This window comes from Halegenticoccus tardaugens (genome assembly GCF_004116405.1).
GTDB lineage: Archaea > Halobacteriota > Halobacteria > Halobacteriales > Haloferacaceae > Halegenticoccus > Halegenticoccus tardaugens.
In genome coordinates, this window is the sequence record NZ_SDIC01000008.1 from 114,659 (window position 1) to 172,329 (window position 57,671).

Below are 57,671 nucleotides of genomic sequence, written 5' to 3' on the forward strand. Positions count from 1 at the left end.
GTGCCATGTTGTCTGGCGGCAGCGTACAGTGCAGCTGTTGACATGCCTTCGATGGACCGTCCCGGAAGGAGGTCTTCGTCGACGGCTCGTCGATAGAGTACCCCTGCGGTTTCGCGAACTGGTTCCGGGACATCGAGAGCCGATGCCATGCGACTGATTTCGCCGAGTGCCTGTTTGAGATTCCGTTCGTGAGCGTCTTTCGTCCGGAACCGTTCGTCCCACGTCCGAAGGCGCTGTAGTTGAGCTCGTTTCTGATTGGATACCGCCTGTCCGTACGCGTCTTTATCCTGCCATCCGATCGTCGTACTGAGCCCCTTGTCGTGCATTAGCTGCGTCGTCGGTGCCCCAACCCGGCTCTTTTCGTCTTTTTCGTCGCTATGAAACGCCCGCCATTCCGGTCCCCGGTCGATGGACACGTCGTCGAGAACCAACCCACACTCCTCACACGTCGTCTCACCGTGCTCATCGTCACGAATGACCTGGCCATCACATTCCGGACACGACGAGAGCGGCTGAGACTCGCTGTCCGATTGCCGTTCATCTATGCGGCTGCCTTCGATATCGAGTTGCGTGTTAGTCATGCATATTGGGTCTCGGGAATCTTCTTTCGCTCACTCCGGGTGGGTGTCTCTATCAATAGTGAGGGCCGACACCCGAAGAGTACGCGGCGGAATCCCATACTTTGAGAATCCGCCAATTTGGTTTACCTTAACCGAGACGCTAAGGTTTCTTCCTCAACGACGACCGAAGGGAGCGAGTAGGGAGGGGATACAGCGTTCACAAGAGCGAAGCTCTTGTGTGCGAACGAGACGCTGCGCGTCTCGTCAACGTCACCAGAAGTCGTAGGCTTCTGGTTGGCAGTCAGAACGCTTCCGCGTTCTGGCGACGCCCGCACAGTTCTCAAACGTGTTCGGTAGTAGGCCCGCAGGCTCACGATTCAGTAGATTTAAGTTACAACATAGTATATACTCAGTTAATGGATCGGCACGAAATTGAGGGCTACGAAGTCCTCGACCGAGACGTTCGCCCGGTCGGAAACGGAGCGCACGTCCTCGTCCCGAAACGGTGGATCGGAGCGGACGTGAAGGTCGTCCGTGTCTCCAAACCCGACGCCGATTCAGGCGAGTAGACCATGCGCTACAACTACAGGTATCGACTCAAACCGACCGATGAACTCCACAAGCGGTTAGCGTAGACCGTCGATACCTGCCGACAGGTCTACAACCATTTCCTTCACCGACTCAACCGAGTAGACGACACGTCCGCCTACTCCGAACAGTCGCTCCTCCCCGACCTCAAACGCGAGTGGACCGACCTGAAGGACGTTCACTCGAAGGTCCTTCAGAAAGTCGTACATCGATTGTACGACAACCTCTCGACGCTGAAGGCACGGAAGGACAACAGCTACCGCGTCGGCGAACTCCGGTGGAAGGCTCCGCAGGAATATCGTTCGATCACGTACAGTCAAACCGGCTTCAAGCTCAACAACACGAGTGGCCGACCTGTACTCTCTCTTTCCAAGATCGGCGACGTTCCGATAGTCTCCCACCGTGAGGTTCCCGTCGACGCGACGATCAAGGAGGTTGTCGTCAAGCAGGAGCCGACTGGTGAGTGGTTCACTGTCCTCGGACTCGAAACCGAGACCGACGCGCCGCCGAAGCCCGAGAATCCCGAGCAGTGCGTCGGCATCGACGTGGGTATCCTGAAGTACGCTCACGACAGCGACGGAACCGCAGTCGAAAGTCCCGACCTCTCAGACGAACGCGAGCGGTTGGAACGCGCACAACGCGACCTCTCGCGGAAGGAACACGGGTCGGCGAACTACCGCACCCAACAGCGCGTCGTCGCCCGACGCCACGCCGACCTCAAGCGGAAGCGACGAGATTTCCTGCACAAGCTCTCGAACTACTACGCTCGGGAACACGATCTCGTCGCGGTCGAGGACCTCGATGCGAAGGGGTTGATGGAACTCCCGTCGAACTCACGAAACCGCGCTGGAGCGGCATGGGGGACGTTCCTCCGGATGTTGGAGTACAAGTGCGACAGAGAGGGGACGCACTTCATCGCCGTCGATCCACGCGGGACGACGAAGGAATGTGCCAACTGCGGTATTTCAACCGAGAAGCCGCTGTGGGTTCGGGAACACTCGTGTCCATCGTGCGGGTTCGAGGCAGACCGCGACCTCAACGCGGCGTACAACATCCTTTCACGCCGATTCGATCAAGTAGGAGTGGTTCACTCCGATTCAATGCCTGCGGAGACTGCGCTCCCTCCGGGAACCGTTGCGGTTCCTGCACAGCGCGTCGTGGAAACAGGAAGCCCCGTCCTCAGCGAGGCCACAAGGCCGAGCAGGGCGGGGTAGTTCACCGATTGGGACCACGTATGCTGTCTGGACGGGATTGGTGCCGTCGGAACCGCTTCGCTCGGTATCGTCTTATTCGATGAACCAGCGACGAGTGCTCGCCTCCTGTTCATCTCCGTGATTATCTTCGGAATTGTCGGTCTCCATCTCGTCTCCGGGGGCCACTAACCCCTGGATCAGTACCTCGCTGCCGTGGGCGCTGCGAGCGATTTCGACAGTCGATCCGTCCACCTCAGCTGCGAGTTCCTCAACGAGGCCTGTGGACGTGAACGATGCCGGCACGATGTCGACTGGGACGCCGTAGTCTCATAATGCCGATGCGGTCTGCTGGCCGACGGCACACACCACTGAATCGCTCGGCTGCCAGTCTTGTTCTGCTGCGATCTGTACTCCGGTCCGGCTTGTGAAGATGCAATAGTCTGCTGTCACAGGCGTCGCTCCAGTCGATCGGACCGTGAGCATTGGATCTGCGACTGGCGACACTCCAAGTGAGCGGAGATATTCGACTGCCGCGGCAATACGATTGTCATCGGGTCGAAGGACCGCTACAGTCGGCTTGGTCATACTTCGAGAAGTGGTGCTATTGGAGCTGTTCGTATTGGAATTCGTGCGTAGTTGGCTGCACAATCCATCATTTTCTGGGCACTATACCGGCCGGAGTCCAGCAAGCCATGTCAGGACTGCCCCGGCCGTGACTCGGACCGTAGCTGCGCCGAATCCAAAGGCGATGAGACTCATCAAGACGACGAACTCGGCGTTGGCATACTTCACACTCGCAAGGAGTGTGAGAAATGTGAGCGACCCAGAGAGGAGACAGATGAGTCCCCCGACGAGAAAGCTCAGACTGGTGAATACTGGATTTGAGAAACTCATCACTGGGGATGGGGGCGTATAGACACCGGTTACATGGAGAGCAATGCCGATGCTCAGATACCCGACAAAGCCGGCCACTGTCAATGCACATCCGACCGATGACAGCCGAAACACGCGATACAGTCCTCGCTCAAGCGGCGTCGATGGCTGCCACGCCTGCAGAGCGGAGGGGTGAGGCATCTACTACGGCCACAACCCACGTGCTTCGTGCGCCTCAGCGATGCGGGACAGCGCCACGATGTAGGCTGCATCACGCCACGTAACGTCGCGTTGCTCGAACTCCGATCGAACCGCATCCCAGGCAGCCTCCATCTCCGATTCGAGTTCGTCGTTGACCCGTTCGAGCGACCACGCTCGCCGATTGATGTCTTGGAGCCACTCGAAATAACTCACCGTGACACCGCCTGCGTTGGCGAGAATATCGGGAATCACTGCAACATCTCGTTTGGCGAGAATCGAATCAGCCGTGGATGTCGTCGGGCCGTTCGCACCTTCGACAACGAGATCTGCAGCAATCGCTTCTGCGTTCTCTTTGGTGATTACGTTCCCCAGGGCGGCCGGAATGAGGACGTCGACATCAAGCGTGAGCAACTCGTCGTTCGAAATGACGTTGTCAGCGTACTTCGTGACCGCCTCGGGTTCCTCGTCATGTGACGGAACAGACGCCGTATCAATCCCGTCTGGCTCGTACATTGCTCCATTCACGTCGCTGATGGCGACGATGGTCGCGCCCCAGTCGTCGAGGAGACGGGCCGCGTTCGCTCCGACACTTCCATAGCCCTGGACAGCAACCGTCGTCTCTTCGAGCGGGCAGTCGTAGTACTCGCAAACCAGCTGCGTTATGATTGCAACGCTTCGTCCCGGAGCCTCTTCACGTCCTTCACTACCGCCGACGACCGGCGGTTTGCCGGTGACGACGCCCGGTGTCGTCTCGCCTTCCTGCATCGAGTACGCGTCCATCAGCCATGCCATCGTCTGCGGGTCCGTTCCCATGTCGGGGGCAGGAATATCCTGGTTCGGGCCGATAACGTCGCGTATCTCCTGTGCGAACCGGCGGGTGAGTCGCTCTTTTTCCGTTGAACTCAGCTCCTTGGGGTTGACGGCAACACCGCCCTTGGCACCCCCGAATGGGAGATCCATGACGGCACACTTCCAGGTCATCCACATACCGAGGCCGACACACTCGTCTTTCGTCACGTCGGGGTGGTATCGAAGTCCTCCTTTGAACGGACCCCTGACGCTGTCGTGTTGCGCTCGATAGCCCGTGAACACCTCGACCGTGCCGTCGTCCCGTTTGGTTGGGATCGTTACTTCGTGGACCTTCTTTGGATGCTTGAGCCGCTCAACGATGTTTGGGTCAATATCCAGATGATTGGCAGCATGGTACAGCTGCCGGCGAGCCGTTTCGAGCGCCGATTCCGATTCGGTCGATTCCGTCGCCGCAATATCTGACCCGTCGTGGGTGGTTATAGGTTGGGATGCCATGGTTACTCGAGTGGCATCTGTCGATTTCGCATTGGGCCACTACAGTCGGGACACTGGATGGGGTTGTTCTCTGCGATGATGATGTTGCCGCACTGGAAGCACTCGTACGGAGTTTCCTTGTCCGGGTTGGGTTCGACATCTCTCATAGTGAGCTCACGAGTGCCGACAGGGAATTCAGGGCACTCTGGGTAAGTGTAATAAGTGTATTAGGGAATACCCAGAAGTTTATTATCAAACTCTCTTCGTGGGTGGTGGTTAGTTATTTAACCCATCCGGCAGGTCCGAGACGGAGAGGTTGTTCTCCTCGAAGAGCGTTGCAAAGAGTTTCCGCTGGACGGTGCGAGCGTGTTTGTAGAATGCAGGAGGGGAGATTCCAAGGGTCTTCGCAACCTCCTCACCCGTACTCTCGCGCGGCGACTCGAAGAAACCACTATAGTATGCTGTTTGGATTACTTCGAGTTGTCGCTCCGTCACCTTCTCGAGGAACTTCGAGTAAAGGTTGTGCTCCATCGTCTGATCGAGCGTCTGCTTTGAGTGGAGTTCGACAGTGGAGAACGTCTCCCGGACGAGTTGTGTGATTGTTCGGACGTCGATGCTATCCGGGATATCGATGACGAGCGTCGTCGTGGTCGGATTAGCAGTCGCTTCGCGGAAGACGGCACCGTGATCAGCCAACTCGAGGGCGAGGAACGGTTGTGTGAGCCGGAGCCGCAGAACGCCCCCTTCACCGTCCGCGCTGATCTGTTGCACTTCGTCGATACCGACCAGCTGCGAGGCGGTGTCCGCCACGTCATGTACCGCCCGGTCTTCGACGGTCACGAACACGTAGCTGCCTTCTGTGGATTGCTGGACACCACCCTGATATGAGAGGGTGCACTCCGTGTCCTGTGCGAGCCGTGTGAGGACAAACTTCGGGTCGTCAATGGTGAACTCGACGCGTGTCATCGACGTCGTGAGCAGGGCATTCTTCCGTTCGATCGCACTGAGGGCGGATGCGATGGTTTCGCCGAGTTCCCCCAGGACAGCCTTCGCCGTCTCGTCGAACGCATCTTGGGTCGGTGCGTACACCGTCAATACGCCGTGCGTGAGGTCGTTGTACACGAGCGGAATGCTCAATACGGAAAGGTAGTCCCGAGAGATGGCGTCTTTCCGCCACGCTTCGTCACGGAGACCAGCGGCGACGTTCGTCACCATCGTCACATCGCCAGTGGCTGCGGTTTGACCGGCTGGTTCTGCTGACGCCTGAATGGCGAACGACTGACTATCTAAGTACCCCTGTTCGGTGCCGGCCCAAGCCCGAGGCTCGAGGGAGTCGGTCGTCTGATCGATTGTCCCGATCCAGGCAAACCGGAACCGATCGTCGGCGGTCAGCAGTTCACAGACTGTGTGATCGATTTCCTCGCGTGTCTCCGCCTGTACGAGGGCTTGATCGATTTCTCGGATCGTCTCGTTGATGCGATTCAGGGCGGTCAGCTGCTCGTTTTGCGTCTGGAGCGTTCGGTCCTGTTCCCGGAGTCGTGATTCCCGTGTAACGCGGTCGAGGGCTGCCTCGGCAGTGGCCGCGAGCAGATCGGCCAATTCTCGTGTTACCTCGTCGAACGCGCCAACCTGGTCCGAGCCTGCAATGAACACGCCGTGGTTACCGAGTGGGATGTAGGCCGTGCTTCGGAGATCAGTTGCCCGATTTTCGAGTCGGTCTGCGTCGTGGACGTCGTCGAAGAACAGCGCCTCGTCTTCGACGAAGCTGTAGCTCGGGAGCGTTGCCCCGTCAGCGTGCACGGTCGGGAGTGGGCCGTTCAGCTCGGTCAGTGTCGCCGAGTGGGCTGCGGATCGGAGGTCGTTGGCGTCGGCATCGAAGAAATAGACCGCACTCGCATCGAGATTGAGGACGCCGGGTGTATCGTCGACGACGTGTTGGGCGATTTCTTGGTGGGTTTCGGCGTAGAGGAAATCACGGGTCGTCTCGTGGAGCGTCGCGAGTGCCTCCTCGCGCTGCTTGCGTTTCGTGATATCGCGACAACTGAAGAGAAGGGTGCCATCCTGGATCGAGACTTCGCGAACGTTGACGAGGAGCGTATGCTCGCGTCCGGCTTTATCGGTCGCAGTTGTCTCGATGTTCTTGAGGACTCCGTTTTTCGAGAGTTCCTCCCGGTCGAAGAGATCCTCACCGAGGAGGTCATTGATCGTTCCGAGGTCCCGGATTTCCTCAGCTGTATAACCGAAGATAAAGTGGACGTTAGGACAGACGTAGGTGTACTCGCCGGCTTCGTCCGTGATGAGGACAGTATCGGTCATGTTGTTGAGCGTGACGCGATGGAGTTCCTCCGATTGCCGGAGATTCCGTTCGAGGTCGACGCGCTCGGTGATGTCGACGCCTTCGACGACGACGGAGACGAGTTCACCGCGTTCGTTCTCGACGGGGCGGGCAGAGAGGTCGATGACGCGCGGATCATCGACGTCTGGCTGCTGTGGGACGACCGCGTTGCCGAACGACCCGTCGAGTACTTTCTCCACAAGTTGGTGGACGTCCGTGTTCGTTGCATCGGCCTGTGACCACCATGGAAGCGTCCAGAAGGGATCGCCGACGATTGTGTCGATGTCTTCATCGACCATCTCCCGTGCTGTCTCATTCACACGGGCAAGTGCGCCATCCGGGTCAAGCACCCACGTCGCAGTTCGCGAATCGTTAAAGATCGCGTCGAACTGTCTGGCTCGGTCCCGTTGCGTGGCCGACCGCTGTGCGGCCCGAATCGCCCGTTCGGTTCGTTCGATGAGTTCGTCGGTCATCTGTGCTGGCGGGTCCGAGAGCGCGATGTAATCGGTGACACCGGCTTCGATGGCCTCGCTAGCGATGGCTTCGCTCCCGGCAGTAGTCCCGAGAAGGACTGGGAGCGCAGTCGTTTCCTCGCGGATTTCTCGTAGGAGTTCGAGTCCGGTCGTCTCTCTGAGCGCGTACTCGCTAATGAGACAGTCCGTGGGGCGCGTCCGGATGGTGTCGATTGCCTCCGTCTTGGTTCGAACGTGTTGTACGTTGGCATCAGTCCGTCTCTCGAGCGTCGTGGCAAATTGCGTGAGCCAGTCGTCCGTCCCGACGAGCAACACAGTCGACAAATTTAGAATGGGTGGGGAAGCGGCCATTATTCGAACACAGAGGGATAGCGAATGTTCCTCTCGGTGCCGATTCGAGATCGTCTCCAGTTCCGGTGCTGGCCCGGATCGGGATATACGTCCATACTAGTTAACTATCTAACCGCCCTGTGCCAAAGACGTTTGTTGTTTAATACCCGATCTACCACCACGCATCCCGAAGACGCTACTAGCAACGACCCGAAACAACCGCGTCAGTCGACGTGGAAACTCGTCGTTGGGGCGAGTCTCATCTCGACAGGGCTCGCTGCCTATGAGATCGTTCCGGCGAGTGTTACGCCGCTCATTCGTGACGCACTGAATATTGGGCCGACGACCGTAGGGTTCTTGGTCGGGATTATGTTCGGCACCGCGGTGATCGCAAGCCTCCCAGCTGGAGCGGTGCTCGACCGGGCGGATTCCAGGCCTGCGAGTGCCATCGCAGTGCTTACCCTCGTTGTCGCCGGGACGTGGGGTTGGATCGCTGGGCGGCGAGGGGACTATCGATCAGTGATTGCATCACGAGCGCTTGGTGGGATCGCCTATGTCGTCGTCTGGAACGCTGGCATCGACATCGTGAGTCGGGCAGCAACCAGCGAGAATCGGGCGACCGCTGTCGGCATCTTCACCGCGAGTGGCCCGATCGGATTCGCGCTCGGTCAGGGGACCGGGCCACTGATTGCTCATCGGTTCGGATGGCCCGCGATCTTTATCGCGTTCACAGGGCTCACAATGGTCGGTCTCGTCCTGTTCTGGCCGGCCAGTCGAGGACTCGGAACGAGCCGGGGAGACGCTCCCTCGGTTCAGGAGTTCGGCGCGGTCCTCCGGAACCGAAGTATCTGGTCGGTCGGGCTGCTCGGTTTTCTCGGCTATTCGTTGTACCTGTTCGTGAATAGCTGGGGCGCGTCGTATCTCACCGCCAAACATGGACTGTCACTCGCAGTGAGTGGCCTCATAGTGGCGGTGTTTCCAGCGATCGGTGTCGTCTCCCGGATCAGTAGTGGACTTCTGTCTGACCGAGTCTTCGGTGGACGCCGCCAACCCATCGTTCTCGGATCCTTCGCAGTTGCGGCTCCGCTCGTGCTCGTCTTTACTCGGTTTCGGTCGCTGCCACTGCTCGTCGCGCTCCTACTCCTCACTGGATTTGCGGTCCAGCTGACGCTCGGCCTGTCCTTTACGTACGTCCGGGAGGTGGTTGATTCGCGGGTCGCTGCGACAGCGGTCGCGTTCCAGACGAGTATTGGGTTGGCAGGCGCGTTCCTTGCTCCAATTGCAGGCGGCGTTGTTGTCGATCTGGCCGGATTCGATACGGCGTTCCTTCTCGCTGGAATTCTCGCTCTCTGTGGGATTGCAGTCGCGTGGCGAGCACCTGAGCCAGCGCGCTTGCAGCAAAATCCCCACTATCCTACGGCGTCGACATCCGATAGCACAATCACAGCTACGACGACGTGTCCCGGTCGTTGCTGAGTCTCACCTGGGTCGTTCATCACGGCCGCGAACCACTCGTTGAAGTCACATTCTCGCTGTTTGGATGCTTGAGAAATTCTTTCCAGTCGCCACTGAGGCATTCAACACCTTCCAATTCATGAGATTAACCATCGGCCTGCCGGTGCCGGCGTACCTGCTCTGGATTCGGCACTCACGGATGGGCGTCCCAGCAGTGGAGGGCGTGCTCTCGTGCCGTGTCGAACAGCGCTTCGCACGACCCGCACTCGTAGGTCGTCTCAGGCCAGCGTTCAGTGAACTACCCACGACTACAGTCGTGGGCTTCCTCGCCCTGCAATCATGTGAGCTCGTCCTGATCGCGAGTCCCAGTGCTGCGAGTCAGTTTCACAGTGAGTGAGACGCCGACGTCACTCCGCTCGACGTACTCGGTTCGATTCGTGCTTTCCTCACTGGATGATGATTCAACTACTCGATTTGGTTGTTGCTTTGAATCAGTCATGCGCTTTCCACGAGAGCCTTCTGATAGCCCTCGCGCCCTTTCAAAGGGTGAAAAACAAGCGGCTAGTCTGCGCTAGCGGGAGTACTGTCTACGTCGACATCGTCGAGAAAAGGGTAGTCGATGTGCATCTCAATTTTATCGAAGGGGACAACTGGCTGGATCGCTCCCCCGGGGCCACCTTCCTTGAGTTCGAGGATACCCAATACCTCCAGCTGTTTCAGTTCTGCATGGACATCGGAGACGTCGCAGTCGACGAGTCGTGCAGCTTCACGCATACCTGAGGGGCACTCTTTGGCAATTGCTTGGATGAGATCGAGGCGCAGTGGAGTGAGGCTGTCGACGAGATCGTCATAGGTCCCGAACTGGAGTACTGCACGCTCATCGTTTGTATCCAGTTCATTAGCCTCGGCAGATTGAATGAACTGGAGCGTATCCTCTCGGAGCTGTGCTCGGTCACCGACGGTGATGTGAAGCGTGGTCATATTCGGGTGTGTTGGATGTGTGTTGTATCTGCTGTCAATAGGGACGGGGTGGGTTGCTGCCAATGGTGTCCCAGTATTCATCAGCACTGGCCCAGAACTCGACAATGAGTTCTTCCATCCCAGGGAACTCGACGTCTGCGTCACCGGCAGCGGTGTGGAGTTCGTGGCCTTTGGTGTCTTCGTGGGCGTTGTCGTACCGGATGAGCGTTAGTGCTCTTGAACGGCTCACTCGCGCGTTAATCCCAGTCGTTGTGCTGTCGGGAGCACCCACCCGTAGATGAGCGCAGCAACTCGTGTTCCAACGACGGTGGCTGCACACACTGCTGCAGCAGTTCCGTCCGAGCCACCGACAGTTACGACAACCCAGTATGCGCTGCCACCCAGCACCGCACAACTGGCGTAGAAGTCGTCGAGCAGGATAAACGGAGAACGATCCAGCAGGATATCCGCGACTGCACCGCCCCCGACCGCGTTGATCGTCGCAATCGCGACGACGCCAAAAGCGGGGATGTCGGCCTGCGTTGCAACGATCGCGCCTGTCGTGGTGAATGCGGCGAGCCCGACTGCATCCGAAAACAGTGTCAGTGGATGAGTATCGGCCGTCTCGAGTGCAGCACTCACGCCAATCGCCAGCCCAACGCCGAGCAGGCCGAGACCGATCTCGACGGGTGAGCTGAGCGCGAGTGGAATCCGATTGACGAGGAGGTCGCGGGTCATCCCGCCAGCAAATGCCGTGGCAAGTCCGACGACGGTGACCCCGAACAGATCGAACTCTTCGCGTATCGCCTTGGTTGCGCCAACTAGGGCGAATGCGATGAGGCCAACCGTGTTCATCACGGCGAATGGATCAACGTACAGCACTTCGACCATCTCCTGCGTCACTGGTTCAACCAGGATAGCGGGTCTGATGAGCGCTTCGCATCCGACCTCTCTCCCCGCCTCGCTAACGCGTCGTGTTTCACAGTGACGGTGCGCGGACTCGCCGAGGAACGGCCTACTCCAGAAGATCTTCGACGAACCGGAAGCCGTTTACGTACGTGACTGAATCGTCGTAGTCCTCGCTGGCGAAGACGGTTTCGGCTCCTTCGCCAGCCAGTGTATCCGTCGTATATATGTAGGCGTGATCTGCGGTCCCCTCGACGAACGCTTGAGCGGCGACCCCTGCCAGCGCTGGATCCGCACGTTCGATCTCGTCGGCCGGGCGGTCATCAGCGTTCGCGATGTATCGCTGCACGCCGTCCATCGTCCGGGAGACGAGCGCGTTCGTGTATTCCAGCGGGGCTGCGACTTGGGCCCACCCTTCGTCAATTGCCGTGTCGATCGGCGGTGTCTCAGCGTCGGACGCGTTGACGGTAAGTTCGTCGTAGACGCGTTCCGGGAGGACGAACGTCATGTCGTTCCGGCGTGCAAACGTTCGGACGGCCTGATACCGACGGTTCGAGGGGTGGCCCATCGCGACGAACAGGCCGGTATCTGCGATATGGATGGCGCTCACGCGTCGTCGACGACGTCCCGGTCGACACCCGCGATATCCGCGACCGACGCGCCCGACTCCTCGATATCGAAGTGTTCGTAGACGACGGGGCGGAGCGCCTGGAGGATGATCTCGGCGGCGAGCGGCGAGATATCGAGATCACGGGCCATCAAGCGATGAGTGATCTCGCCGCGTTCCCGGTCGACGGTATAGGTAAGCGCCGTTGCGAGTCCGGCGATGCCATGGCGGCCGATGTAGGTGTCGATATCGTCGTCGGTCGTGCGACGGGCGACGGCGTCAATCAGTGCGGGCGTGATCGTGTACTCGCGAGCGCCGTCAGCGGCCGTGACGGTCAGATCGATTTCGCGAGCAACGTACGTTCGGGGTTGCTTGTCGGTGGCCGTCTCGATGACGCCGGCGTCGACCAGCCGGTTCACGTACGTGTAGGCCGTTCCCTGCGCGAGATCGAGGGCGTCCATCACCTCTTGGACGGTCACTCCCTCCTCTCGAGCGACATACGCGTACAGTTGGGCGAGCTGTGGCTCCTCGAGGAGGTCCGCGACTGAGAGGAAGTCGCGGATGATATCGCCGTTGGCTCGGGTTGACGTGCGTGACATGGGCGAGTAGATGTTTACAGTTTACAGCGAATCGGCAAAGAGTGTTGTGGTCAGCCTATCCGGACTGGGAGCGAGCGACGAGATGCTCATCGAGATCCCGTGTCCGGTATGTCGCGGGTCCACCGGGGCTACACTGCGCACAGAGGCGCAACGTCCCTTCAAGATGAGCGATCACGAGAGATCTTCTACACGCTTTTCCTCGCTCATCACACCGTGTGTGATCCGACGAATCGACTCCTTCGCTCTCAATCCGTTTCTTTCCCGTCTACTACTCTGAAACCACGGAAGGTTCTTCCAGTGTCACCACTCAAGCAAGGGCAAGCAGAGGCCGAGAGTGGTTGGTCCAATAGACGTGAAGATTCTCGCCATGGTGTCTATCACGCCCCTCCTACGTGCTCCCGATCACAACGCTGCGATTCTCTCTTGCCCTGTCTACCTCCGCGGTCTGCGACTGTGTACCGAGCCGACGGAGCCGTTCGACGAGCCGAGGCGAGAAGACGACGCGCCGTGTTCCACGTCGCTTGACGATCTCGACGTCGTCCTCGTCGAATCGGTCGAGGAATTCCATGACACGGCTGACCGTCTTTGTGTGCACGCTGCTGTCCTCCTTTGCGGCTAACACGCGGCGGAGTGAACTCGAATCGACCATGAAGTCCGCCGGCACCTTCCGCGCGTAGTCCGCCATATCTTTGGCGACGAACTGCGCGCGCTCTTGGGTTGCCGTCAACTCTTCGTAGCCTCTTCGACGGTCGGCGCTGATACACTGGTGATTGTGGGACTGGGACGTCCATTCGATCGGTGAGACAACGTTGGAGAAATCGTTATGTAATACGATGTACTATGATGTAGACATGCCGTCAATCAGCGCTCGAATCCCCGACGACGACGAAGCTGAACTTGAGGCTGTCATCGAAATTCTTGACGAAGACAAGAGCACGGTTATTCGCAAAGCCCTCTCCGAAGGCCTCGCGTCACTCCGCCGACGCGTCGCCATCGAACGCTATCAGTCGGGAGACATCTCTGTCAATCAGGCTGCCCACCTCGCTGGCGTGAGCATCGCCGAGTGGCTCGAAATCGCCCGTGAACACAATCTCACCACGCACCTCTCCCCCGATGATCTCGACGCTGACGCGGCTGCCGCTCGCGAGCTATGACCCAGGTCTTCATCGACGCGACGACACTCATCTCTCTTGGCACCATTGGTGAACTCGATCTCCTCACCACCCTCACCGGCGACCTCGTCATCCTCCCACTCATCCAAGACGAGGTCACGACCGAACCCGCACAGACGAATCTCACCCGCTTCATTGACGAGTATGAACTCCGCACATGTGACCCAGCCATTCACGACCGAACTCACCAGGCCAAAACTGTTCTCGGAGAGGCAACCGAGAACGGCGATGTCCATCTGATCGCCGCTGTCTTGGCCTACACTACCGATGATCGATCGATCGGTGTGGTTTCTGACGATCGACGTGTCCGTACCACTGCTCGGGGACTGGGGGCGACAGTCACCGGAACCATCGGCGTTATCGTACGCACTGTCGACGAGGGACTTCCCCCCGAGGACGCTCGGGAACTCGTCGACCGCATTGACTCACACGGTCTCCACATGACTGGAAGCCTCCGTGAGAAAGCATATTCACTCATCGATGAGGCCGCTGCCACGTCACCCAAGTAGTTATCTTGAGAACTCTACCCTCGGCCAGACTGGATCGCACGTGCGTAACGTCGTTCGAATGCGTTCTTGCGTCCTTGATGCTATCTTCGAGAGTATCTGGTGATTTCTTGGATTCGCGTCCGCCCCGCCCTCGTATTACGATCACTCATTACCGTGCCGAATGAGGTCCCCGAGAAGGGTATCGCCGAATGCGAGGACGAGGACTGCGCCGACGATATTGAAGACGAGATCGAGAAACGTGTCGATCTTGCCATAGGAGACGAGTACCGGTTCGAGATCACCTTGCCCCGAGAGCGACGATCGCATTCACAATCGCACCTGGATTTCGTCGGCGTACTTCCTCGACAAAGACTGCAGCGATGCCTGTGCGAAGTCCATTCTCTGCCCACTCTGCGACGTCTGGCAGAGTAGTCCTGCCCTCAAAACTGGTCATGCCTCTCATGATACGCTTAGAGTCTCGTGACTAACAAAGACAGGGGATTGGTTGTGAACTACTCCGACCTCACCGAAGGCGCTCGGTCCGTGAGGTCGGGGCTTCCTGGTTCTGTGTCGGCACGTGCACCCGAAGGCACAGCGGTTCCAGACTCCGCAGGCGACTTCCCTCGCTGGGCGGGTCGGAGTGACCCACTCCTCCCGATTCGACACTCGGTCACACCACCCGATGCACGCTTGGTGTTGTCGTTCGAAAGGCGCGACGCGCCTTTCGTGATGACGACACGGCGAAGTCGGTTCGAACCACGTGTGAACGCCGGACGCACTGTGGCAGAGCGTCTTCCTCCCCGCTTCGACCGCACGGGGAGTACAGATGCCGCAGACAGTGAACGTGACCCGTGCGGCGCTGTCTCCCCTCCCTGCTCGCGGCTTCGCTGCTCGCTGAGGAAGGGGGCGTAGCGCCCTCGATTAAAGTTAAGAGTAAGCTACCCACGACTACAGTCGTGGGCTTTCCCCCGACGGTTTCGGCGCACGACTCGGTCACTCATGGGCGCGGTTCACGGCGGCAGGACGGGCACATGGAGGCGATTCCTGCATGGGTTTCCGTCCCGTGGTCTACGTCCGAAGCCGACACACCCGGCTTTAATTCCCGGTGTTCTCACGCTCAATCCCAACAGTGGGAACGGAGAGGCCAGTGGCGTCACGTTCGCGGTCACAGTCCCCGAGTTCAGGGCCAGCCTACGGTGGCCCCTCCACGGTGTCCGTTTTGGCCACCGAGAGTATCATAGATACGCCGGGAAGGGGCCTAAGACTTCCGATTCCGGCGTTTGCGACCAAAGACGGGCGATTCCTCCCACGACTGAAGTCGTGGGCTTCCTCGCCCTACAATCTTGTGAATTCGATGGGGCTTCCGGGGGTCACAGACAGCAGCACCTATGACGGATTGAAGGACGTGCTTCAACGCCAACCAGAAGTCACGTCTGTCAACTACGAACCGAATAGCATCAGCAAACGGTTTTTACGTGCGCCGATTGCTCCAAACCGTGTCTCTCCATCGACGGGGCCAGAACCACCAGCACTGGATGTCGAGTGGCGATACGCCGACGGAGACACCTATTATCGGATCCACTATTTTGACCCGAATACAGGGTTCAATTGTGGCTGGCACCGCGATGAGGACCACCCTGAACTCGGCCCGGTCCATTTCCAATCTGAACATCCCGAGATGGGTAAAAGCGACCACAAAAGCGCTCACTTTTCCAAGTCAGCCCCGACAGAGGTGCTCTGGGAAGCCGTTGAGCAGCTCTTCGAAGAGATGCTTCCGACACTCAGTGGCTAGCGCCACAGCAAAAATACCCTACATTCTGGCGCGTGTTGATACAAACGCCAGAATTCAGAGAAATCTCTCAGATGAAAGAAGTACGAATTAGTTGCTCTCTGACCATGGATTCACTACCTATTTCATATTTCTAGAGAGTTGGGAGACGTGGCGGTAACGGTGAGGAACGGTTCATCAGTCGAGACAAGACCGTTATTCTCAACCGTGGGTTTTTGCGTGTTAAACCAGTACACACGATGTGACTGAGACTCCTGCTCCTCGCCCAGGTGAGATATTTAATCGAGCCGTCGAGGAAGGTAAGCGCCGACTCGATCAGTCGCTGCTTGAACTAATCTCAACCAGCTTCATTGCCGGGTTCACGATCGTCTTTGGCATCGTCGCACTTGGTATCGTTGAAGCGATTGTTCAGCCACACTTCGGCGAGATCGCCAAAATCACGGGGGCACTTGCCTTTGGGGTTGGCCTTGTATTCCTCGTTGTGGGACGGACAGAATTATTCAACGAAAATTTCTTTGACCCGGTCGCGGCGGCAGCCGACCGCTCTGGATCGTGGATGCTTTCATCACTCTTTCGTCTTTGGGTCATTACGCTTGTGTTCAATTTACTCGGTGGGGGTCTTTTCGCGCTTATTTTCTCTGTCCGTGGCGCACTTCCTCCAGGAACGGGAGAGGCACTGACCGCGTTCGCAGAAGAAACCGCGCATCAAGGAGCTAGCGCGTGGTTCGCGAGCGCAATCGCTGGGGGTGTACTCGTGAGTCTGCTATCATTCCTCCTCGTGGCTGTCAACAGCGTCCGGACCCGAGCCACCCTGGCGTACGTTGTGGGGTTCCTCCTCGCCCTCGGACCGTTTAATCACGTCGTCGTCACCGCACTGCACGTCTTCTTCGGTATCCTGTTCGGGGCGAATATCAGCTTTGGAACGCTCGCGGTGATGATCGCAGTTGTGACGATCGGCAATTTCGTCGGCGGACTTGGCTTGGTTACGCTCACGCATATTACCCAGGCGATGGGTGCACGTGAGTCTGGAGAGTGACCTCACCGGAAAAAGCCGAGCCATCTATTGTCTGGCCCGTGGTTGCCTAGCTAGGCCTCTTGCTGGTAAGATGCAAGAGAGCGAAGATCGATCACAGTTCACAGCAGGAAACGCTACGCTAGTCACCCACAACCCAGACACTGAACTGAGAGACTACTTCTCGACGTGATCCATTCTGTGGGTTACCTTCCGCCGGTGGTCTGGTTCCCTATTTGATTCCCGCCGTCGTCTGATTGCCGCCGCCGGTTTGACCGGCCTGGGCTGGGTTAAACGCCGCGTCGATGAGGCCGTTGTCGTTGTCTTGTGCCAGGCGTCAGCGAGAAGTTGGGTTGAAGACAGTACAGCTGACCCTGCTGGATCTGCGCGTCCTGCGTCGGGAAGAATAGCGCCTGCTCGTTCGTATTTTGGTGCTTTGGTAGTGGATAATTCGCGTGTTGTAATCGGTCTACGCGATGAAGCCGGTCGCTTCAAGCTGATAATCGATCGGACCAGAGATGACCTGGAACTGTGTGTTCGGGTGAGGTACCTCGGGGACAAGCCCCGAGGCGTCACCGTTTAGGGTATGCACCGCACCCGCAGGCGAATGTCATTCCCCTCGGCCTTCCCGGAACGGGTCGGCTGGAATTACCACCCGAACGCCCGATACGTCCGTGAGGGTCGGCGGCTCCACCCCGCCCGACAACACCCGTCTCACCTGCCGTAGCAGGGTGTTGAGAGGTGCCGCATTCCTCCGCAACTGCATGCAGCTACGACGAAGTAAGGTCTTTAACTCGCCTAACTGTGCCGTGAGAGATGGTGGAACGTGCATTACCCATGTCGGCATTCACCCCCGAGGTCAAGCCTCGGGGCACTCTGCCTTGATTCTGTAGACACGGAATCGAACACGGTTGTCGACTTACACATGACGACGACACGAAAACACGACTCGCAAATCGCGCCGTCGCTAATCAAACGGAATACCACTGATGTAGCGGTTCTCCTCGGCGACAAAGGATACGACGACCAGAAGATTCGCACGTTAACTCGCAAACAAGGTGTTCGTCCCCTCATCAAGTACCGAGAATTTTTGTCACTCCACAAGGCGTGGAACGCTCGGCTGGACGCTGACCTCTACGGCCAACGGAATCAGAACGAGACAGTGAACTCCCGTCTCAAACGGAAATATGGGGCATTCGTGCGCTCACGACACTGGTGGAAGCAGTTCCGTGAACTCGTTGTCGGCTGTCTCACTCACAACATCGATAAGGCCCTCTGAACAGTGGATATAGATGAACGATAGAGCGAACCAGGTCGCAACATCCCGGGTTCTCGTCAGAAGCGCCTTGACCGATACAGAGAGATGTATTCAGCACGAACACGGGTTCTATTCGACTGGAACGACAGTAGGGACCGTTGGATAGGGTATGAATTCGACGGATTAGGCGTCACTTTGGAGGGAAATCGATGACGCCGAGTTGTTGAAGGAGACTGAGATTGTCCGAAAGAAACCACCGTTCGGCGATCAGTCCGTCTTCGATTCGGACAAAGACCATCTGTTGAACCTCAATCGGCTTCTCGGTCGGTTCAATTCCCCAGAGCATACCCCCATGTGTCCCGCGGCTCGTGATGAACATCGCGACGCGGTCGCCTTCTACAACGGTGTTCTCGACGGTCTGGGTGATGTCGGGGAACGCGTTCAGAAAATCTTCGTATGATGCGCGGATTTCCTCCCTCCCTCGTTGCTCGCCGAACGGGCTGTAATCGACAGCGTCTTTCGCGTAGATCTCGTCGAGTAGGTCGAGATCACCGTCAGCGAAGACCCCTTCGGGGATTTGGCGGGCGATTTGCGCGTTCTTCTGTTCTTCCGATGTTAGTGGCGTGTCGGTCATGGGAAGCGGTCCTGGGTCGAGGTGGATCGAGTTGGTAGCACACTCTAACCCAGTTTGATGAGAGGCGGGCTGCCACCGTCAGATTGCGTAGGAACATGGTGCTGTCTTTATCAGTAACGCTCGTACTGGTTCGTGAGATGCCGCAACTGAGAGTGAAGCTCAACGGGAAGGCAGTAGACGGCTGGTTGGCTGAAATTTCCGCTGCGTTCCCGGAAGCCGAATTTCGTATCTTGGCGACACAACTCAGAGATGAAGGTGCCCTCGGAATCCTCGAAGTACGTACGCGTGAAGGTAATGAGGTCGTCGAACGGTTCGACCAAACGGCCGAAGTGGACTCGTTCGAGATGCTCCATATCGATGATCAGATGGTTTTACTTCGATTTCTCACCAATTCTTCGAGAGCGTACGATCCGCTATTCAAGTCAAAGAGCACCTCTCTGTATCCGACGATTCTCCAAGACGGCTGGTTTACCGTCCGTCTCGTTGCTTCACGCGAACGGTTGGCGAAGTACGTCGCTGAATTAGCAGCGGCTGACATCCCGTACCAGGTGCTGTCAGTAACACAATCGAACGACGTCGGTGAAATCTTGACAGAGCGCCAGTGGAAATTCGTTACCGAGGCAGTCGAGCGTGGATACTACGATACGCCGAGAGGATGTACCCTCTCCGAGCTGGCGGAGGTGTTGTCCATTCACAAATCGGCGGCGAGTAGACTCCGTCATCGGGCTGAATGCAGAATCGTGAAAGCATTCGTCGCGGAAGCAGGTTAGTGAGCGTTTCCTCTATAGGAGACACCGAAATTAGGGGCGGTGCGTGACCTATTTGCGCGCTGTATTCAGCACGCAGATTTCAGTGGGGAGGAAACTTGTAATGTTGAAGCGTATACAGACGTCCGCTAATCACTGAGAGAGGTCGTTGAGAAGCGACCGGACGTGGTGTTCTGTGACGTTGGTGTGCCGCCGATGATGAATGCGTCTGTGTCCGTGTCGGCGATCGCTGCGTAGGTGTTGCCGTCAGGGAGTGATTTGTCGGGGTCGACCCTCGTCACGTGTATTCAGTTCGTTCACAGGGCCGGCATACGCTCAGGAGTCGCATTGTGGGTACACCGCGTTCTCTCGACGAAAATGGGATGGTCTTGCATTCAGTGCGTCTGGACGCCTCAGAAACGCGGTCTGAGAGCCCCGTCTGACTGAGACTTATTACCGCTCGTCCTGCAACTTCCGGTAGATGAACTCTCGCACACCACTGCCACCGCAGGCGAAAGAGGCGCTTGAGGCGCTTCGCTCGCCGGTCGAGAATGCGGGTGGTGACCTTCCTCGTGAGCAAGCTCTCGCAGTGATTGCGTCTGAGTGTAGTGAGGAGTCTGCGGAGGGACTGCTGAATATCCTGCACAACCGTGGCTACATCTACTATGTTGGCGAGCAAATCCGCATTACGTAGGCTCGGTGTCTCGTGAGGGCTCAGGATTCACTCTGACCGAGGGGGGTTCTCTGGTGTGACGCTCGGAGTTAGGCGAGTGCGGTCTCTCGAAGGTACTGATCTTCCCATTTACGACGGTCTTGGAGGCACGATTGCGAGTTCGAACCGCTGCTGGGTGTGGGGAGTCTGCCGACCCTGCGTGGCTTTGAGGCGCGGTTCATCTGATTGCTCGGCGGTCGGCTCGGCCTCCGCGCCGGAGAGATCGCATATTTTCATACCTCGTGGCTGGACTGGAACCGCAAGCTCATCTGAATCCTACAGCACGAACCGTGTGATTGTGGGTACTGCCAGCGACAGGCCCGCCAGGAAGCCGCTCACAACAACCAGCTCACCGAATCCGACGTCGTCGTGTCCCGGTGGCATCCCAAGACCGTCGCCTCAGCTCGATCGATTCCCTTCGACCTGGCTGTCACTTCCCAGACGGGCCAACTGGCGGTCCACTCTCTTCTCCCGGAGACCGGGCTATCTGGGCGAGGAAATCCTCGATAGCCCCGTTGAAAAACTCGGAATTATCCCATGGAGAGGCGTGGCCGGCATTCGGGACTTCCTGCACCGTCGCACTGGGGATCTCGGCAGCTAATGTCGGAGCATGACGGCTGATCACCGATGATTCGTATTCGCCATAGAGAATTAGCGTCGGGACGGTAATCGAGGCAAAATCGATGTCGACTTTGTGAAAGGACGTAACTGCCTGCAATGCGTTAACGGCGGCCGCTGTATCCATATCTGGAAACACCTCAACACGGAGGCTCGTGGTATTATCCCCATCCAGTTTCCGTCCAAACCACATCATGAGGCCCTTGGCTCGGTTGTACCCGACGAGACGAAGGAGCAAAATCAAGGTGTTCATTAACACGGTCCGCTCAATGCGGTCCCGCCGGTTCACGAACACTGGTGTGAAGGTATCGGCGAGCACGAGGCCGCTAAGACGATTGGGATATCGACTCGCGTAGACTTGAGCAATCATCCCACCCATCGAGACGCCACAGAGAACGGGACGATCGAGGCCCCGGGCGGTGATGAACTCGTAGAGGTCCTCGACCAACAGGTCAATCGAATACGATTCGTTGTGTGGATTTGTCGTTTTTCTATGGCCCCGGATATCATACGCAATGGCGGTATACGCGTCGCTGAACACCTCCAGCTGCTGGTCTGCTGCCGTATGGTCGGCAAGTGCGCCGTGGATGAAGACGATTGGCGGGCCGTCTCCCCGCAGTTCGTAGTAGGTCTCAATATCGTTAGTCTGAACCGTGGGCATCTAACCATCTATACAATTCTACTCAAAATGAAGTTGCCGCGGAGAAACAAGACAGAGAGGCTCTGTTGAAATCCTATTGATTAGATACGTTTTCTCCGTGAAACCGTTGGTAAATCGAGTGTGCGTATTCATCAACCAAACTCATTTTAATGCCGTTTGTGAGTCTGAACTATGGAGCGAAAACGAATATCCTCCGGGACTGAGTGGGAGTCCAAAGTCGGATACTCGCGGGCCGTTCAGACCGGCTCTCAAGTACACGTTTCTGGGACAACAGCGACTAACGATGATGGTGATATAGTCGGTGAAGGCGACGCATACAAACAGACGAAAAAAGCACTCCAGAACATCGAAGACGCCCTTCGAGAGACTGATGCATCACTTGAGGACGTGGTCAGAACTCGAATGTTCGTCACCGATATAGATGAGTGGGAGACGATTGGTGAGACCCATGGTGAAGTGTTTCGTGACGTTCGCCCAGCCACCAGCATGGTGGAGGTGAATCGCCTCATCGATCCGGAGTTACTCGTTGAGATCGAGGCGGTTGCGATTATCCCAGAGTAAGTCCCTGCCCTGTATCTACCAATTAGAGTGATCTGGCTATGTTGAAATCCTCTTCTTTAGAGACTTTGTTGAAATGACACACTAACTTCAGGAGATTGGCAGAAACTTACCCGTCCTTGTCAACTAGAATTGAGGCATCGCCACCCACAGGACATAAGAGTTCAAGTCCTGTGTGGAAATATTTGTCACCTTATGACTACAGTCTGTTCAGAAATTCAATCCACTTTATTTGTATTTTCACAGACGATCGAACGGAGTTTGGTCGCAAGATCCGGATGGTGTTTCTCCAAAAGATCTAGGTCCTCTCCCACAATTTCAATTTTTCTTCTTACTCGACTTACCACGCGGTACCGATAGTTATCATCAACATCGGCTTCTCCGGCCAATATTTCCTGTTCTCGTGGAGTGAGAATACCACGATATTGATCGTCCGTCATCAGTGGCGGATCTTTGTTCGTCATCATACTTACCATGTGGAGTCTCTCCGGCAAATAGGTTACTACACCCAGTAGGGTTACTGTATACAGTAAATACTAAGTGGTTACAAATAGTAATCTCTGATGAGAAGAGCACAGTCACTCAGCGGCGTAAGAATGCCCGGGTGGTGGCACACCCGGACTGGCCTTCTCATGCAGTCCCCAAGAAGACCATGTCAACCCAAGACCGCAACTCCCGTAAGCCTAGCGCTTCGACCCACATCCAAACGCAACTCCCCACGGAGTGCGACACCTGCGATGCACTCGGCGCACTCCCCTGCTTCGAGTGTTTCTGCGTCATGGAGGCCCACCAATGAGCGTCCTCCACACTGAATTCGTCCTCCCGTTCAGCCGCACCCTCCGGATCGAGATCTATCTTGAAACCACTGAATTCCCCTCGGGCAAGCACCGCCTCTACACCGAATCCGCGCTCGAACTCCAGCGCAACTAACCCTCTTTCACCATTCCAATGTCGCTTAAGCAATTGCTCTTGGGCCTGCGCATCGACACCGGCACGACCACTACCTGCACCGAGTGCGATCGCGAACTCACCGAATGCGATCCCGTCATCGTCCGACTCCATCAGAACAGACAAGACACCCAATGGCACCTCGCGGCGTGCTACTGCCTGAGTTGCGCCCCTATCTCCTTCGAGGAGCTCCCACCCACGCTCGGCACTCACCTCCTGTGTGAAGGACGCCTCGGCATCACTCAAGACGGCCAGACTCAGCAGACCTGGCCCGTCCTCGTCAGCCCGACGATCATCGAGACCACCCGCCGAACGCACGTCACCTTCCACGCTACCCAGGAGGTGCCCGAATGAGCGCTCACTCGCCCACTGGCCACTCGAACCAATCCGTCGAGACTGACCACCAGGCTATCATGGAGCGACTCGCCGAACTCGAAACGGCGGTCCAACAGCTCCAGACCGAAAACGAGCGCCTACGAGAGCAACTCGCCGAGAAGGACGCCCAACTCGACGCCTACGAAGCACGCCTCGACGACCTCGAAGCACGCCAGCACGTCGAACTCCGTGATGTCGACGACGACACTGACGCAGCACTTGAGAACATCTGGATCGCCGACCAGCCCGTCGGTCGACTCCTCGATTCGAGTTGCAAGCGATCTAAATCGGTCTCGAAGCGCATTGACGACCTCGTGGGAATGCTGAGTCTGTACGACGTCATCGAATTCACGACGCGAGGCGGCAGCAAGAGCCAGGGCGGTTCGTCGAGCGGCTTCGGTGGCAGCGGTGGCGGGGGGCAGAACCGTGGTGGGTTCGGCGCGCGCGAGGGCGATGTCGACTGGATGCTCGATCTCCCGGTACGGAACCTGATGTCCGACGCAGTCGTGACAGTCGAGCGGAGCGCACCGCTCGACGGGGTGGTCGAGACGATGTTCGAACAAGAGATCTCCTCGCTCGTCGTCACAGCCGACGACACCAATGAGCCGATCGGTATCATCACGAAGACGGACGTCATCGAGGCGCTCACCTGGGAGCGCGATGACCGGAACGCCGTGCAGGTGTTCGGGCTCGACCTACTGGAGGGGATGGATTACGACGACGTCGCCGCGCTGATCGAGAACATGACCTCGAAGTACGGTGAGATGAGCGTGATCAAGGCCAGCATCGAACTGCAGGAGCACAAGGAACAGAGCCGGGGCGTGCCGCTGGTGCTAGCACGGATCCGGCTGGTCACCGACCGTGGCTACTTCACTGCGGATGGTGAGGGGTACGGTGCCTCCCACGCTCTTCGTCTCGCGGCGAACGCAGTCGAACGCCAGCTTCTCAAGGGGAAGACCTACGGCCAGTCGAAGAAGCGTTCGGACACTGACGAGCAGGAACGGCTCTACGGCTGGTGGCTCGATGGGTGATTGTCCCGGTGTCCAACAAACTATCGATGGCTTCCCCGAGTATCTGGTAATCGTACAATCGACGATACGGAACAGCGGGTCGCAGCAGCGCGGAAGAGGTCACGGTTCGGATTCCTCCCCGACGTCGTAAGTCACCCAGTTCCTCCTCACACGATCTCTATGTGAATATGTCATACATTTACTCCCCATCACGGCGTAGTAACAGGGAACGTGATTCGAGAATGTCACTAAAAACATCCACGGTAGGCGACGAGGCACTCGACGAATTTTCTGGGACACTGCGTGGTTCCCTCGTCCAACCAGACGACCAGGGCTACGATGAGGCACGGACGGTCTGGAACGCGATGATCGACAAACACCCGGCATTCATCGTTCAATGCGCTGGCGCGGCTGACGTCATCAGCGCAGTGGCGTTCGCCAAGGAACACGACCTCTCCATCTCGGTGAAAGGCGGCGGACACAACATCGCTGGCAGAGCCGTCGAGGACGATGCTCTTCTGATCGACCTCTCGCCGATGAAATCAGTGCGGGTCGATCCTGATGCGAAGACGGCTCGCGTCGAACCGGGCGTCGTGCTCAACGAACTGGACCACGAGACTCAGGCGTTTGGCCTTGCCACGCCCGTGGGGTACAACTCGACGACCGGCGTCGCTGGACTGACGCTCGGCGGCGGTTGGGGGTGGCTCTCACGGAAGCACGGATTGACCGTCGACAACCTCCTGTCGGCCGACGTCGTCACCGCAGACGGCGAACTGGTACACACCAGCGAGACCCAGAACGAGGACCTCTTCTGGGGAATCCGGGGCGGCGGCGGCAACTTCGGGATCGTCACGTCCTTCGAGTTCGAACTGCACGGGGTCGGCCCGACGGTGCTATCCGGACCGATCGTCCATTCCTTCGAGGACACCGCGGCAGTCCTCTCGGAGTACCGTGAGTTCACCGCCGATGCGCCCGACGATGCGGTAGTCTGGTTCGTCATCCGGCACGCGCCACCGCTGCCGTCCATCCCCGAGGAGTGGCACGGCCGAAAAGTCCTCATCTTGGCAGCGTTCTACGCCGGCGAGATGAGCGAAGGGGAGGAGATCCTCCAGCCGCTCCGCGACATCGGCGATCCGATCGCCGACGCGGTCGGTCCGCACCCGTACGCCGGCTGGCAAGGGGCGTTCGACGGCTTGGCTCCGGCCGGCAACCGGAACTACTGGAAGTCCCACAACTTCGTCGAGATGACCGACGGTATGATCGAGACGTTCGTGGAGTTCGGAGAGACGATCCCGTCCGAACTGACGGAGATCGCCTGTGCCCAACTCGGCGGAGCGGTCAACGACCGGCCGGTCGAGGCGACGGCCTATCCCCACCGCGACGCCGAGTTCGTGATGAACCTCCACACCCAGTGGGAAGCCCCCGAGCAGGACGAGGAGTGTATCGCGTGGGCCCGCGACATGCACGAGGCGATGACTCCCCACGCAACCGGCGGCGTCTACGCCAACTTCGTCCCCGAGGAGGTCGGCGACCAGCAGGCCGCCTACCGGGAGAACTACGACCGGTTAGTGGAGGTCAAAAACAAGTGGGACCCGGAGAACCTGTTCCGGCTCAACCACAACGTCGAACCGACGGAATAAGCGAGTCACCGGAGACCACGTCTTGGACAGAGATACATGCGACGCGATGTGACATTCAGGTCGGAAGGGGCGGACATGAGTGGTTGGTTCTATTCGCCCGACTCGTCGCCACCGTGGCCACTGATCGTGATGGCCCACGGATTCTCCGCAACCAAGGAGATGGTAATTGACAGATATGCGGACGTTTTTGACGAAGCAGGTCTGGCCGTGTTGCTGTTCGATCACCGTGGTTTCGGTACGAGTGGTGGCAAGCCGCGCCAGCAGATCGACCCCTGGGTCCAGGGGTGAGGATATTGGGATGCGATCTCGTTTGCGACCACGCTCGATGGGGTCGATCCAACTCGCATTGCTGTTTGGGGAGATAGTTTCAGCAGTGGTGCTGCGTTGGTCGTGGCCGCTCTCGATGACCGGGTTGCGGCGCTGGTCGTCCAAGTCCCGGCACTCGGAGAGGAGTTGCCACCGGACGATCCCGATGGGTCCCATTGTGAATCGATGCAACAGATGGTTCGCTCGGGGGCTATCGACCCGGCCAAGGACGAGATCGTCGGTCCGATGCCCGTCGTGTGGGACGACCAGGACCGTCGCCCATCAGTGCTCAAACCCGTGACGGCATTTCGCTGGTTCATCGCGTACGGGAACCGTCCGGACACTCACTGGACGAACGAGGTCACGCTCGTCCGTCCAAAGAGACCCGTCCAGTGGTATCCCGGACTGTGCGCGACGGACGTGTCCTGTCCGACCATGTTCGTGGTATCCCCCGAGGACGAGATGCCGCGAGCCACCCCTGCTGTGGCACGAGACGCCTACGAGTGACTTGCCGGACCGAAAGAATGGGTGGAGATTCCCGGCGGTCATTTCGGACTGCTGTATTACCCGAGCGAGACGTTCGACCAGGCGTCATTCGAACAATCTCGGTTCCTGACAAATACTCTTCTGTCAGAAAGTGATTGAAACCGGGTTATCGCCCAGAGTATACCGTGCTCAACAAAGACTCCCCACTCAGATCACATCGTTCCCGAACTCATCCGCCAGCAGAATCCATGTCATAAAAGGTGATACATTGCGTTGCCGTAGCACGTTCGAACGGTCAGTGAGTCATCGTCACAGCCGTAGAACGAGCCGGATGAAGCACCTGTGTTGCCTCTACGAATGATTATGTCACCTGAATGCATTCTCCTTGCAAGTTACACCTAATATCGATCAATGAACTCCTCGCTACTGGACGGTACGAATGGACGAGTGGAGCGAGGGCCAAGTGGGCGAACACGCTGATATGTACACCCCTCGTATGAACGAATAATTCCGACGCACCGTCATGGGACGCAGTCGTTTATCGACTTTATGCAGACGTATCTTCAGGACCATCCAAAACGTTGCCCGGCATGTGGGAACGTCGCTCGCGCCCGCTCGGAGTGGAGAATAGAAAAGCGCGATGAGGACGGCCTCCACTTCGTGCATACTTGCCCACGGTGTGGTGCAGAAGACGTCATGTTTCTCGATCTCGCCCCAGAACACGAGCGAAATTGGCGGTAGGAAGTGCTACGCCTCGAGTGTAACTCACATAATGAAAACTCTGGGAGTTGTGAAAATGTCGGCCCTTCATGGCTCTGAAGGGCGATATATTACTCATGCTACAATCGTACGTGCTCCAACTAGGTGTCCCGGTGTTCCTTGAGGAGACGGTTGCGAAGATCGTCGCGTTTCTCCCCCGTCTGGTAGGAGCGCTCCTGGTCCTTCTGATCGGCTGGGTCCTCGGAGTTGCCGCCGCCAAGGTGGTTCGGAAGGTAGCGGACCGGGTCGAGCTCGACCGGGTGGTGTTCGAAACGCCGATCGGACGCATACTGGGAGGAACTGAGGCCGCCGTCTCGAACGCGTTCGGGACGCTCGCAAAGTGGTTCGTCTATGCGCTGGCGATCCTCGCCGCTGCAAACGTGCTCGCGATTTCGCTGCTGTCGGAGTGGATCTCGACGACGGTCTCGTATCTCCCGGCGTTCATCGCCGGACTGTTAGTCGTCGTCCTCGGGTTCGTCGTTGCGGACTTCATCGGTGACGCCATCATGCGGACCCGGGCAGCCACCCAGACCGAATACACCTCGTGGTTCGCGAAGGGCACGCGGATGTTCCTCTACTTCACGGCGATCGTGATCGGGCTCGACACGATGGGCGTCGATGTCGGCATCCTGTTCGTCTTCGCCAACGCGTTAGCGTGGGGACTCGCCGCGGCCGTCGCGATCGGCATCGGCATCGCCGTGGGATGGGGCGGCCACACCTACGTTGCAGAGAACATTGATCGCTGGATGGGGCGCGTACCGCCGGGACGCCGACGCCGCACAACTCGCCCCAGGCCGACGGCGGTGAGCAGACTCCCTCGGACGGCGGAGAGTAATGCGTAGCTATCGACTCACCAGCGTCTGGGGCATCCCCATCCGGATCAACATCTCGCTGATCGTCTTTCTTCCGATTCTCGCGTGGTTGATCGGAAGTGGGCAGCAGATCGCCCTCTACGCCGGGATCATCGATGGATTGGCCGGGTCCACACTCGACGTTGCCGTCCTGCGCCAGGGCGCGACACCCTGGCTGATCGGAGCGGCAGCGGCGCTCGGTCTGTTTGTGAGCGTGACCATCCACGAACTGGGTCACTCGTGGGTCGCGCTCCGGTACAGACTGACAATCGAATCGATCACCCTCTGGATCTTCGGCGGTGTCGCGAGCATGACGTCCATGCCGCGCGAGTGGAACCGCGAGTTTTGGATCGCCATCGCCGGCCCTATCACGAGCGTCCTGCTCGGAGTCGTTTGTTACATCCTGTTGCAGATCATCCCAGCGTCGCTCCCCATTGTACTGTTCGTCGTCGGCTGGCTCGCCGTCGCGAACGTGACACTGGCCATCTTCAACCTCGTTCCGGCGTTCCCGATGGATGGCGGGCGGGTCTTTCGGGCGCTGCTCGCTCGGACACGGCCGTACGGGCAGGCCACCCGGGTCGCCGCACGTGTCGGCGTCATCTTCGCCCTGGTGTTCGCCGTGATCGGCGTGTTCTCGTTCAACGTCATCCTCCTGTTCGTCGCCCTGTTCATCTACGGAGCGGCGACCTCCGAGTCACGCACGACGGCACTCGAAGACTTGCTCGTCGGAGTCACCGTCGCGGACATCATGACGCCCGATTCACGCACTATCTCGGCCACTTCGACAGTCGCCGAGTTCGTCGACCAGATGCTCGTCGACCGGCGAACCGAGTTCGGCGTCACCGACGAGGCGGGCGCCACTGTCGGTATCGTCTCACTGCAACACCTGAAGGACGTCGGTGAGCGCAACCGTGAAACCACTCCGGTTGCCGACGTAATGGCCGAAGAACCGCTAACCGTGCCGGCGACGGCGGACGCCTTCGACACACTCGCCGAACTCGGCACCACGAAGACGTCGTACGCCCTCGTCGAGGAGGATGGCGCAATCGTCGGGATCCTCTCGCAGGCCGATTACGCGGGCGCGCTCGAACTACGGCGGGGTATCGGGACGGTTGGCGAACGCGAACAGTCTATGCCGATGACTGGGACCGGTGACGTATCTGCCTCCGGGCGTTAGTGTAGATATGCGTTCGAGCCCCTCGGAACACACTACATCATGTCTATTCTCGGGATTCATGCGACCCGAGATGTGGTAACTGTATGCAAGAATCCACGATCGACGTGACGTTCGGAGCGACGAAACCAAAAAGCGACGGACCCAAGACCAAACCGGTGAGGAGTTCACCGACAACCGGTGCGAACCCCAGTCGATCAGCTACCATTCCAAGCGTATGCGCAACGGCCAAGACGAGCGTCATCCCGGCGAGAAACGTGAGTAACCAACCCGCCTCCACGGCCATGGGTATATTCACACTCCGTGGGTTAGTCAGTCACAGATTCGTCTTCCTCATCCATCGTCCTTAGATAGTCTTCGAATCCCTTGTCAGTGAAAACCGTCACTCGTCCGTCCTCTTCGCTGAGCGTGATCGCCGCGACAACTTCCTCGCGGGTCGCGGTTTCCAGAGAGCTCATGTGGCGAGTACCCATCCATTCCGTATAGGGAAGTTCGTTGATCCGTGCCTGTTCGGCCGTTAATAACTGGTTGACCCGGACCATTTCCTCTTGGATCGTACCGTCGTTGTGGATGACGACTGCGCCGTCGCAGGAAAAGGCAACTCCTCGTGCTGTCTCAAGGAGTGCATCGGTTTCATCAAATACACTCGCACAGTCCTCAACCGGCCACCGGTTCGTTCCCATTGGATCCGTGAACCCGGCTACTGAATCACGCTCGACGACGAAATAGAGACCCGGTCCCCGGGCGTAGGGGTCGTCCCATCGCTCGAACCCGCGACTGATGTCCTCTACACACCCCTCGATCCTATCCAGCACCGCGATAATGTCCGAAGATTCGTGCTCCGAAGCCGTTGTTCTCATACTCTCTACGAGGTTGGTCATTCGGAGGTACGTTGGGCTGTCAGGTGGATAGTATCCCCGAATTTTATAGCGGTGCGGATTTTGATTATCCGGGTGAAAAACTCACGAATTTTTGGTCGTCCCACCTTACTAGGGTTGTGGAGTACGAAATCGGAGCAAACGAATCGGTGAGTACGGCCGTCGTGCGCGCGGTAAGCGCCGTGGAGGGACGGGAACCCTGTTCCCTTCGACCGCTGGCGTACGTCCTCGACACGGATGCTCTGGATACGCTATTTGAGTCTCGGTCGAACGGTCAACCCAGAACTGGTGGCTGTCTCTCGTTCATCTACTGTGGCTGTCGCGTCTCCATCGACAACGGTGAATATCTCACCATTGAACCGCTCGAAAAACCTCCCCGAGCATCTACCGACGGACAGTCGCACGGTAGCGGGGTTGCCGATTAGGCCCATAGTCGCAGCCAGTCAGATCACTGCTTTGGATCACGAACGGTCAACAATCCCTGTGCCATGAGGCGGCGCGCGATCACGACGAGACCATTCCCGAATCCCTCGCCGAAGACCGCTCGTTCCTCCATGGTGGTGGGCATGATCGAACTCACCAGGATCGTCGATCGGTCAATCAACAACAACCGGCCGATCGCCGTCTCGTCTTCGGTGGCGTTCTCGCCGTGAAGCCACTCCAGCCCAGAGATGAACGTCGTGGCGTCCGGCACGGCCGTTTGAATCCGTTCCTGAAGGGTCTCGGTCAACGCGCCGATGAGCAGATCAATCCCGTTGCTGACCTCGTTGAGGGTATCGATAAGATCCTCAGTCAACAGTGACTCGTCGCCCAGTACGAGCACGATCTCGTCAGCGGCCTCCCCGACGAGGTCGTTCGTCCGATTCTCGATCGCGTCCCGGCCGGTCATCGCCCATACTTGTTGGACGGGGGATTCGTCATCCTCATCGACGATCTCGACGGTGTCTAGCGCGTCGTGGAGTCGCTCGACGCGAGCCTCGTATTGATCCCGGAGCGTCTCTGTGGCCTCTTCAAGCGGGACGGCGCGGAACTGCTGCGGGCTCGAATGCTGGATCTCGACGAGACCTTGCGCTTCCAGCATCCGAATCGCATCATACACGCGTGTCCGAGGCACTTCGGTCATCTCGCTGAGTTGCTTTGCCGTCCCAGAGTGTAAGCGCGATAACCCGACGAAGCACCTCGCCTCATATTCCTTCAAACCGAGCTGTTGGAGAACTTCAACCGCGTCCTCCAAATTCTGGTTCGTATCCATGTGTCCCAACTCCCCGGATAGCCCGGGAATTGATTGGGCGTTGGTCACCGGGACAGATAGGCATTGTCACTGTGGCTATGACTCGGCGCGACGTTGAAATGCGTAAAACCGGCCAAATAAGTAGGCTTCATCGACGCGACAGTGGTTGGCAAATGCTACTGTAACTTTCTCAGTTACAACAAATGAATTAGCTATTCAGGTCATATAGAGCCCATAAATGAGACGGATTGGATTGTAACCCGTTTAATCACAAAAAGTATAACCCTGTAAGACTCTATCTCTCTACTGATACGCAGCCGAGTACTGTGGCCCAACCACCTTACCTCGGCGTGCCGACCTACCGCCTCGCGTGGCAGGTTCGAGAGGGCGAGGCAAACCAGAAATCTGATGAGTAGCGATCCTACCGGAAGCCCAGAGGCGACCGCCGTCGAGCAGCTCGAACACTTCGGACTGAGCACCTATGCGGCCCGGACGTTCGTAGCGCTCGCCAGCCTCGGTACGGGAACGGCCAGGGATGTAAGCCGGGTGTCGGAGGTACCCCGCACCAGAGTATACGACGCCATCGACGAATTACACGACCGCGGACTCGTCGATGTTCTGCAGTCGTCGCCCAAGCAATTCTGGGCCATTTCAGCCGAAACCGCCAGTCGAACGTTCGAACACGAACTGCAATCTCGCACAGAGATGCTGCGGACAGCCCTCAGCGAACTCGAACCCGTCGAGCGACGAGCCGAACAGCGCGGTGTCTGGACCGTCGATGGACAGATCGCGGTCACGGAGCGTGTACGAGAGTTCTTCGCCAGCGCGGAGGAGGAAATTGTCTACATGACCGTCGAGGACCTCCTCACCGAGGATCTGATCGAAGGATTAGTCGAAGCGGCGAATCGGGGGGTTTCGATCAAGCTCGCGGGCGTTTCCGCGGAGGTGCAGGACCGTATTCAGGATGCCATCCCCGGAGCGACGATGTTCGAGTCGCTCTGGGTCTGGTCGGATACCTCCGCCGGTCGGCTCATGATGGTGGACGGACGGAAGACGCTCGTGAGTGCCCTCGTCAATGACGAGGATGCGAGCCCAACTGATCCCCGGTCGGAGACAGCCATCTGGGGGGAAGGCGAGACGAACAGTCTAGTCGTGGTTTTGAAGGCAATCTTCACGTGGGAGTCGGGGAGAGCGGCAAACCAGACATACGGCGATACTCGCTTCTTCGAGTTACAAACGTTCATTGGGATGGTTGGGTGTGGGACGCCGCAGGGCGCTGCTCGATTCAAATTCCGGCGAGGCGAGGACTATGGACCACATGGAGACACGCATCTCAGAGCGGTCAAACAGTTCGATTCGAGGGATCTGATCGACGGATTCCACGACGCGACTGAGCAGTTGGTCTCACAAATTCAGTCCGAGTCGTCATTTCGTCGCCCAATTACAGCAGCTATAGACGTTACGACGATCCCGTACTACGGCGACGTTGACGGGATGCCGATGGTGAGTGGTACGATGAATAACGAAGAGAGAGCGTTCAAATTCGCCACGTTGTGCGTCGTCGAACGGAATATCCCATTAGTCCTCGCAGTAGAACCAGTTCGAGAAAGTTCACCGTGGGATGAGAACCCGCCGAGCCAGATCCACCGCGTTGTCCGCCGGCTCGTCCAGCGGGCGAAAGAACACGTGCCGATCGAGATGGTACTGTGTGATCGGGAGTTCGACTCGATGAGAGTGTTTCAGACGCTCTCGAACCTCGATGTGAACTACCTCATTCCAAAGCGCATCACCAGCTCCGAACGCGAGGTGATAGAGCAGATGGAAGAGTACGATCAGGAAGTCGCTGTTGAATCGGCGTCCGTCCATGTGGAGGCAGGGTCACACCCGATGCAGTTTCTGTACGTCCCGTCGACGAGTGGTGAGGGAACAACCGTCTTCGCGACGAATCTCCGAGTCGGGCCGGATGAAGCCGAGACGTTCTGTCGGCGGTATAGTCGTCGCTGGCAGATCGAGAACGAGTATAAATCCATCAAAGGCAACTTTCTCGCGAAGATTTCCTCGAAGGACTACCGCATTCGCTTGTTCTGCTTCGTGTTCGCGGTGCTCTTGTACAATATCTGGCGGCTTACGGACTTCCTGCTGAAAGCGGGTGTCGACGGGGAGATGGACTACGCGCCGGTCCTGACCGCGGGCGAGTGTGTCGAGCTCGTTGCCTCGGCGTTGATACCGCCTGACTGACCGACTGTCTCCTGCTGGGTTCGTCGCTTGGGAGTGGCGACGCTCTGTAGGAGCACCAAAATCCGCGCGATTTCACATGCTCGTTCGATCGTCTTGCCTCGGGAGAGCAGGATTCGACCAAATAGTTGGGAGAAGTACCTCAAACCAGCGAAGATTCGGCCCGGATCTGACCTATCCTCCGAAACTGTGGGTATCCAACCTATTCCGAAGGGGATACCTTCGACCCTCGGTTGGGGAATTCGATATTGTCCGATTGTCTCGGCATGAGCGCGGGTGTACCGCGTCGGATGGCACCCCGTACGGGGTCGAACAGGGGAATAGTATCGTGCGCCGATTCATCCCACGACTAACGTCGTGGGCGTTCTCGGCTAATCTCTGTAATCGTCCCAGACTTCACCTACTCGGTCATCTACGCGCTCAAGAACAGAGTCCATTACGACGACAAAATTGGCTGGAAAGTCTCGATTAACAGCGTCTTCGGTACGTGCGTTCGGTGGTTGATGGAAGTGGTCTCGGGAATTATGCGGATTGTCGTGCCGATCCCACCGACACATCCACGCCGTTCCACCTCTATCCTCCCGGTACGTGATATTGAAATCGCCGTTCGTGTAGACACGGATCTCAAATACAACCTGTTGAATTGTGTCAGGAAAGTACTGAAGATCAAACCGTGCTACGACCGATTCCGGACGCTCGTGCGGAAAGACAGCGACAGATTCAACGAGTGAGAGCGTCCCCAATCGACGAGCAATGTGACGCAACAATGTCTCATCGAGTGTTTTCTCGGTATCGTCGCTCATCGATTAGCTGAATTGAGGCGCTACGCCCCCTTCCTCAGCGAGCGCCCGAAGGGGCGAGTAGGGCGGGGTAGTTCACGCGGACGCCTGTGTGGTGCTGTTGTGGTTCTGTCGCGCCTGTTCGAGTTCTTCGATTCGCCGTCGAACGGTTGTCCACTCTTGCAGTTCCGACCAGACATCCTCGACATCAGCATAGTCTGCATGATCAAGCGCATCCACGTGGTCGGGCCCCTCTACATCGTATTTTTCGCGGTAGTTCCGCTCTTTTTCGATCTCCGTTTGTAATCGTTGTTCGAGTTCATCCATGGGGAGCCCGCGTAGCCGATGAATCCGCCGCCATCGAAAGTACTCCTCGTCGCGGACGAATTCATCTGGAGCCTCGTTAGTCTGTCGTACCATTCCAATTTCCGTGAACCACTGCAGGTAGTCCCTAGCAGTTTCCTTCGAGACATTTGCTCTCTCGGCAATCGCAGCAACTCGTGTTGGTTCATACAGCTGTAGGGCAGTGGTGTACACCCGATCTCGCGTTGACTCGTCGTCCCACGTTTCTTTCCATTCCTCAGCAAGACTTGGCGGAGTGGGTGGGTCGTTGTCTGGGGTCATATCCTGTTCTTCGCGCTACTACAGCATATATCTTACCTGCGCTTAAAATATTGTGCACCAAACTGTGGCGTGTGTCCATCTCAATCGAGCACGGAAATCGCCTGGATCGGGAGATACGTCGACATTGATCCCGCTGACTGGGAATACCGGTTCTCGCTCGACTCCGTCGGCGCCGGCCTCGTAGGTCTCGTTGTCTACCTCGTTCTCTACGGCGCGGCGATAGCCGTCTACGCCTCGTTTTTGGGGTTGGAGCCATCGATCGAGCCAACGTCGCTCGGTATCGACGAGGCACCGGTGTGGGCTGCAGCGTTACAGAAGTACAGGAGAAAGCCCACGACTGTAGTCGTGTGGAGGATGTCAATTCTTGTGGTCAACGGCGTCGTGGTGCCGATAACAGAGGAACTTGCGTGGAGGGGTGTGATCCAGACCGCACTCACGGACACCTACGGAACCACTATTGCCATCGTTGTGACAGCAACGGCGTTCGTCCTAAAACACCTGTTCGTCGATCTGTCGGCTCCGTTGTTTAGTGGCTTCGGCTTGCGGTCACGCTTATTGGCTGTACTCTGTGTTTGCGATCCATTATATTCATACTATCTCAATCATTAATTTACAATATCGGAAGATAATAGTAGTTCATTACCATGATGAGTCATATGGTACGAAATGACGTACCCCGAAGCAAAGACGCACCAAAAAAAGGACTGAAACTCTCACGACGTGATCTGGCCCATGTCATGGGAACCAGTGCATTGGCGGCAGTGTCACTTGGTGGAGTCACCGGTCTACCCTCGGTCAGCAAAGTGGTGTCCGCAACGGATTCAGTGTCCGACCAATGGCGACCTAAATATCACTTTTCGCCAGCCAAAGGCTGGATGAACGATCCAAATGGACTTGTCTATCACGACGGCGTCTACCACCTGTTTTACCAGGCCGGCGAAACTCGTCGTCGCTGGGATCACGCCACAAGTACGGACCTAGTCACCTGGACCGAACACGGAACCAAAATTCCTGCCACTTCGTCGATTCAGGCCTTTTCAGGCGGTGCGGTCACCGACCATGAGAACACCGCTGGCTTTGGCGAAGATGCACTCCTATGCATGTATACGGGTCACCACGACGATGGGACCGAAGACCAACGCATCGCGTACAGCACGGACAATGGCGAAACCGTGCATAAATACGACGGCAACCCAGTGATTCCGAGCGATGTCGGTGATTTCCGCGACCCGAACCCGTTCTGGTATGACTCGGATGAGAGCTGGCGTATGGTAGTCAGCCGGGTTCAGCCAACCGACGGTCGACCAGCAGGCATCGAGATCTACAGTTCAGAGAACTTCGTTGACTGGGCCTACGAGAGCACCTATCGGTCAGGTGTCGAGGGATGGGAATGTCCGAGTCTTATCGAACTGCCGGTTGAGGGAGCAAACGAGACGCGGTGGGTTCTTCCAGTGTCGCCGATGGAACCTCGGTCGGTTGAATTCCATGTTGGTCACTTCACTGGGACCGACTTTATCGCGGAAAATGTCGTCAGGGCGGATTATGGGGATGATTTCTATGCGACGCAATGTTGGGGGAATACACCGACTGAGAGGGGCTTGAACATCACGTGGATGAACAACTGGGAGTATGCGATGGAGGGGCCGAATCCAGGATGGCGAGGTGCAATGACGGTTCCAAGAACTGTAACACTCAAAGAGAGGGGAGAAACAACCGACGTACGACAACACCCCGCCGATGAGATCACTGCCACACGAACTAAGACACTGGTTGAACTGGACTCAGAGATAATCACGCCAAGTAAAGACCCACTTGCAAAACAGGACGTTGAGGAGCGCACAGTCGAACTTATTGGAACTATCGATCCGCTGAGTAGCGATCGAGTTGGACTCCGAGTTCGGGAAGGCGACACTCAAGAGAGCGTGATCAGCTATGACGTTGTGGGGGAAGTTTTACACTTCGACCGGACAAATGCCGGTGAATTCTTCGATGCTGAGTATTATGGAACGTCGTCCATGCCGATGGAGCCACTTGACGATGGAACCATTGAACTTCGCGTTCTGATCGACCGCTGCTCGATTGAAGTGTTTGCAAATAACGGTCGTCGAACAATGACGAACCTAGTCTACCCAGACTGGAACAGTACCGGAATTTCCCTCTTCGCCGAAGAAGGGGCTGCGAAGGTAGAACACCTTATCGCGTACGAGCTATCTGACAACCAATAATCGATCAACCAGGAAGGCGGCATCGCCTTCCCGAGGATCACATAGGCACTAAAACATCTGAACTCTTGTAACCACTATACAGCCAACGTGAGTGGCCTTCCCGAGGTAAAAATAGATTGTAGAACGCGAAGCGATCTTACGATAAATACGGGACTGCCACTGCCATACTAGTATGAGATAGAGAACTATCGCTAGTTCCCATATAAAAATCCTCGAAAAGAAGGCGTATGCCCCCTCAGTTGCCTTCGAGGATAGAGGGCAAAGCCGCCGTCTTCCCAGGTGTCCCTCGTCGGTTACGACGAGAAGGACGCTTTGTTATTTTCCGTTACTGCTTCCGCTCGAAGCACCGACAGAGGGCAGGAAGTGACCGTCGTTAAGTTCTGCGACAATCTTCGTCTTCATTCCATTGAGTTGGAGCTTCAGACTGGGAGCGAGCGTCCCACCAAAGAGCTCTTTCTGCTCTTCTGGGGGGAGGTTCCCGACTTCTTTGAGACTGATTGCGCCTTGCGAGGTGTCATCGAGACCACGGAAGTTCTCGAAGCTCTCAACCAAGATGTTATCTCCGTGCGGCATAGCGAGCCACGAATACGCTTGGAACGGTGCTTCTTCAGGATTTGCGATAACCAGTCCACTCTCGTTAAGCGGTTCGTAGTCACCGTACAGCGAATCACCCACGAACCCGTATAGCGCGTCAGGGCCATCTAATCCGGGCGCAAAGGTGAACTGGTGGCTGATAGTGAACAGGTACCACTTGCCGTCGTTAAACACGAAGTGAGGGCGCTCAAGCTGCTGATTGGTCCCGATCGCTTCGAGCACGGGGGGTAACAGCTCCCACTCGGTCAACTCATCGTTCGTCGCTCGCATGACGCCAACGTTTCCATTAAAGCTCTGCGGATCGCTTGGATCCGTACTCCCTGTTGGCGTGTTCGCCTCGAACACCACCAGATCTTCACCAGACTCGGGATGCTTGAAGTACCAGGGGTCACGGAACGCGTAGACGATACCTTGATCCCTCGACTGTTCGAGGGTCTGGTACATCTCACCGTCGGGCGTCCCCATGATGACGTGTTCTTGCTCGCCGGTCAGTTCGACGCCATTTGGACTCGTCTCAATCGATGCACCGATGCCGAGTGCGGGACGCTGTCGGAACTCTGGCTCGGGACTAACGGCCGTGTAGAAGTGGTAAATTTGCTCCTCTGTTGGATCATACATTGCGGAGCCAGCCCATTGATGGTGGCCAAGCGGCGTATCGAATGCTTTGCCACCCTCTTGCCAACTCTTTCCGTCTCGCGAGTAGAAATACCGAATGGTCGCTGCGTTGTGACGGGCGCCAGGCACAAGGTCACTGGGCGCTGTCAGAGAGAAAATAATCTGCCAGCCATCAATCTTCACGATGGAACCATCGCGGTTCCGCAGGGGCCACGTGTCCCAGATCCAGTAATCATCGGAAATGGAGTTGGGATTGTCGCTAATTACCGGGGCGGTGGTATCGTCAGTCAGCTTGATCTGTTCTGCTTCTTCACGTGTCCATTGGTCGGTTTCACTTGGTTCAACTGCAACCGCAGAACCACTCACGGATGAGAGTCCTAGGCTGGCGACACCGAGGCCAGCGGCCGTTTTCATGAAACGACGTCGGTTCGTCTTCGGCGAGTCAGTCTCGTCGAACATTGCGCTCAGAACTTTTTACTACTGCTTGAATAAATTTCTGGCGAGAATGTTGATTATAGAGAAAAATATTGCTTATGGATATCACCAGACATAATTTACAAATAGTGTGGACTAGCTAGGTGAAACTGTATAATTTATTAAAATTATATACAATCAGTATACTAACTGATTCTGTCTATCTCTCAGCAGTTATGACCACGTCATACGCCACGGAGGGCCACCGCAGGACGTCTCACGTAAGATCGTGTATACACTTCACAGATCAATTGGGTTGAAGAGTAACGGACGTCGCTTCGTAATCTTCAATAATCGCATTTTGTCCTCCAACACTTACCTCACCTACATCGGTCTCAAGATAAAGACTAGTTTCCAATGTGTACTCGTTTGTTGTCGGCTCAATGAGTGCCTGACGAATCTGGCTTACGTTCCCAGAGATTGTCTCTCCGCTCGTTGTGTCGATCTCGGCCCAGAGATCGGTGTCTGCTTTCTGATGCAGCATCGCCTGAAAGACTGCCTGCCGGAACCACTCAAACGTCTTCGGGAGTGGATCTGGATCAGTAATGAACACCTCCGTGCCTGCTGGCCAGTAGGCGCTAAAGTACACTCCATGAACTGACCCCGCAAGATGCCGTTCAGAGACCGCAACGCCATCTCCTGAATCATGATTTCCCGATAGTAATTGAGCATCACCGATCAAGGCAGCTTGACTTATGGATGGATTCGTCGACTGGGTGTCTGTTGCGTAAAGGAACAATATACTCTCACTCCAACAGCGGACAACATTCGCAGCTCCTGCAAAACGCTTCCTGGCTTCGTCGAGGTCGTCGACATCCTGGACGAAGAGAAAGACGAGGAGATCTCGTTCGATCGCAGCTTGGAGTTCTGCTTCAATTTCCGGATACACATGTTCTGGAATGGCAACAATGACCTCTCGCTGTGCATTTGAGATTGCATTTCGAAGCCGTTTGAGTGCGGTCTCCTGGGACTTTACCATCTTCAGCTCGGGCGTCTGCGGCTTCGTGTCGTTAAACCGGTCTGTAAGGATTGGTGTTATCGAGCCGATTCGCTCTGTGAGATTTGCCATTGATTTCTTCGGCGGGATTGCACGGGTCGTCTTCGGCGACGCGTGATCGTTGACACGCACGAAGCCGCGGTCTTCGAGCCGAGCGGTAATGTTGTAGACTGCCTGTTGTGAGACATCGGCGTCTTCTGAGATGGTGCTCGTTGTTGCCTCCCCTCGAGACAAGAGAGCGAGATACACATCGATCTCCTTGTCCGAGAAGCCGAAGTCGCCTAGCTCCTCTCTGAGCATTGGCCCGTCTTTCTCGCCGTGCTGAGACATATGCTGGGAATTGGGGTTCATCGATAATTTGACTGTCCATTCATCCCGGGAGTAGTTGGTACGCAGGCAGTCCAATGGATAAGCCATCTCAGTGATGAGCCACGGATTTCTGGGTTTGAGGGGTTGGAGAGGTCAAACTGCGATGATCTGGTTAGTTTTCGGACGTGGGAGGCTGGGTAGCCGTCTGCTTCGCCACAGCCGTCTCAAGACCGTGGCTAATCGCTTCGCCAGACTTCTGGTCGAACAAATGGAGTTTCGTCCGATCGAAGAGGATTGCAACGTGATCTTCTTCGGAGATCTCGGTGGCGGGATCGATGCTCATCAACAATTGGTTAGAGTGGTGCTGGCTTTCTTCTATAGTGGTGGGTTCGCAAGTCTCGTGAAGCAAGTAAACGAAGATTTCGTCACCCATTGGCTCCATGACGTCAGTGACTGTGTCAATGTGCTTCGTCGGGTATGGAACTCCAGTGCGATCGTCGGCGAGATAGACATCCTCGGGTCGGACCCCGAGGGTCACAGGGGTGCCCACAGACACGTCGAAATCAACTGGGTCGAACTCGATGGAGACGAATTCTGAGTCAAATCCGTCTGCGGTAATCTCACCCTCGATGAAGTTCATCGATGGAGATCCAATGAATCCGGCGACGAAGAGGTTCGCTGGTTCGTTATAGCAGGTCAGCGGTGGATCGATCTGCTGGAGTTCACCGACGTTGAGTACCGCAATCCGGTCTGACATCGTCATAGCCTCTGCCTGGTCGTGCGTCACATAGATGATCGTCGTCTGCAGTTCCTTGTGGAGTCGCTGCAGCTCCGTGCGCATATGGACGCGAAGCTTCGCGTCGAGATTCGCCAGCGGTTCGTCCATCAAGAATGTCTCGGGTTCTCGGACGATCGCACGGCCGATGGCCACGCGCTGCCGCTGGCCCCCGGATAGCTCCGACGGCTTGCGGTCCAACAAGGGTTTGATTTGAAGGATATCCGCCGCTCGTTCGACACGGCGGTCGGTTTCGTCTGTGTCGAAGTTCCGCAGCCGTAACCCGAAGCTCATGTTGTCATAGACGTCCATATGCGGAAACAACGCGATATTCTGGAACACCATCGCGACGCCCCTGTCCTTGGGCGGAAGATGAGTCACGTTGGTCCCACCGATAGTGATGTCACCTTCGGTAGGCATGGTGAGTCCGGCGATCGTTTCCATGGTCGTAGACTTGCCACACCCGGAAGGACCGACGAGACAGACAAACTCTCCGTCTTTGACGTGCATGTTCATGTCGTCAACAGCCGTTACATCGCCGTACCGCTTCGTTACATCTTCGAGTTTAACATTTCCCATCGTTGATCACTCCTTTATTGCTCCTGCAGTGAGTCCGCTGACAATCTTCTCCTGTGCGACGACGACAAGAAGTGCGACCGGGAGAATACCGATGAGACTCGCAGCAGCGATATAGTTGTACATGCTGGCGTACTGTCCCTGAAAGGCCAGGAGACCCCATACGAGTGGGGCGCCGTTCCCGGGCTCTCCCGTCGACAGCAAGAATGAGAAGAAGAACTCGTTGTAAACGGCAATGAACGTAAGAATCCCGGCAGTCGAGAGGCCTGGCGCTGAAAGCGGCATGATGACCCGGAATAACGCCCCGAACCGAGTCGTTCCCTCGACACGTGCTGCGTCCTCGAGCCCATCCGGAATCTGGCTGTAAAACGTTGTCAGAATGAACACAGAGAGTGGAAGGAATAGTCCACTGAACGGTATGATGATCGCACCCATCGAATTGAAGAGGTTAGGACTGTGAAGACCGAAGATGACCACGTTTCCGGTGAACAATTTAAACAAGGGGAGAAGGAAGGCTGCTGGCGGGAAAAAAGAGATAACCAACAGCAGCAGGAGAAGCCCTCCCTTTCCCCGGAATTCGAGTCGCCCGAACGCGTATCCGGCCAAACTCGAAACAAGCAGCACATACACTGTCGTCACCGTGGCAATCACGAAGCTATTGAACATATAGCGATGGAGGGGGACTGATTCCCATATCTCAACGAATACGGAAAGATTGAACCCGCGTGGGACTACACCCATGTTCACGATGAGGTTATTCGGCGTGAGCGCCAGCACTATGAGCCAGTAGATGGGAAACAGCGTCGTGAACAGAAAGAAGACAAGTGCGACGTAAAACATGGCTCTGTGTGTTTTTCCGGGATTATCAATGGCGCTTCTCACCCAGCCGATAAATGGACCGGTACTACCTTGGCTGTCGGTGGTCTGTGCAGTCGTCATGTTAGGCGTTCCCCCCTATATCTCGCAGACTGTCCACAAATTTCACCAGATACACCAGAATAAACACACTAATTATGAGTGCGGTGAAGAACGCCAGCGTTGCCCCCGTCCCGTAGCGGTTCGACCGGAATGCTGAGACGACGAGACAGCTCATCGATGGAACCGTCTGACACCCTGATAAAACCTCGATGAGGCCGTACACCTTCAATGCCCCCAGCGTCCGAAATAGCATACCGACTAACACCGCAGGCAGCACGAGTGGGAACGTAATGAACTTGAATCGTTGCCAGGCAGTCGCCCCGGCGACTCTGCTCACGTCGTAGAGACTCCGATCAATACTCTGTAACCCTGCAAGGATGATCAGCGCCATGAACGCGGAGGTTTTCCAGGCATCTGAGAGTGTGATCAAAATCAGCGAATCTTGCGTATTCGCTAACGGCGTCGATGAGAAGAGACCGAACTCCTGCAACGGTGCGACCAGAAAGCCAACACTCGGTTCGAAGAGGAGATAGAACATCATACCTTGAACGACCACGGGGACAGCCCACGGGAGGATAATCGCCATCCGGACCCAAGCGCGTCCACGGAAGTCTTGGTCAAGAACCAGCGCTTGTGCAAGTCCCACAATCGTCTCAAGGGTGACGCTCACGACGGCAAAGACGATCGTGAGTCCAACGGCATACCAAAAGGAACTGGGTAGCACCACAGATCGTTGACCGGACACGATTGCAGCATAATTCTTGACGCCAACGAACTCACCAATTGTAATCCCGGTGAGTGCGTCTGCATGGAGAGACATGCTGAATGTCTCCAGCAACGGCCAGAGTGCAACAACCCCTACCATCAGAAACGCCGGCACCACCAAGAGGTAGGCAAACAGTTCTTCTGGGAGCGTCTCAATCTTATTGGCTATGGCGTAATCCGGCCGCGGAATTCCGCCTGTCCGTTCATTTTTAGCGCTCATTATGATCACTCAGGAGATATTCTCTATTTCTTCGAGGGTGCTTGCGAGTTCGTTCATTGCTTGTCGAGGAGATTTCTTGCTTCCCTTCTGAAGGGCACTGTTTACGGCAGTAGCAATGGCTGGAGCCTGGTCGGGCCAAGCAACGGTAACGGGCCGTGGAATAGCATTTTTCCCGGCAGTTTGCAAGGCGTCTACGTACCGCCCCATAACAGGAACGCTTTGTGCAGCGTCGGAGTTGAAGAGGTCCGGTTTCGCAGGTAAAAATCCCAAGTTCTCGAATTGCCACAGCATGTACTCGTCGGTCATCAGCGCTTTGAGTAACTCTACAGCGGCGTCTTTCTTCGTGGAGTTCGGATTGATTACAGAATTCCACCCACCTAGCGCCGATGCGGTACCGCCAATACCTGAAAACTGAGCGTTGCTCTCCTTGACACCGTAGGGAAGCGGCATCACACCAAGGTTTTCACCGAGGTATTCTTCTGCCCCGCTCATACTGATGGCATATGGCCAGTTTCGGTGCATCACAGCCTGGCCGTTCGTAAACGGTTTTCGGGAGGTTTCTTCCTCCCACCCTAGCGTTGCTGTAGGCGCAATGTTGCCAGGTATGTCCATGCCATACTTGTCAGACTTCCCATGGATGAACGTCCGAACCATTTTGATAGCGTCAACGCTACCTTTGGTGTTGACCGTGACCGGACGGCCACCGACTGGTCCGAACAGATTGTCGACGTCCCCGAAGTAGGAACCGCCCCATGTCGTCATCCATTCATTGTAGTTGCAACACGACAGTCCCTCGTAATTAGCCGCCTGAAAGGTGTAGCCATACTTGATGTCAGTTTGGTTCTTGACGTCGGCGGTGATCTCAGCAAACCGCTTCCAGCTCAGTGGAGTGGTTTGCCACCCGTTAGTGTCGTACCCAGCATCCTCGACGAGATCCTTCCGATACTGCAGTGTCGGAAAGTCTGGAAACCAGGGTACTCCGTAAAGCGTCCCGTCTTCGCCGCTTGCCGAGGCGACGCTCGCTTCAAAAAAATCGTTCTTGATGGTATTGATTGTGCTTTCGTCCATCAATTCCTCTAGATTCTGAAGCTGTCCTCGTACGATGAAGGGGATGGTCCACCCAGAGTCCATGCTGAAAACATCTGGGCTCTCCAGACCTGCTGTCAGCCAGGTTCGAAATAGATCGTACGTCGAACCCGTGTTTCCCGAACTCGCCGTCGGCTCGACGAAGATCTCTTTAGGGAGGCCTGCGCTCCACAGCACTTCGCGGAGTTGGGTTTTGACCTCCTCTGATTCACTTGCCCCTGCGCCGCCGTACCAACGGACAACCGTTTGGTCAGAGGTTGCTTTCTTCGGCCTGTCTTCGCCACCTCCTCCAATACAGCCCGCGATGCCCGCCATACCGCCCGTTACGCCGACTGCTTTGACGAAGCAGCGGCGTGATACTGGCGACCGCATCACGGTTCCCTTGTGATTATTCCTCATGGTGCACCTACAATTGTGGCATACCCTGCTATAAAGATTCTGAACCAAGCACAAGATTAAGATTTTCCATAGCTTTAAGTCGTCTTGGTCCGTCGGGAGTGACGATCAGGAGTAGTATCACTCATGGATGAGTTTCACATAATGATAACACAGCCCCCTGTGCGGCAGCCACAACCAGTACCGAGTAGAGCCTCTTTGTGGAACCGTTCAAAGGGCATCCAGTCTAAGAGAGAACCAATCCAAAGGACTCGATTCGGTGCAGCCGACGAATTTGGTCACTCGAAGAGACCACCCACGGGACATCACTACAGTCAGGGGTGGAACTCATGACTGCTTTTCGTCGGCCGCGGATTGGCCTCATTGGCCTCGGAAACATCGGACAGTACCATGCGACACAACTGCAAGCGCTTGACGCAGACCTCGTTGGCGGCCTTGACATCGCTGCGGCAGCTCGCAATCGATTCGAATCGGAGTTTGGGGTGACGGCATATGAGGATACGGACGATCTCTATGAGGTCGCCGATGCTGTCATCATCACGACGCCAAACCTGTTTCACGAGGAGTATGCTGTCGGCGCACTCAACGCGGGACTTGACGTGCTTCTAGAAAAGCCGCTTGCGCACTCCCTCGAGAGTGCAGAACGTATCGTCACCACTGCCAAGAAGGCTGATGGATTTTGTATGCTCGGCTTCAACAATCGATTCAGCAACGCTGTCAAGGTCCTCAAAGACTACCAGCGTCAAGGCCGATTCGGTGAGGTGACACATATCGAAGCGAACTACGTCCGACAACGCGGCATCCCCGGCCGCGGGTCGTGGTTTACGAACAAGGATATCGCGGGTGGTGGGGCCCTCATCGACCTCGGTGTTCATGCTATCGACCTCGCGCTATACCTTCTCGATTACCCGGAGGTTGTTGAGACAGCAGGCGTCACACGCTCACAATTCGGCGGACGTGACGACTATACGCCCATCGAAATGTGGGGAAAGGATGCTGGACCTGCAGATTTCAACGTTGACGACTCGGTGAGTGCGTTCATCCGCTGTACTGAGGGCCGGACTGTTTCACTGGAAGTCGCATGGGCAACCAATCGTCCACCAACCGATGAATTCGTCATTCGCGGCACCGAGGCAGGAGCAAAATTCGACCGCGGAACACATGAATTGACGCTCTACGAGGCAGGGTCTAGTGGTTCAAACCACCTCATCGATAGCACGGTTACAACCCAGCAAAGCAACACCCACCAAGCCGAACAGGCAGTCTTCCTTGAAGGTGTTCGCACAGGAGAACACCCCTGTCACAACACCGTTGAAGAGGGAATTGCTGTTCAGCGTGTCATCGATGCCATCTATCGGTCCTCGGAAAGCGGTCAAACGGTAACGCTGCAGAACACCGCCAAACCAATCCCAAATGCTGACTGATGAAAGGGGAATAAGTGTGGTTACGATCTCTTTCGGTGATCCGTCACGCGAAGCGATCGAGCAGTCCAATCCAAGCTCCAAACGGATTTCACTCCAAGAATGAGTCAACACACCGTACTTGAACAGGTCGATACGGAATGGTGGAAGGAAGCGGTCGTCTACCAGATCTATCCGAGGAGTTTCAACGATAGCGATGGTGATGGCATTGGCGATATTCCAGGAATTACAGAGAAAGTCGGATATCTCGACAAATTGGGTGTAGACGTCGTCTGGCTATGCCCCATATACGATTCCCCAAATGCCGATAATGGATACGATATCCGCAACTATCGTGCCATCATGGACGAGTTCGGTGCGATGGCTGATTGGGAGACGTTGCTGACGGAATTACACGCACGTGATATGCGGTTGATCATGGATCTCGTCATCAACCATACCTCGAAGGAACATGTGTGGTTTCAGCAGTCTCGACAACGTGACGGTAAATACGAAGACTATTACTACTGGCGGGATGGCACACCAGACACCCCACCGAACAATTGGAACTCCATCTTCGGTGGACCAGCGTGGACCTACGATGAGGAACGCGAACAGTGGTATCTCCACCTATTCGACGAAAATCAACCGGATCTGAAATGGCGCAATAGTGATGTCCGCGAAGATATCAAGGAGATGATTACATGGTGGTTGGAGAAGGGGATTGATGGCTTCCGCATGGATGCCATTAATTTCATCTCGAAAACGAAGGGACTCCCAGACGGTGATCCAGATCGCACACTCGTTGGGTTAGAACATTACAGCCACGGTCCTCACATCCATACGTACCTCCAAGAGGTATATGACGATACCCTCGCGGACTACGATGTGATGACCGTCGGTGAGATGGGAGAAACAAGCATCGATCAAACCGCTGAATACCTCGTAGAGGGCGGCAGTGGCTTGGATATGGTTTTTCAATTTAACCATCTCACCGTCGACGAAGGACCGGATGGGCAATGGACTCTCGATGGATGGGACGAATGGGATCTCTCGGAGTTCAAAGCGATCATGACTCGCTGTCAAAACGAACTAGCCGGAGAGTGGTGGGATGCGGTATTTCTCGGAAATCATGACTTGCCACGGATTCTCTCACGGTTCGGCGACGACGAGAGCTATCACAGAGAGAGCGCTAAACTCATCGCAACGTTTCTGTTGACACTCCGTGGGACCCCCTACATCTACCAAGGTGATGAAATTGGCATGACGAACGCCGAGTTTGAGAGTCTCGATGAGATTGACGACCCGATGACAACCGGGATTGTTGAAATGCTGCTTGCTGAGGGGAGGATTGAATCCTACGACGAAGCTGCCGACCTTGTTAACTACAGAAGTCGTGATCACTCACGGACGCCGATGCAGTGGTCCAGCGAGGCCAATGCAGGGTTCACCGACAGTGAACCGTGGCTCAAACTCAACAGAAATTGCACTGACATTAACGTTGCGTCGGCTCTCGATGACACGAATTCGATCTGGCAGCACTACAAGGAATTAATCGATCTCCGACATGCCGAGGATGTCCTGGTATACGGTGAGTACGACCTCTTACTCACCGACAATGAGCAGATCTACGCTTATAGGCGCACACTCAGCGACGAAACGATACTGATAGTTCTTAACTGGTCGGACAGACATACCACCTTTGACTGTCCGTCGATCAACACTTCCAGTGCAGACGTACTCATCAGCAATTATGAGAGTACCTCATCCGACCCAAAACGGCACAAATTCCAGCCATATGAAGCCACTGTCTACCGGCTTTAGGCCGGAAATGAAAACAAAAGTAAGTATGTATTTGAGAGCGGTTCATCCGCTACGGCGCAGAGGCCGTCGTCGATCGCGTCTATCCCGTCCACGAACGCGCGCGTGAGATCGCGCTGCACTTCGGCGAGTGGGGCACAAAGATCAGCGACGCCAATGGGAAGCGTGTTCGGCTATGTTCGAAGAAGGACAAGCTCAAGACGCATCTTGAAGCGGCGTTCGGCCAGCGCTTCCAGTGGGTCGAAGTATACCGAGCGATCGAAAAGCTCGCTGAACTCGCTCACGGGTCGCCGTTGCGGTGTAGGCGGGGGCAGAAGGGCGAGGGCAAGTACATCCTCGAACTGCGGATGAGCGATGGTCGCGGTCCGTCGTTCGCTCGGGGGCACGGTGAATGACTTCGAGGCTTACAGCTGTTGTAAGTCGGGCACACCCTCGTGGGTGTAATCGCGGTCGCATAATCGGCCGTTTCACGTCACGCTAGGGTCACGTTCCCTCGCGGTGTGAGGACTGGGCGGGTGGGTTGGTGGGGTGGGTAGTGGTGAGTGCGGCTTCTCGAACGGCAGTCGACGGCAGTCTCAGCGACAGCCACGGGAGAATGGTCGCTTACAGCACCTGTAAGAAGCCACAGACTATCGTGAGTGGGTAGCGTGGGGTTTATATATGGTGGAGAGAAATTCTATCCATGGGTAGTCAAAGTATCCAGAAAGGCGCATCACTTGAGCTTCCAGTCCCTGTCCCGTCCACCGACCTCTTCAGTCACAAATGTACTAATGAGATCCTCGCAGTGCTCGTCGACAATCCCTACACGGCGTTCGGGATTCGGGATTTAAGCCGCGCAACAGACCACCCTCATCGAAGCATTTCGTCGGCAATCGACGATCTTGAGGCGGTTGGCTTCGTCGACATTGAATATTCTGGGCGAAAAAAACTCACTCGCATCAACCGAAGCCGGCTCAGCAAGCCAGATGACCCTATCATTCGAATTCCACAGCCAGAGTTTCATGCACCAGTCCGAGAACTCATTACGAGGCTAACCACCGCGATCGACGACATCCGCGGCGTCGTTCTCTTCGGAAGCGTCGCCCGTGGGGCCGCCGACCGACAAAGCGATGTTGATTGTTTCGTGCTCGTCGGCGGAACTCAAGCGACCGCTCAGCAAACGGCCCACGAAATTACGTCGGAGTTGAACGAGGAATTTTTCGATGGCGACCGTTACAAATTTCACGTCCTCGTAGAGTCCGTCGAGAGTGCGCGTCGCTACGGAGACCGACTGCGGGAGATATTCGCAGCTGGGCTGACGCTCAGAACCTCCGAGACACTCACGCAGCTTAAAGAGGAGGTGTTGACGAATGGACGATAGCTACGTTGATGGTGCCCTCACCGACGCTGAAGCAGCATTTCAGGAGACCCGCGGGCAAACAGGGGAATCCGATCTGGATGTTTCTGACACCGCCCTCGTTCAACTGCGGAAAGCCTGTCGACTCCTTGAAGCAGCGCGGACGCTTCGCGAGCAAAACGGGTATTATACGGTGGTGATTGAGGATAGCGGTGGGAACTGTCTACAGACAGTGTCAATTCATTTATATTCTTCGCTGACGTTGTTTGCTAGCAGTTGCCCCAGTAGGTGGTGAGATTCATGGGAACAAAGACACGCGTAGAAAGGAGGTCAGTACATTGGAGGGAACCACTAACGAGGACGATTCAACGGTCGACCGGTATAACAGGGATCCTCCGCGATGCAGTACTGCTCCTTCTGCACGCCATCGCCACGCTGTCTTCATCGAAACGACACCAGCGATTGATTATCTTTTCAGCCGTGTATATTGGGGTATTGTTAGTAGGTGTGTCGTATCTCTTAACGACACACATCTCTGTAGTGGTCATCCCCCTCATCGGGCGGATTGAGACGATGGATTATTACCGTGCGTTGGTAGCTATCCTTTCCGCACCTGTATTCGGGATAGCCGTCGAAATCTCTCGAGAGTATTTAAGTGATGGACACACGCATCTACCACGGCCCAGCTGGGTCCACCGAACCGCCGTCGGCGTTGAGATCATCGCGATACTGCTCTCACTGTACTTTGTGACGGATCTTCTTATCGAGGCGCTGCTCGGTCCGGTCGTCGTCCTCACGAGGAATGTTTGGATAGGCATCGCCGGACCAACCATTGGAGAACGATTTGCCCTCCACGAATTTGTTGCGTCGATGGCGGGGTTCTACCTGTGGGGGGCAATATTTTTCCACTACATCCGTCGCGAACGGTTCAGTGATTTGCTACCTCTGACGAAATACTCGGGTGTATTCTTCAGTCGAGACTACGCTGTCCTCGGACTAGCTATCACGCTTTCTGGGTTCGGCTCACTGTTTATCCGCTTATGGTTCGTAAATTTCGTCGTAGCTCCTATCTACTCAGTGGTTGAAGCCATAAACCCGACTATGGGGTTGGTGCTCGGAGTCCTCTCACTAACGCTTGCAGATGCGCTCGTCTACTTCTGTGTTTTCTTCATCCCCCTTTGTTTGGTCGGGATGACCGCCCGATCGGTCGAAAAATTCGCTACTCAATGGCCGTGTCTATGCGATACAACGGTTCAAACGAACCTCACCGACTTTGCGTCGGAGAACCCTCACTCGTCACGGAGTGAGTGGTGAACTCTTTCGGAAGGTTGAGTCCGAAAGACCGTTTTGAGGACTGTCTGACTCTTACGTCAATTTATTTATTATTTCGTAGTGCGTTATCTGCTAGCGGTTGTCATTACAGCCGGTGAAATTCATGGCAATACAGGCCCGCACACCGCCAAGACCAGTATATCGAAAAAAGTCCATACAAAACTCGATTCAGAATCTTAGGGGGGTGACTGGCGTTATCCGTGATGCGATAGTGCTTTTCTTGCACGGTTACGCGATGCTCATTCGGACGAAACACGTGTCAACACGTCATCAGCAGTTACTTCTCCTCTCGTTCGGGTACGTGGTGCTGATAAATATGGGTATGGTGATGGCACTCTGGAGGTATGGTTCGGTAGTGGACCTTCCGCTTCGCGGGCAGGTAGATCTCTGGGACGTTTATTTGCCGCTAGTTGCCATCGCATCCGCTCCCGCGATTGGGGCGGCCGTCGAAATCGCCCGTAACTACTTGAATAGCTGCCGTGCCACAATACTGGAGGGAACTTGGCCCCATCGGACTATCGTTGGCTTCGAGGTCGTCGTAATACTGCTCGCACTATACTTCGCGACGGACTATCTGACCGGAACGCTGCTCGGCCCAGTCGTTGACCTTACCGAAGACGTTTGGAGTGGCGTCGTCGGACAGACGGCTGCGGAACGAGTACCAGTTAGTAACTACGTTGCATCCATCGCTGGGTTCTACCTGTGGGGCGCGATATTTTTCTACTATATCCGCCGGCAACGGCTGAGCGACTTATTACCATTAACGAAATATTCAGGCGTATTCTTCAGCCGCGACTACGCCGTTCTCGGATTAGCCATTACGCTTTCCGTGACTGCAGGGAGGATAGGCCGACCGTTGTTCGTAAACTTCGTCGTGGCCCCTATCTACCCGATAGTGGCAAGTGTGAGCCAGGTAATTGGATTCTGGTACGTCATCATCTCAGTATCGGTGTCGTACGCAATTCTCTACATTGCCGCCTTCGTCATTCCCCTCTATCTGGTTGGAACGACTAGCCAAACGGTCGGGAAATTCTCGACAGAATGTCGGCCGTTGTGTGATACAACCAGACAGGCAGAACTCACAGAGTTCGCCCCAGGATCCGCCCTACTCGTCGACGAATAGTCCGAATTCCCGTACCGGGCTACTCAGTATGGTCAACCGCCGCGGAAACGCTCGTTGCTGTCGAGTTCGACAAACATGGTGGGTACCAATCCGGAGAGGCGGTAGCGACCATGATGCTGCATCCATAGGACACCGGCTAACCAAGACTCGACGCTCTACAGGAACTCGATACATCGGCCTTTCTCAATCTGACGTTCTATCCACGTACATAGGAAACCTAGCAGGGTATCATCCCATTAAGGCCAAATTCTCGCAGGTCAGGTGGCTACGTCGGGCGAGATCCAGGTCCGCTGCATTTCGGTGGCGGCAGACGTCAAGTAGTTGCGCACGACCTCGATGGTGGCGGAGTCAGCGCTATCAGCGCTCTTTGGGCTCAGTTCTGCGGTGGACCTCAAAAGCGTTTAGCCGGGTCAGACCTGGCCGCTCGTCGCCGACTTCATGGCTAGAAATTTCGGTAGTATCTTGTGTCAAACCATCGTAGGCCGTCTGTACGAACTCCGAGGCCCCTCGTGCCTGACGTGGATCAGTATGAGTGACTCAACTATCACTTCTAATACGGACGATTGGATCGACGACGCCGAAGTCAAGGCTATTCTCCAAGAACATCTCGACAAGAAGGACTACCAGATATTCAAGGCCCTGAACGAGAACGGGCGCATCTCCGACACCGAACTCGGAGAGAAGGTCGGCCTCTCGCGCACCGCGGCGCGACGGCGGCGGTCGAACCTCCAGAACGAGGGGATAATCGACGTGCTCGCGGTCATTGTCTTGCAAGAGGCAGACCTCGCATACGCAGACGTCCGGGTCTCGTTCTCGGCCGGAACAACCCAGGAGGAGATCGACACCTTCATCGACGGACTGCTAGACGCCGAACTCATCTATGAGATAAGCGAGTACCTCGGGTCTGACGACATACTCTTGCGGGTGTGGCACGCCTCGCTGTACGAACTGAAAGTCTACGTGTCCGAACGGTTGCGAGGCAACGAGGTCGTTGAGGAGTACGACATCAGTCCGATAGTCAAGACGCGAAAGGCCTGGCAGAAAGTAATCAACGACGGCCACTGACTGCACCCTCACCGGCGGTCGATAAGCGTCGAACGCCTGCTGGCCAGTCTCCTATAGATCGCCGACGACGGTATACACCAGTTCGACCGGGTCATCCGCGCGGTTCTCGCTGTAGTGTTCCACCCCGGCGGGGATGGTGATGAACGTCCCCGGACCGGCGACGTATTCTTCGCCCGCATCGGGTAGACCGAGGATGGCCTCTCCCGAAAGGATGACCGATAGCTCCGGCCCTCCGTGGCTCGTCGTTCCGGTCTCCGGAACGCGCTCGCCGGGTCGGATGACGTAAGACCCAGCCTGGACCTGTGGGTCGTCGCTGGCTAATAGCGCGAGCGGATCGCCGACGCTGTCCGCCCAGCAGTCGTCGAGATCGTATAGCTGCACGTCGGAGGGGTTGGTCACTCCGGCCACCCCGCCGGTTCGTGTGGTATCATACCATGCGCTCTCGTCGATGGGACATAAATGCTACTCGGTTATCCTTCATTCTATGGGGTTTCTCTACACGTAGCGGCGGAAAATATTACGATTTCTATCCGATACGAACGGGTGAAGAGACCGAATCGTCTCAATTTTCCGTGACACGTGCAAACGTTTAACAATCACTTCGAGGATAACCTAGACGGTGCTTATAGCGTGAAATCCCCCAGAACGCTCTTGAGTTCAGAATCTGATGCCGCGACAGTTGAAGTGGTCCGAAACTACCTCGTCTCCGCGGCGAACGAAATGCAGCGGACGCTCGTCCGGACAGCCTACAACACCATCGTCTACGAGATATTGGACTTCGGCCTCTCAATGTACGACAACGAGTTCAACCTGCTCGCGGATTCACCTGGGCTCGCACTTTTCCTCGGGTCGAATGACTACAGCGTCAGGAATACTGTCGAGTACATGGGTGCAGAGAACCTCGACCCCGGCGACGTAGTAATGGTCAACTGGCCATACCGGAGTTCCTCGCATACCCTCGACGTCTGCCTGTTCGCGCCGGTGTTCCACGCCGATGACCTCATCGGCTACGTCGCAAGCCGTGCCCACTGGCTCGACATGGGTGCGAAAGACGCCGGATACACCCTCGATTCAACCGACGTCCACCAGGAGGGTATCCTCTTTCCGGGGACGAAAGTGTACAAACGCGGGGAGCCGGACGAGGAGATCCTCGAGCTCATCCGCTACAACTCCCGCATCCCCGACAAGGTCGTCGGCGATTTGAACGCGCAGATCGCTGCTCTGAACACGGGGAAGACACGACTGCAGGAACTGTACGGGCGGTACGGCCCGGAAACGGCTAAGGCGTGCTTTCAGCAGGTGTTTGCACACGGCGAACGTGCCGCGCGGGAGGCGGTGGCCGATCTCCCGAATGGGAGCTGGAAGGCGGTCGACCATGCAGACAACGACGGCCTCACGGAGGACCCCGTCCGCATTGGCATCGAAGTGACCGTCGACGGCGAGGATCTGACCCTTGACTTTGGCCCATCGGCAGATCAGACAGATGGACCGATGAACATCCCCATCGGACGGACTCAAGCCGTCGCGAAGTTCTGCACGAAGACGCTGGCGACGCCACTAGAACCAGCCAACGAGGGCCACTTCGCGCCGTTGACCGTGGAGGCGCCAGAGGGCTCACTCTATCACGCGATATACCCGGCGCCCACCTTCACCCAGTGGAGTTCGACGCTGGCCGTCGAGGTGGTGTATAAGGCGCTCGCGCAGGCCATCCCAGAGCGACTGGCAGCGAGTTCTGGTGGTGACCTCTGCAGCATCATGCTCTACGGCGAATCACCGGAAACGGGACAAAAGTTCGTCGAGGCGAACAACGAAGGTGTCGGCCGCGGCGCGACGGCGGACCACGATGGCGCTAATGGCGTCATGCATATCGCCCAAACGAACGTTCGGAATATCCCCATCGAGGTACTCGAGAACAAGGCCCCTATTGAGTTCGACCAGGTGACTCTCAGACAGGACTCAGGCGGTGCCGGCGAGTACCGCGGCGGCCTCGGCATCCGCCGGGACTACCGGTTCACCCATCCGAGCGGCGCGCTCTCCATCATCAAGAAGACCCAGACCGAGGGGTATGGCCTCAAGGGCGGCGACCCTGGGGCGAAGAACGTCGTTGTCCTGCAAGGCGGCGACGACAAGGAGTTTATGGACCGGGTGACCGTCTACGCCGACAATGAGCACCTCTACCCGGACGTCACTGGCCAGAGACACGTAGGGATGATGCGCGGCCAGTTCGAACCTGGGGAGGTTATCTCCAATCGCTCGGGGGGTGGCGGCGGCTACGGCGATCCCTTCGACAGGGACCCCGAGACCGTCCGACAGGATGTACGCGACGGCTACGTCTCTCGTGCGGCCGCCCGTGAGGAGTACGGCGTGGTACTCACAGAAGACGATGAGATAGCCGAACAAGCCACGGAGTCGCTTCGGGCATGAGTCAGGCCGCACGACGGCGCGCGTGGCTGCGGGAGCCCCCGTGACATCGCCGTCGTCCCCGGTGTTCGACGCCCACTCCGACCTCCCGTTCAAAGTCATACGCGAACGCGAGGCCGGACGGAAGTCAGTCGTCGCCGAGGACTTCCTTCCGGGGATGCGCGCCGGCGGGATACTCGCCCGCGTAGCGGCAGTCTACGTCGACGACGAGTACCTCCCGGAGATGGCGCTGCACCGTGCGCTGGCGGTGCTAGCGGAACTCCACGACGACGTGGCGGGGTCCGACGGGGTCGAACTCGCCACGACGGCCGACGACTTAGATGGCGCGCTCGACGACGCTGCCGTGACACTTGTCCTGGGGATGGAAGGCGCGGAACCGCTGATGGGCGACCCGCGCCTGCTGGACGCGTTCTACCGCTGTGGTGTCCGCCTCCTGACGCTCACTCACAGTCGGCGCAATGCGGTCGGTGAGGGCGCTCCTCTGTCTCCGGAATTCGGAGCAACCCATCGGACGCCAGGTGGCCTCTCGACGACCGGCGTCGCGGTCGTCGAGCGCGCTGAGGACCTCGGCGTCGTCGTTGACGTTTCCCACCTCAACGACCTCGGTCTCGGGGACGTCCTCTCGGTCACCAACAGCCAGGTCGTTGCGTCGCACTCGAACTGCAGGGCGGTGTGTGATCATCCGCGAAACCTCACGGACGAGCAGATAGCGGCCGTCGCCGAGACTGGCGGAGTTGTCTGCCTGACCGCCGTTGGAAGCTACCTCGCCGCAACAGACCCCACCCTCGACGACCTCTGTGACCACGTCATGCACGCGGTAAACATCGCAGGCGTCGAGCACATCGGTCTCGGCTTCGACTTCTTCGAGTACATGTTAGAGTACGCCACGGAACGCGAGCGCGAGCGCATATCCGACATCACCGTTGCCGCCGACTTCAAGGCGGACGAGTCGGTAGCTGCCGTTCCCGGTGCGCTTGCTGAGTGGGGGTTCTCCGACGATGAGGTAGCTGCCATCTGTGGGAAGAACCTCCTGCGGACGTTCCAGAGTGTGCTGGTGTGACGATCCGACTGATCGAATCAGTCGAACCGCGACGGCAGGTAGTCCCGTAGCAAATCTGGCGTCTCGCCGATCGTCAGCAGTTGTGCGAGCAGGTCACCGACGACAGGCGAAAGCGTGACGCCGTGGCCGCGCATCCCCGTCGCGTGGACGTAGCCGTTGACGTCGGTCGGGCCGACCAGCGGATAGCCGTCGGGCGTGACGGGCCGCAGGCCAACCCACGAATTCATCACATCGAGCGACTGCAACGACGGCAGATGCCGCGCGAGTAAGTCTGCCACTTCAAGATGGAACGCCTCGTTAGTGGCTGCGGCGTGGGAGGCGCCCGGGTCCAAGGCCGTCGCGTCCTCGTAATCGGTGGCGAACTTTCCCGCGAACACCTGCATGTCGCCCTCCTCGCGGAGGTAATATCCGCCCTCAAAGAAGGTCAGCGGGAGGGCTGTATCTTCACCCGCATACAGAACAAGGATGGGACCGTACGTGTGTCGTAACGGCGTCTCGACGCTGACCATTCTGTCGACGCGCGGCGCCCACGGACCGGCGGCGTTGACGACCGTGCCCGCATCGACGGTGCCGTTGATCGTCTTGACGGCTCTCACCCGCCTCTCGACTACTCGGACATCGGTGACCACCGTTCTGGTTTCGATGGTGACGCCGGCCGCTCGCGCTCCGCGAGGGAAGTACTGGACAATTTCAGCTGGATCGAACACTCCGTCGTCGGGGAGCAACAGGCCGCCGCGAATCGTCTCGGGGTTGATGCCGTAGTGGGCCATCGCCGTGGGTGCTTCCAATTCGGCCGTGATGCCCACTCGTTCGAGGTTCGTCGCGAGTACTCGAATCGTCGCCAGTTCCGCCTCG

56 protein-coding genes and 6 pseudogenes (2 of these 62 running past the window's edge) are annotated in these 57,671 nt (G+C 56.8%); 33 read left to right on the plus strand and 29 right to left on the minus strand.

What is annotated here, in order from left to right:
- On the minus strand, positions 1-581 hold the 5' portion of the coding sequence (locus tag C3L37_RS19350) for a transcription initiation factor IIB (RefSeq protein ID WP_129116202.1). It extends 394 nt beyond the left edge of the window; the window shows 581 of its 975 coding nt (coding positions 1-581); it begins with the start codon at positions 579-581; its stop codon lies beyond the left edge, outside the window.
- Positions 582-976: 395 nt separating this feature from the next.
- Between C3L37_RS19350 and C3L37_RS19355 the strand changes: the two genes are divergently transcribed.
- From C3L37_RS19355 to C3L37_RS25595, 3 genes and pseudogenes are all read left to right on the plus strand, one after another.
- Positions 977-1,129, plus strand: coding sequence for a DUF2080 family transposase-associated protein (locus C3L37_RS19355; protein ID WP_129116203.1), 153 nt, complete (start codon positions 977-979; stop codon positions 1,127-1,129).
- 3 nt (positions 1,130-1,132) lie between these two features.
- A pseudogene (locus C3L37_RS19360) lies at positions 1,133-2,362 on the plus strand (RNA-guided endonuclease InsQ/TnpB family protein).
- A 4-nt stretch (positions 2,363-2,366) separates the two neighbouring features.
- A pseudogene (locus C3L37_RS25595) lies at positions 2,367-2,530 on the plus strand (DMT family transporter); the annotation flags it as partial.
- A gap of 138 nt (positions 2,531-2,668) precedes the next feature.
- Here C3L37_RS25595 and C3L37_RS25900 read toward each other — a convergent pair.
- The 5 genes from C3L37_RS25900 to C3L37_RS19385 all read right to left on the minus strand — a co-directional run bounded on the left by C3L37_RS25900 (position 2,669) and on the right by C3L37_RS19385 (position 7,858).
- Positions 2,669-2,926: a uroporphyrinogen-III synthase gene (locus tag C3L37_RS25900; RefSeq protein ID WP_394345813.1), complete on the minus strand. Its 258-nt coding sequence runs from the start codon at positions 2,924-2,926 to the stop codon at positions 2,669-2,671.
- 81 nt (positions 2,927-3,007) lie between these two features.
- Positions 3,008-3,313: a hypothetical protein gene (locus C3L37_RS19370; RefSeq protein ID WP_228546370.1), complete on the minus strand. Its 306-nt coding sequence runs from the start codon at positions 3,311-3,313 to the stop codon at positions 3,008-3,010.
- Between the two features lie 105 nt (positions 3,314-3,418).
- Entirely contained in the window at positions 3,419-4,720 is a 1,302-nt protein-coding gene (gdhB, locus tag C3L37_RS19375) for a glutamate dehydrogenase GdhB (RefSeq protein ID WP_129116204.1), read from the minus strand.
- 2 nt (positions 4,721-4,722) lie between these two features.
- Entirely contained in the window at positions 4,723-4,866 is a 144-nt protein-coding gene (locus C3L37_RS19380; RefSeq protein WP_129116205.1) for a rubrerythrin-like domain-containing protein, read from the minus strand.
- Positions 4,867-4,975: 109 nt separating this feature from the next.
- Positions 4,976-7,858: a bacterio-opsin activator domain-containing protein gene (locus tag C3L37_RS19385; RefSeq protein ID WP_129116206.1), complete on the minus strand. Its 2,883-nt coding sequence runs from the start codon at positions 7,856-7,858 to the stop codon at positions 4,976-4,978.
- Positions 7,859-7,882: 24 nt separating this feature from the next.
- Between C3L37_RS19385 and C3L37_RS19390 the strand changes: the two genes are divergently transcribed.
- A complete protein-coding gene (locus C3L37_RS19390) occupies positions 7,883-9,313 on the plus strand; it encodes an MFS transporter (protein ID WP_129116207.1) in 1,431 nt (476 codons plus the stop codon).
- A 322-nt stretch (positions 9,314-9,635) separates the two neighbouring features.
- On the opposite strand, the pseudogene C3L37_RS26035 reads toward C3L37_RS19390, so the two are convergent.
- The 8 genes and pseudogenes from C3L37_RS26035 to C3L37_RS19420 form a co-directional block, all read right to left on the minus strand.
- Positions 9,636-9,791 (minus strand): annotated as a pseudogene (locus C3L37_RS26035) (DUF7389 domain-containing protein); the annotation flags it as partial.
- A gap of 62 nt (positions 9,792-9,853) precedes the next feature.
- On the minus strand, positions 9,854-10,273 hold the full coding sequence (locus C3L37_RS19395; RefSeq protein ID WP_129116208.1) for an HVO_A0114 family putative DNA-binding protein: 420 nt from the start codon (positions 10,271-10,273) through the stop codon (positions 9,854-9,856).
- A gap of 34 nt (positions 10,274-10,307) precedes the next feature.
- Positions 10,308-10,484: pseudogene (locus C3L37_RS25130) on the minus strand (toxin-antitoxin system TumE family protein); the annotation flags it as partial.
- Between the two features lie 14 nt (positions 10,485-10,498).
- Complete coding sequence (locus C3L37_RS19405) at positions 10,499-11,143, minus strand: trimeric intracellular cation channel family protein (RefSeq protein ID WP_394345816.1); 645 nt, start codon at positions 11,141-11,143, stop codon at positions 10,499-10,501.
- Positions 11,144-11,267: 124 nt separating this feature from the next.
- Positions 11,268-11,768: a hypothetical protein gene (locus tag C3L37_RS19410; protein WP_129116211.1), complete on the minus strand. Its 501-nt coding sequence runs from the start codon at positions 11,766-11,768 to the stop codon at positions 11,268-11,270.
- Entirely contained in the window at positions 11,765-12,364 is a 600-nt protein-coding gene (locus C3L37_RS19415) for a winged helix-turn-helix domain-containing protein (RefSeq protein WP_129116212.1), read from the minus strand. The genes C3L37_RS19410 and C3L37_RS19415 overlap by 4 nt, the downstream gene beginning before the upstream one ends.
- 55 nt (positions 12,365-12,419) lie before the next feature.
- A complete protein-coding gene (locus tag C3L37_RS26040; protein ID WP_449267288.1) occupies positions 12,420-12,539 on the minus strand; it encodes a DUF7558 family protein in 120 nt (39 codons plus the stop codon).
- A 213-nt stretch (positions 12,540-12,752) separates the two neighbouring features.
- Entirely contained in the window at positions 12,753-13,091 is a 339-nt protein-coding gene (locus tag C3L37_RS19420) for a hypothetical protein (protein WP_129116213.1), read from the minus strand.
- Positions 13,092-13,215: 124 nt separating this feature from the next.
- On the opposite strand from C3L37_RS19420, the gene C3L37_RS19425 reads away from it, so the two are divergent.
- Positions 13,216-13,518 (plus strand): UPF0175 family protein, encoded by a 303-nt coding sequence (locus C3L37_RS19425; RefSeq protein ID WP_129116214.1) that lies wholly within the window; start codon positions 13,216-13,218, stop codon positions 13,516-13,518.
- A complete protein-coding gene (locus C3L37_RS19430) occupies positions 13,515-14,045 on the plus strand; it encodes a hypothetical protein (RefSeq protein WP_129116215.1) in 531 nt (176 codons plus the stop codon). The genes C3L37_RS19425 and C3L37_RS19430 overlap by 4 nt, the downstream gene beginning before the upstream one ends.
- Before the next feature lie 141 nt (positions 14,046-14,186).
- Here the strand turns inward: C3L37_RS19430 and C3L37_RS25135 are convergent, their stop codons facing one another.
- Entirely contained in the window at positions 14,187-14,351 is a 165-nt protein-coding gene (locus tag C3L37_RS25135) for a hypothetical protein (protein WP_228546400.1), read from the minus strand.
- A 1,027-nt stretch (positions 14,352-15,378) separates the two neighbouring features.
- On the opposite strand from C3L37_RS25135, the gene C3L37_RS19440 reads away from it, so the two are divergent.
- From C3L37_RS19440 to C3L37_RS19450, 3 genes and pseudogenes are all read left to right on the plus strand, one after another.
- Positions 15,379-15,816: a hypothetical protein gene (locus C3L37_RS19440; RefSeq protein WP_129116216.1), complete on the plus strand. Its 438-nt coding sequence runs from the start codon at positions 15,379-15,381 to the stop codon at positions 15,814-15,816.
- 238 nt (positions 15,817-16,054) lie between these two features.
- Positions 16,055-16,849, plus strand: coding sequence for a formate/nitrite transporter family protein (locus tag C3L37_RS19445; RefSeq protein WP_129116217.1), 795 nt, complete (start codon positions 16,055-16,057; stop codon positions 16,847-16,849).
- Positions 16,850-17,714: 865 nt separating this feature from the next.
- Positions 17,715-18,104: pseudogene (locus C3L37_RS19450) on the plus strand (transposase); the annotation flags it as partial.
- A 169-nt stretch (positions 18,105-18,273) separates the two neighbouring features.
- Here the strand turns inward: C3L37_RS19450 and C3L37_RS19455 are convergent.
- Complete coding sequence (locus tag C3L37_RS19455; RefSeq protein ID WP_129116218.1) at positions 18,274-18,717, minus strand: ester cyclase; 444 nt, start codon at positions 18,715-18,717, stop codon at positions 18,274-18,276.
- 137 nt (positions 18,718-18,854) lie between these two features.
- Here C3L37_RS19455 and C3L37_RS19460 point away from each other — a divergent pair, with 137 nt between their 5' ends.
- Positions 18,855-19,487, plus strand: coding sequence for a helix-turn-helix domain-containing protein (locus tag C3L37_RS19460; RefSeq protein WP_129116219.1), 633 nt, complete (start codon positions 18,855-18,857; stop codon positions 19,485-19,487).
- Between the two features lie 457 nt (positions 19,488-19,944).
- Complete coding sequence (locus tag C3L37_RS19470; RefSeq protein WP_129116220.1) at positions 19,945-20,157, plus strand: hypothetical protein; 213 nt, start codon at positions 19,945-19,947, stop codon at positions 20,155-20,157.
- A 448-nt stretch (positions 20,158-20,605) separates the two neighbouring features.
- On the opposite strand, the gene C3L37_RS19475 is transcribed toward C3L37_RS19470, so the two are convergent.
- The gene (locus tag C3L37_RS19475) at positions 20,606-21,454 is read right to left on the minus strand and encodes an alpha/beta fold hydrolase (RefSeq protein ID WP_129116221.1); all 849 of its coding nucleotides are present in this window, start codon (positions 21,452-21,454) and stop codon (positions 20,606-20,608) included.
- Positions 21,455-21,625: 171 nt separating this feature from the next.
- Here C3L37_RS19475 and C3L37_RS19480 point away from each other — a divergent pair, with 171 nt between their 5' ends.
- Positions 21,626-22,015: a RidA family protein gene (locus C3L37_RS19480; protein ID WP_129116222.1), complete on the plus strand. Its 390-nt coding sequence runs from the start codon at positions 21,626-21,628 to the stop codon at positions 22,013-22,015.
- A gap of 215 nt (positions 22,016-22,230) precedes the next feature.
- Here the strand turns inward: C3L37_RS19480 and C3L37_RS19485 are convergent, their stop codons facing one another.
- Positions 22,231-22,479: a hypothetical protein gene (locus C3L37_RS19485; protein ID WP_228546371.1), complete on the minus strand. Its 249-nt coding sequence runs from the start codon at positions 22,477-22,479 to the stop codon at positions 22,231-22,233.
- A 325-nt stretch (positions 22,480-22,804) separates the two neighbouring features.
- On the opposite strand from C3L37_RS19485, the gene C3L37_RS24540 reads away from it, so the two are divergent.
- The 8 genes from C3L37_RS24540 (at position 22,805) to C3L37_RS19525 (ending at position 29,564) form a co-directional block, all read left to right on the plus strand.
- Positions 22,805-22,942 (plus strand): hypothetical protein, encoded by a 138-nt coding sequence (locus C3L37_RS24540; RefSeq protein ID WP_164974821.1) that lies wholly within the window; start codon positions 22,805-22,807, stop codon positions 22,940-22,942.
- Positions 22,943-22,960: 18 nt separating this feature from the next.
- The gene (locus tag C3L37_RS19490) at positions 22,961-23,314 is read left to right on the plus strand and encodes a hypothetical protein (RefSeq protein WP_129116223.1); all 354 of its coding nucleotides are present in this window, start codon (positions 22,961-22,963) and stop codon (positions 23,312-23,314) included.
- A complete protein-coding gene (locus C3L37_RS19495) occupies positions 23,311-24,366 on the plus strand; it encodes a CBS domain-containing protein (protein WP_228546372.1) in 1,056 nt (351 codons plus the stop codon). Before C3L37_RS19490 ends, C3L37_RS19495 begins: the two co-directional genes overlap by 4 nt.
- 221 nt (positions 24,367-24,587) lie before the next feature.
- Positions 24,588-25,985, plus strand: a complete 1,398-nt coding sequence (locus tag C3L37_RS19500; RefSeq protein ID WP_129116224.1) for an FAD-binding oxidoreductase — start codon at positions 24,588-24,590, stop codon at positions 25,983-25,985.
- A 75-nt stretch (positions 25,986-26,060) separates the two neighbouring features.
- Complete coding sequence (locus C3L37_RS19505; RefSeq protein ID WP_129116225.1) at positions 26,061-26,273, plus strand: alpha/beta hydrolase; 213 nt, start codon at positions 26,061-26,063, stop codon at positions 26,271-26,273.
- A 15-nt stretch (positions 26,274-26,288) separates the two neighbouring features.
- Positions 26,289-26,798, plus strand: coding sequence for an acetylxylan esterase (locus tag C3L37_RS19510; protein ID WP_129116226.1), 510 nt, complete (start codon positions 26,289-26,291; stop codon positions 26,796-26,798).
- A gap of 815 nt (positions 26,799-27,613) precedes the next feature.
- Positions 27,614-28,378 (plus strand): mechanosensitive ion channel family protein, encoded by a 765-nt coding sequence (locus C3L37_RS19520; protein ID WP_129116361.1) that lies wholly within the window; start codon positions 27,614-27,616, stop codon positions 28,376-28,378.
- Entirely contained in the window at positions 28,371-29,564 is a 1,194-nt protein-coding gene (locus C3L37_RS19525; protein ID WP_129116227.1) for a site-2 protease family protein, read from the plus strand. The genes C3L37_RS19520 and C3L37_RS19525 overlap by 8 nt, the downstream gene beginning before the upstream one ends.
- A 305-nt stretch (positions 29,565-29,869) precedes the next feature.
- Here the strand turns inward: C3L37_RS19525 and C3L37_RS19535 are convergent, their stop codons facing one another.
- A complete protein-coding gene (locus C3L37_RS19535) occupies positions 29,870-30,442 on the minus strand; it encodes a diadenylate cyclase (RefSeq protein WP_129116228.1) in 573 nt (190 codons plus the stop codon).
- A 146-nt stretch (positions 30,443-30,588) separates the two neighbouring features.
- Between C3L37_RS19535 and C3L37_RS19540 the strand changes: the two genes are divergently transcribed.
- The gene (locus C3L37_RS19540) at positions 30,589-30,864 is read left to right on the plus strand and encodes a HalOD1 output domain-containing protein (protein WP_228546396.1); all 276 of its coding nucleotides are present in this window, start codon (positions 30,589-30,591) and stop codon (positions 30,862-30,864) included.
- 23 nt (positions 30,865-30,887) lie between these two features.
- On the opposite strand, the gene C3L37_RS19545 is transcribed toward C3L37_RS19540, so the two are convergent.
- On the minus strand, positions 30,888-31,691 hold the full coding sequence (locus C3L37_RS19545; protein WP_129116362.1) for a TrmB family transcriptional regulator: 804 nt from the start codon (positions 31,689-31,691) through the stop codon (positions 30,888-30,890).
- Between the two features lie 387 nt (positions 31,692-32,078).
- Between C3L37_RS19545 and C3L37_RS25140 the strand changes: the two are divergent.
- Positions 32,079-32,318, plus strand: a pseudogene (locus C3L37_RS25140) (TrmB family transcriptional regulator); the annotation flags it as partial.
- A 198-nt stretch (positions 32,319-32,516) separates the two neighbouring features.
- Entirely contained in the window at positions 32,517-33,908 is a 1,392-nt protein-coding gene (locus C3L37_RS19550; RefSeq protein ID WP_228546397.1) for a transposase, read from the plus strand.
- An 872-nt stretch (positions 33,909-34,780) separates the two neighbouring features.
- Here the strand turns inward: C3L37_RS19550 and C3L37_RS19555 are convergent.
- Positions 34,781-35,308, minus strand: coding sequence for a DUF7342 family protein (locus C3L37_RS19555; RefSeq protein WP_129116231.1), 528 nt, complete (start codon positions 35,306-35,308; stop codon positions 34,781-34,783).
- A 69-nt stretch (positions 35,309-35,377) separates the two neighbouring features.
- Between C3L37_RS19555 and C3L37_RS19560 the strand changes: the two genes are divergently transcribed.
- Both C3L37_RS19560 and C3L37_RS19565 read left to right on the plus strand, forming a co-directional pair.
- Positions 35,378-35,917, plus strand: coding sequence for a CPBP family intramembrane glutamic endopeptidase (locus tag C3L37_RS19560; protein WP_129116232.1), 540 nt, complete (start codon positions 35,378-35,380; stop codon positions 35,915-35,917).
- Positions 35,918-35,964: 47 nt separating this feature from the next.
- On the plus strand, positions 35,965-37,533 hold the full coding sequence (locus tag C3L37_RS19565; RefSeq protein ID WP_129116233.1) for a glycoside hydrolase family 32 protein: 1,569 nt from the start codon (positions 35,965-35,967) through the stop codon (positions 37,531-37,533).
- A gap of 315 nt (positions 37,534-37,848) precedes the next feature.
- On the opposite strand, the gene C3L37_RS19570 is transcribed toward C3L37_RS19565, so the two are convergent.
- From C3L37_RS19570 to C3L37_RS19595, 6 genes are all read right to left on the minus strand, one after another.
- Positions 37,849-39,201: a glycoside hydrolase family 68 protein gene (locus C3L37_RS19570; RefSeq protein WP_228546375.1), complete on the minus strand. Its 1,353-nt coding sequence runs from the start codon at positions 39,199-39,201 to the stop codon at positions 37,849-37,851.
- A gap of 262 nt (positions 39,202-39,463) precedes the next feature.
- A complete protein-coding gene (locus C3L37_RS19575) occupies positions 39,464-40,513 on the minus strand; it encodes a TrmB family transcriptional regulator (protein WP_228546376.1) in 1,050 nt (349 codons plus the stop codon).
- A gap of 181 nt (positions 40,514-40,694) precedes the next feature.
- Complete coding sequence (locus C3L37_RS19580) at positions 40,695-41,876, minus strand: ABC transporter ATP-binding protein (RefSeq protein ID WP_129116236.1); 1,182 nt, start codon at positions 41,874-41,876, stop codon at positions 40,695-40,697.
- A gap of 6 nt (positions 41,877-41,882) precedes the next feature.
- The gene (locus C3L37_RS19585; RefSeq protein WP_129116237.1) at positions 41,883-42,812 is read right to left on the minus strand and encodes a carbohydrate ABC transporter permease; all 930 of its coding nucleotides are present in this window, start codon (positions 42,810-42,812) and stop codon (positions 41,883-41,885) included.
- A gap of 1 nt (position 42,813) precedes the next feature.
- Entirely contained in the window at positions 42,814-43,713 is a 900-nt protein-coding gene (locus tag C3L37_RS19590; protein WP_129116363.1) for a carbohydrate ABC transporter permease, read from the minus strand.
- Between the two features lie 72 nt (positions 43,714-43,785).
- Positions 43,786-45,261: an extracellular solute-binding protein gene (locus C3L37_RS19595; protein ID WP_228546378.1), complete on the minus strand. Its 1,476-nt coding sequence runs from the start codon at positions 45,259-45,261 to the stop codon at positions 43,786-43,788.
- Between the two features lie 269 nt (positions 45,262-45,530).
- On the opposite strand from C3L37_RS19595, the gene C3L37_RS19600 reads away from it, so the two are divergent.
- From C3L37_RS19600 to C3L37_RS19625, 6 genes are all read left to right on the plus strand, one after another.
- Entirely contained in the window at positions 45,531-46,682 is a 1,152-nt protein-coding gene (locus C3L37_RS19600) for a Gfo/Idh/MocA family protein (RefSeq protein WP_228546398.1), read from the plus strand.
- A gap of 99 nt (positions 46,683-46,781) precedes the next feature.
- Positions 46,782-48,482: a glycoside hydrolase family 13 protein gene (locus tag C3L37_RS19605; RefSeq protein WP_129116238.1), complete on the plus strand. Its 1,701-nt coding sequence runs from the start codon at positions 46,782-46,784 to the stop codon at positions 48,480-48,482.
- A 679-nt stretch (positions 48,483-49,161) separates the two neighbouring features.
- Positions 49,162-49,839: a nucleotidyltransferase domain-containing protein gene (locus C3L37_RS19610; protein ID WP_129116239.1), complete on the plus strand. Its 678-nt coding sequence runs from the start codon at positions 49,162-49,164 to the stop codon at positions 49,837-49,839.
- A gap of 276 nt (positions 49,840-50,115) precedes the next feature.
- On the plus strand, positions 50,116-51,129 hold the full coding sequence (locus tag C3L37_RS19615) for a hypothetical protein (protein WP_129116240.1): 1,014 nt from the start codon (positions 50,116-50,118) through the stop codon (positions 51,127-51,129).
- A gap of 121 nt (positions 51,130-51,250) precedes the next feature.
- A complete protein-coding gene (locus C3L37_RS19620) occupies positions 51,251-52,270 on the plus strand; it encodes a hypothetical protein (protein ID WP_129116241.1) in 1,020 nt (339 codons plus the stop codon).
- Positions 52,271-52,798: 528 nt separating this feature from the next.
- A complete protein-coding gene (locus C3L37_RS19625; protein WP_129116242.1) occupies positions 52,799-53,335 on the plus strand; it encodes an Lrp/AsnC family transcriptional regulator in 537 nt (178 codons plus the stop codon).
- A 51-nt stretch (positions 53,336-53,386) separates the two neighbouring features.
- Here C3L37_RS19625 and C3L37_RS19630 read toward each other — a convergent pair whose 3' ends face one another.
- Positions 53,387-53,734, minus strand: coding sequence for a cupin domain-containing protein (locus tag C3L37_RS19630; protein WP_129116243.1), 348 nt, complete (start codon positions 53,732-53,734; stop codon positions 53,387-53,389).
- Between the two features lie 231 nt (positions 53,735-53,965).
- Here C3L37_RS19630 and C3L37_RS19635 point away from each other — a divergent pair, with 231 nt between their 5' ends.
- Positions 53,966-55,759 carry a hydantoinase B/oxoprolinase family protein gene (locus C3L37_RS19635; RefSeq protein WP_228546399.1) on the plus strand — a complete coding sequence of 598 codons (1,794 nt, stop codon included), beginning with the start codon at positions 53,966-53,968 and terminating at the stop codon, positions 55,757-55,759.
- A gap of 61 nt (positions 55,760-55,820) precedes the next feature.
- Positions 55,821-56,816, plus strand: coding sequence for a dipeptidase (locus tag C3L37_RS19640; protein WP_164974822.1), 996 nt, complete (start codon positions 55,821-55,823; stop codon positions 56,814-56,816).
- A gap of 17 nt (positions 56,817-56,833) precedes the next feature.
- Here C3L37_RS19640 and C3L37_RS19645 read toward each other — a convergent pair whose 3' ends face one another.
- On the minus strand, positions 56,834-57,671 hold the 3' portion of the coding sequence (locus C3L37_RS19645; protein WP_129116246.1) for an NAD(P)/FAD-dependent oxidoreductase. 176 nt of this gene lie beyond the right edge of the window; the window shows 838 of its 1,014 coding nt (coding positions 177-1,014); the start codon falls outside the window, past its right edge; the stop codon is at positions 56,834-56,836.

Coding starts and splice junctions, on each gene's coding strand:
- C3L37_RS19620 (WP_129116241.1), top strand. CDS start 51,251: ATGGCAATACAGGCCCGCACACCGCCAAGACCAGTATATCGAAAAAAG.
- C3L37_RS19495 (WP_228546372.1), top strand. CDS start 23,311: ATGAGCGCTCACTCGCCCACTGGCCACTCGAACCAATCCGTCGAGACT.
- C3L37_RS25135 (WP_228546400.1), bottom strand. CDS start 14,351: ATGCGATCGTCGCTCTCGGGGCAAGGTGATCTCGAACCGGTACTCGTC.
- C3L37_RS19430 (WP_129116215.1), top strand. CDS start 13,515: ATGACCCAGGTCTTCATCGACGCGACGACACTCATCTCTCTTGGCACC.
- C3L37_RS19475 (WP_129116221.1), bottom strand. CDS start 21,454: ATGCCCACGGTTCAGACTAACGATATTGAGACCTACTACGAACTGCGG.
- C3L37_RS19480 (WP_129116222.1), top strand. CDS start 21,626: ATGGAGCGAAAACGAATATCCTCCGGGACTGAGTGGGAGTCCAAAGTC.
- C3L37_RS19415 (WP_129116212.1), bottom strand. CDS start 12,364: ATGTCACGCACGTCAACCCGAGCCAACGGCGATATCATCCGCGACTTC.
- C3L37_RS19520 (WP_129116361.1), top strand. CDS start 27,614: ATGCTACAATCGTACGTGCTCCAACTAGGTGTCCCGGTGTTCCTTGAG.
- C3L37_RS19470 (WP_129116220.1), top strand. CDS start 19,945: ATGAACTCTCGCACACCACTGCCACCGCAGGCGAAAGAGGCGCTTGAG.
- C3L37_RS19555 (WP_129116231.1), bottom strand. CDS start 35,308: ATGACCCCAGACAACGACCCACCCACTCCGCCAAGTCTTGCTGAGGAA.
- C3L37_RS19425 (WP_129116214.1), top strand. CDS start 13,216: ATGCCGTCAATCAGCGCTCGAATCCCCGACGACGACGAAGCTGAACTT.
- C3L37_RS19545 (WP_129116362.1), bottom strand. CDS start 31,691: ATGGATACGAACCAGAATTTGGAGGACGCGGTTGAAGTTCTCCAACAG.
- C3L37_RS19395 (WP_129116208.1), bottom strand. CDS start 10,273: ATGACCACGCTTCACATCACCGTCGGTGACCGAGCACAGCTCCGAGAG.
- C3L37_RS19550 (WP_228546397.1), top strand. CDS start 32,517: ATGACCGTCGAGGACCTCCTCACCGAGGATCTGATCGAAGGATTAGTC.
- C3L37_RS19490 (WP_129116223.1), top strand. CDS start 22,961: ATGTCGCTTAAGCAATTGCTCTTGGGCCTGCGCATCGACACCGGCACG.
- C3L37_RS19455 (WP_129116218.1), bottom strand. CDS start 18,717: ATGACCGACACGCCACTAACATCGGAAGAACAGAAGAACGCGCAAATC.
- C3L37_RS19500 (WP_129116224.1), top strand. CDS start 24,588: ATGTCACTAAAAACATCCACGGTAGGCGACGAGGCACTCGACGAATTT.
- C3L37_RS19390 (WP_129116207.1), top strand. CDS start 7,883: ATGTTCCTCTCGGTGCCGATTCGAGATCGTCTCCAGTTCCGGTGCTGG.
- C3L37_RS19575 (WP_228546376.1), bottom strand. CDS start 40,513: ATGCTCAGAGAGGAGCTAGGCGACTTCGGCTTCTCGGACAAGGAGATC.
- C3L37_RS19625 (WP_129116242.1), top strand. CDS start 52,799: ATGAGTGACTCAACTATCACTTCTAATACGGACGATTGGATCGACGAC.
- C3L37_RS19525 (WP_129116227.1), top strand. CDS start 28,371: ATGCGTAGCTATCGACTCACCAGCGTCTGGGGCATCCCCATCCGGATC.
- C3L37_RS24540 (WP_164974821.1), top strand. CDS start 22,805: ATGAGCGTCCTCCACACTGAATTCGTCCTCCCGTTCAGCCGCACCCTC.
- C3L37_RS19570 (WP_228546375.1), bottom strand. CDS start 39,201: ATGTTCGACGAGACTGACTCGCCGAAGACGAACCGACGTCGTTTCATG.
- C3L37_RS19405 (WP_394345816.1), bottom strand. CDS start 11,143: ATGGTCGAAGTGCTGTACGTTGATCCATTCGCCGTGATGAACACGGTT.
- C3L37_RS19580 (WP_129116236.1), bottom strand. CDS start 41,876: ATGGGAAATGTTAAACTCGAAGATGTAACGAAGCGGTACGGCGATGTA.
- C3L37_RS19535 (WP_129116228.1), bottom strand. CDS start 30,442: ATGACCAACCTCGTAGAGAGTATGAGAACAACGGCTTCGGAGCACGAA.
- C3L37_RS19460 (WP_129116219.1), top strand. CDS start 18,855: ATGCCGCAACTGAGAGTGAAGCTCAACGGGAAGGCAGTAGACGGCTGG.
- C3L37_RS19485 (WP_228546371.1), bottom strand. CDS start 22,479: ATGATGACGAACAAAGATCCGCCACTGATGACGGACGATCAATATCGT.
- C3L37_RS19615 (WP_129116240.1), top strand. CDS start 50,116: ATGGGAACAAAGACACGCGTAGAAAGGAGGTCAGTACATTGGAGGGAA.
- C3L37_RS19595 (WP_228546378.1), bottom strand. CDS start 45,261: ATGAGGAATAATCACAAGGGAACCGTGATGCGGTCGCCAGTATCACGC.
- C3L37_RS25900 (WP_394345813.1), bottom strand. CDS start 2,926: ATGACCAAGCCGACTGTAGCGGTCCTTCGACCCGATGACAATCGTATT.
- C3L37_RS19385 (WP_129116206.1), bottom strand. CDS start 7,858: ATGGCCGCTTCCCCACCCATTCTAAATTTGTCGACTGTGTTGCTCGTC.
- C3L37_RS19610 (WP_129116239.1), top strand. CDS start 49,162: ATGGGTAGTCAAAGTATCCAGAAAGGCGCATCACTTGAGCTTCCAGTC.
- gdhB (WP_129116204.1), bottom strand. CDS start 4,720: ATGGCATCCCAACCTATAACCACCCACGACGGGTCAGATATTGCGGCG.
- C3L37_RS19505 (WP_129116225.1), top strand. CDS start 26,061: ATGAGTGGTTGGTTCTATTCGCCCGACTCGTCGCCACCGTGGCCACTG.
- C3L37_RS19605 (WP_129116238.1), top strand. CDS start 46,782: ATGAGTCAACACACCGTACTTGAACAGGTCGATACGGAATGGTGGAAG.
- C3L37_RS19355 (WP_129116203.1), top strand. CDS start 977: ATGGATCGGCACGAAATTGAGGGCTACGAAGTCCTCGACCGAGACGTT.
- C3L37_RS19380 (WP_129116205.1), bottom strand. CDS start 4,866: ATGAGAGATGTCGAACCCAACCCGGACAAGGAAACTCCGTACGAGTGC.
- C3L37_RS19585 (WP_129116237.1), bottom strand. CDS start 42,812: ATGACGACTGCACAGACCACCGACAGCCAAGGTAGTACCGGTCCATTT.
- C3L37_RS19565 (WP_129116233.1), top strand. CDS start 35,965: ATGGTACGAAATGACGTACCCCGAAGCAAAGACGCACCAAAAAAAGGA.
- C3L37_RS19440 (WP_129116216.1), top strand. CDS start 15,379: ATGGGGCTTCCGGGGGTCACAGACAGCAGCACCTATGACGGATTGAAG.